This window comes from Acinetobacter sp. WC-141 (assembly GCF_000313935.1).
Taxonomy (GTDB): Bacteria; Pseudomonadota; Gammaproteobacteria; order Pseudomonadales; family Moraxellaceae; genus Acinetobacter.
Genome location: NZ_AMSS01000047.1, coordinates 1 through 44,173, shown reverse-complemented (window position 1 = coordinate 44,173; position 44,173 = coordinate 1). Strand labels below are relative to the sequence as shown.

Annotated in this window: 41 protein-coding genes, 1 other RNA gene and 2 pseudogenes; 19 read left to right on the top strand and 25 right to left on the bottom strand. The window is 39.8% G+C overall.

Annotation, left to right across the window (positions count from 1 at the left end; all coding sequences use genetic code 11):
* The 7 genes from ACINWC141_RS09220 to ACINWC141_RS09195 all read right to left on the bottom strand — a co-directional run.
* On the bottom strand, positions 1-160 hold a 160-nt coding region (locus ACINWC141_RS09220), incomplete at its 3' end, for a transposase (RefSeq protein WP_009390506.1).
* Between the two features lie 22 nt (positions 161-182).
* On the bottom strand, positions 183-434 hold the full coding sequence (locus tag ACINWC141_RS09215; protein WP_052018271.1) for an integrase arm-type DNA-binding domain-containing protein: 252 nt from the start codon (positions 432-434) through the stop codon (positions 183-185).
* 179 nt (positions 435-613) lie between these two features.
* Positions 614-972, bottom strand: a transfer-messenger RNA (tmRNA) gene (ssrA, locus tag ACINWC141_RS19555).
* Positions 973-1,132: 160 nt separating this feature from the next.
* Positions 1,133-3,118, bottom strand: coding sequence for a gamma-glutamyltransferase (gene ggt, locus ACINWC141_RS09210; RefSeq protein ID WP_009390488.1), 1,986 nt, complete (start codon positions 3,116-3,118; stop codon positions 1,133-1,135).
* A gap of 302 nt (positions 3,119-3,420) precedes the next feature.
* Positions 3,421-4,944 (bottom strand): DHA2 family efflux MFS transporter permease subunit, encoded by a 1,524-nt coding sequence (locus tag ACINWC141_RS09205; protein WP_009390540.1) that lies wholly within the window; start codon positions 4,942-4,944, stop codon positions 3,421-3,423.
* A gap of 6 nt (positions 4,945-4,950) precedes the next feature.
* Positions 4,951-6,102: an EmrA/EmrK family multidrug efflux transporter periplasmic adaptor subunit gene (locus ACINWC141_RS09200; protein WP_009390496.1), complete on the bottom strand. Its 1,152-nt coding sequence runs from the start codon at positions 6,100-6,102 to the stop codon at positions 4,951-4,953.
* 267 nt (positions 6,103-6,369) lie between these two features.
* Positions 6,370-6,867 (bottom strand): thioesterase family protein, encoded by a 498-nt coding sequence (locus ACINWC141_RS09195; protein WP_034678111.1) that lies wholly within the window; start codon positions 6,865-6,867, stop codon positions 6,370-6,372.
* Between the two features lie 142 nt (positions 6,868-7,009).
* On the opposite strand from ACINWC141_RS09195, the gene hemB reads away from it, so the two are divergent.
* Positions 7,010-8,023 (top strand): porphobilinogen synthase, encoded by a 1,014-nt coding sequence (gene hemB, locus ACINWC141_RS09190; protein WP_009390517.1) that lies wholly within the window; start codon positions 7,010-7,012, stop codon positions 8,021-8,023.
* A gap of 25 nt (positions 8,024-8,048) precedes the next feature.
* Positions 8,049-9,164 (top strand): NAD(P)/FAD-dependent oxidoreductase, encoded by a 1,116-nt coding sequence (locus ACINWC141_RS09185; protein ID WP_009390524.1) that lies wholly within the window; start codon positions 8,049-8,051, stop codon positions 9,162-9,164.
* Positions 9,165-9,271: 107 nt separating this feature from the next.
* On the opposite strand, the gene ACINWC141_RS09180 is transcribed toward ACINWC141_RS09185, so the two are convergent.
* Entirely contained in the window at positions 9,272-9,718 is a 447-nt protein-coding gene (locus ACINWC141_RS09180) for an ABZJ_00895 family protein (RefSeq protein ID WP_009390511.1), read from the bottom strand.
* Positions 9,719-10,098: 380 nt separating this feature from the next.
* On the opposite strand from ACINWC141_RS09180, the gene ACINWC141_RS09175 reads away from it, so the two are divergent.
* On the top strand, positions 10,099-10,476 hold the full coding sequence (locus ACINWC141_RS09175; RefSeq protein ID WP_005303175.1) for a VOC family protein: 378 nt from the start codon (positions 10,099-10,101) through the stop codon (positions 10,474-10,476).
* 74 nt (positions 10,477-10,550) lie between these two features.
* Here ACINWC141_RS09175 and ACINWC141_RS09170 read toward each other — a convergent pair whose 3' ends face one another.
* Positions 10,551-11,024 carry an OsmC family protein gene (locus tag ACINWC141_RS09170; protein ID WP_009390525.1) on the bottom strand — a complete coding sequence of 158 codons (474 nt, stop codon included), beginning with the start codon at positions 11,022-11,024 and terminating at the stop codon, positions 10,551-10,553.
* 164 nt (positions 11,025-11,188) lie between these two features.
* Here ACINWC141_RS09170 and ACINWC141_RS09165 point away from each other — a divergent pair, with 164 nt between their 5' ends.
* Together ACINWC141_RS09165 and ACINWC141_RS09160 are read left to right on the top strand one after the other, a co-directional pair.
* Positions 11,189-12,457, top strand: coding sequence for an exonuclease SbcCD subunit D (locus ACINWC141_RS09165; RefSeq protein ID WP_009390498.1), 1,269 nt, complete (start codon positions 11,189-11,191; stop codon positions 12,455-12,457).
* Between the two features lie 9 nt (positions 12,458-12,466).
* Positions 12,467-16,063 carry an AAA family ATPase gene (locus ACINWC141_RS09160; RefSeq protein WP_009390497.1) on the top strand — a complete coding sequence of 1,199 codons (3,597 nt, stop codon included), beginning with the start codon at positions 12,467-12,469 and terminating at the stop codon, positions 16,061-16,063.
* A 200-nt stretch (positions 16,064-16,263) separates the two neighbouring features.
* On the opposite strand, the gene ACINWC141_RS09155 is transcribed toward ACINWC141_RS09160, so the two are convergent.
* Positions 16,264-16,956, bottom strand: coding sequence for a YggS family pyridoxal phosphate-dependent enzyme (locus ACINWC141_RS09155; RefSeq protein WP_009390491.1), 693 nt, complete (start codon positions 16,954-16,956; stop codon positions 16,264-16,266).
* A 126-nt stretch (positions 16,957-17,082) separates the two neighbouring features.
* Between ACINWC141_RS09155 and ACINWC141_RS09150 the strand changes: the two genes are divergently transcribed.
* Both ACINWC141_RS09150 and ACINWC141_RS09145 read left to right on the top strand, forming a co-directional pair.
* Positions 17,083-18,120: a type IV pilus twitching motility protein PilT gene (locus ACINWC141_RS09150; RefSeq protein ID WP_009390483.1), complete on the top strand. Its 1,038-nt coding sequence runs from the start codon at positions 17,083-17,085 to the stop codon at positions 18,118-18,120.
* Positions 18,121-18,139: 19 nt separating this feature from the next.
* Positions 18,140-19,258 carry a PilT/PilU family type 4a pilus ATPase gene (locus ACINWC141_RS09145; RefSeq protein ID WP_009390494.1) on the top strand — a complete coding sequence of 373 codons (1,119 nt, stop codon included), beginning with the start codon at positions 18,140-18,142 and terminating at the stop codon, positions 19,256-19,258.
* A 69-nt stretch (positions 19,259-19,327) separates the two neighbouring features.
* Here the strand turns inward: ACINWC141_RS09145 and fur are convergent, their stop codons facing one another.
* Positions 19,328-19,765, bottom strand: coding sequence for a ferric iron uptake transcriptional regulator (gene fur / locus ACINWC141_RS09140; RefSeq protein WP_004794120.1), 438 nt, complete (start codon positions 19,763-19,765; stop codon positions 19,328-19,330).
* 111 nt (positions 19,766-19,876) lie between these two features.
* On the opposite strand from fur, the gene ACINWC141_RS09135 reads away from it, so the two are divergent.
* Positions 19,877-20,275, top strand: coding sequence for an outer membrane protein assembly factor BamE (locus ACINWC141_RS09135; RefSeq protein ID WP_003653245.1), 399 nt, complete (start codon positions 19,877-19,879; stop codon positions 20,273-20,275).
* 64 nt (positions 20,276-20,339) lie between these two features.
* Here the strand turns inward: ACINWC141_RS09135 and ACINWC141_RS09130 are convergent, their stop codons facing one another.
* The 10 genes from ACINWC141_RS09130 to ACINWC141_RS09085 all read right to left on the bottom strand — a co-directional run bounded on the left by ACINWC141_RS09130 (position 20,340) and on the right by ACINWC141_RS09085 (position 30,338).
* Positions 20,340-20,654 carry an RnfH family protein gene (locus ACINWC141_RS09130; RefSeq protein WP_009390544.1) on the bottom strand — a complete coding sequence of 105 codons (315 nt, stop codon included), beginning with the start codon at positions 20,652-20,654 and terminating at the stop codon, positions 20,340-20,342.
* Complete coding sequence (locus tag ACINWC141_RS09125; RefSeq protein ID WP_155757889.1) at positions 20,654-21,721, bottom strand: hypothetical protein; 1,068 nt, start codon at positions 21,719-21,721, stop codon at positions 20,654-20,656. The genes ACINWC141_RS09130 and ACINWC141_RS09125 overlap by 1 nt, the downstream gene beginning before the upstream one ends.
* A 151-nt stretch (positions 21,722-21,872) precedes the next feature.
* The gene (locus ACINWC141_RS09120) at positions 21,873-22,328 is read right to left on the bottom strand and encodes a bacteriohemerythrin (RefSeq protein ID WP_009390546.1); all 456 of its coding nucleotides are present in this window, start codon (positions 22,326-22,328) and stop codon (positions 21,873-21,875) included.
* 250 nt (positions 22,329-22,578) lie between these two features.
* Positions 22,579-23,427, bottom strand: a complete 849-nt coding sequence (locus tag ACINWC141_RS09115; RefSeq protein ID WP_009390486.1) for a class II glutamine amidotransferase — start codon at positions 23,425-23,427, stop codon at positions 22,579-22,581.
* Between the two features lie 107 nt (positions 23,428-23,534).
* Positions 23,535-24,317: a GNAT family N-acetyltransferase gene (locus ACINWC141_RS09110; RefSeq protein ID WP_009390481.1), complete on the bottom strand. Its 783-nt coding sequence runs from the start codon at positions 24,315-24,317 to the stop codon at positions 23,535-23,537.
* 121 nt (positions 24,318-24,438) lie between these two features.
* Positions 24,439-25,344, bottom strand: a complete 906-nt coding sequence (gene argB / locus ACINWC141_RS09105) for an acetylglutamate kinase (RefSeq protein WP_009390523.1) — start codon at positions 25,342-25,344, stop codon at positions 24,439-24,441.
* Positions 25,345-25,359: 15 nt separating this feature from the next.
* Entirely contained in the window at positions 25,360-26,778 is a 1,419-nt protein-coding gene (locus ACINWC141_RS09100; protein ID WP_009390515.1) for a phosphomannomutase/phosphoglucomutase, read from the bottom strand.
* Between the two features lie 197 nt (positions 26,779-26,975).
* The gene (gene dut, locus ACINWC141_RS09095) at positions 26,976-27,428 is read right to left on the bottom strand and encodes a dUTP diphosphatase (RefSeq protein ID WP_003653255.1); all 453 of its coding nucleotides are present in this window, start codon (positions 27,426-27,428) and stop codon (positions 26,976-26,978) included.
* 24 nt (positions 27,429-27,452) lie between these two features.
* Positions 27,453-29,492: a UvrD-helicase domain-containing protein gene (locus tag ACINWC141_RS09090; RefSeq protein WP_009390504.1), complete on the bottom strand. Its 2,040-nt coding sequence runs from the start codon at positions 29,490-29,492 to the stop codon at positions 27,453-27,455.
* 192 nt (positions 29,493-29,684) lie between these two features.
* On the bottom strand, positions 29,685-30,338 hold the full coding sequence (locus ACINWC141_RS09085; protein ID WP_009390536.1) for a YiaD family glycine zipper/OmpA-like lipoprotein: 654 nt from the start codon (positions 30,336-30,338) through the stop codon (positions 29,685-29,687).
* Positions 30,339-30,584: 246 nt separating this feature from the next.
* Here ACINWC141_RS09085 and yihG point away from each other — a divergent pair, with 246 nt between their 5' ends.
* The 7 genes from yihG (at position 30,585) to ACINWC141_RS09050 (ending at position 35,621) form a co-directional block, all read left to right on the top strand.
* Complete coding sequence (gene yihG / locus ACINWC141_RS09080; RefSeq protein ID WP_009390522.1) at positions 30,585-31,511, top strand: 1-acylglycerol-3-phosphate O-acyltransferase, YihG family; 927 nt, start codon at positions 30,585-30,587, stop codon at positions 31,509-31,511.
* 17 nt (positions 31,512-31,528) lie between these two features.
* Positions 31,529-32,575: a hypothetical protein gene (locus ACINWC141_RS09075; protein WP_034678104.1), complete on the top strand. Its 1,047-nt coding sequence runs from the start codon at positions 31,529-31,531 to the stop codon at positions 32,573-32,575.
* Positions 32,576-32,695: 120 nt separating this feature from the next.
* A complete protein-coding gene (gene minC, locus ACINWC141_RS09070; RefSeq protein WP_034678102.1) occupies positions 32,696-33,424 on the top strand; it encodes a septum site-determining protein MinC in 729 nt (242 codons plus the stop codon).
* Between the two features lie 66 nt (positions 33,425-33,490).
* Positions 33,491-34,303 carry a septum site-determining protein MinD gene (gene minD, locus ACINWC141_RS09065; protein ID WP_004794144.1) on the top strand — a complete coding sequence of 271 codons (813 nt, stop codon included), beginning with the start codon at positions 33,491-33,493 and terminating at the stop codon, positions 34,301-34,303.
* A 2-nt stretch (positions 34,304-34,305) separates the two neighbouring features.
* Entirely contained in the window at positions 34,306-34,578 is a 273-nt protein-coding gene (minE, locus tag ACINWC141_RS09060) for a cell division topological specificity factor MinE (RefSeq protein ID WP_000896934.1), read from the top strand.
* Between the two features lie 84 nt (positions 34,579-34,662).
* The gene (locus ACINWC141_RS09055; RefSeq protein ID WP_009390514.1) at positions 34,663-34,950 is read left to right on the top strand and encodes a PA4642 family protein; all 288 of its coding nucleotides are present in this window, start codon (positions 34,663-34,665) and stop codon (positions 34,948-34,950) included.
* Between the two features lie 146 nt (positions 34,951-35,096).
* The gene (locus ACINWC141_RS09050; protein ID WP_009390521.1) at positions 35,097-35,621 is read left to right on the top strand and encodes a hypothetical protein; all 525 of its coding nucleotides are present in this window, start codon (positions 35,097-35,099) and stop codon (positions 35,619-35,621) included.
* A gap of 70 nt (positions 35,622-35,691) precedes the next feature.
* Here ACINWC141_RS09050 and rhtC read toward each other — a convergent pair whose 3' ends face one another.
* Both rhtC and ACINWC141_RS09040 read right to left on the bottom strand, forming a co-directional pair.
* Positions 35,692-36,312 carry a threonine export protein RhtC gene (rhtC, locus tag ACINWC141_RS09045; RefSeq protein ID WP_009390484.1) on the bottom strand — a complete coding sequence of 207 codons (621 nt, stop codon included), beginning with the start codon at positions 36,310-36,312 and terminating at the stop codon, positions 35,692-35,694.
* 159 nt (positions 36,313-36,471) lie between these two features.
* Entirely contained in the window at positions 36,472-39,513 is a 3,042-nt protein-coding gene (locus tag ACINWC141_RS09040; protein WP_009390503.1) for a DNA translocase FtsK, read from the bottom strand.
* Between the two features lie 269 nt (positions 39,514-39,782).
* Here ACINWC141_RS09040 and trxB point away from each other — a divergent pair, with 269 nt between their 5' ends.
* The 3 genes from trxB (at position 39,783) to ACINWC141_RS09025 (ending at position 42,418) form a co-directional block, all read left to right on the top strand.
* Positions 39,783-40,730 carry a thioredoxin-disulfide reductase gene (gene trxB / locus ACINWC141_RS09035; RefSeq protein WP_009390526.1) on the top strand — a complete coding sequence of 316 codons (948 nt, stop codon included), beginning with the start codon at positions 39,783-39,785 and terminating at the stop codon, positions 40,728-40,730.
* 122 nt (positions 40,731-40,852) lie between these two features.
* Complete coding sequence (gene aat / locus ACINWC141_RS09030) at positions 40,853-41,584, top strand: leucyl/phenylalanyl-tRNA--protein transferase (protein ID WP_009390489.1); 732 nt, start codon at positions 40,853-40,855, stop codon at positions 41,582-41,584.
* Between the two features lie 18 nt (positions 41,585-41,602).
* Positions 41,603-42,418: an arginyltransferase gene (locus tag ACINWC141_RS09025; RefSeq protein ID WP_034678098.1), complete on the top strand. Its 816-nt coding sequence runs from the start codon at positions 41,603-41,605 to the stop codon at positions 42,416-42,418.
* Positions 42,419-42,459: 41 nt separating this feature from the next.
* Here ACINWC141_RS09025 and rimI read toward each other — a convergent pair whose 3' ends face one another.
* Positions 42,460-42,915 (bottom strand): ribosomal protein S18-alanine N-acetyltransferase, encoded by a 456-nt coding sequence (rimI, locus tag ACINWC141_RS09020; protein WP_009390519.1) that lies wholly within the window; start codon positions 42,913-42,915, stop codon positions 42,460-42,462.
* Positions 42,916-43,023: 108 nt separating this feature from the next.
* Positions 43,024-43,551 (bottom strand): annotated as a pseudogene (locus ACINWC141_RS09015) (metal-dependent hydrolase); the annotation flags it as partial.
* A gap of 67 nt (positions 43,552-43,618) precedes the next feature.
* On the opposite strand from ACINWC141_RS09015, the pseudogene ACINWC141_RS19545 reads away from it, so the two are divergent.
* Positions 43,619-44,173: pseudogene (locus ACINWC141_RS19545) on the top strand (IS3-like element ISAba22 family transposase); the annotation flags it as partial.

The following is a 44,173-nucleotide window of genomic DNA, read 5'->3' as shown; positions in this document are numbered from 1 at the left end:
CTAAAGTTCCAGCCTTTGCTTTGGTATTCCAATTTGAAAGAGTTTGCATTGAAATGCTAAGTTGTCTGGCTGTTTCCGAGACATTGCCTTGATTGGCTTCAATTAATTTGATGGCTTCAGCTTTAAATTCTGTGGTGTAAGTCTTGTGTTTCTTGCTCATGGTAAACTCCTGATGAGTGTGTTTAGTTTACCAAGTTAAAACCTCCTGTTTTTTCAGCACACATCACTTCGGGATAAGCACCTAAGCCCATAAAGCTCCACTTTTGAGTTAATGGCTTCTTGTATCTAAAATCCCATCTTTTATTACCTGTAGAACTAACAACAAAATAAAGATTATCACCATCATTGATTCTATACTCTGTATGTGCTTCAGGTTCCAATGATGAAAGAACTGTATCTTTCATTGGCGTTTTAATAGGATCCGTTCTCTTCATATTGATTCTTGTATAGTGAAAACAAGTGAACTCAAACTATACATCACACTATACAATCACACAAACTATAAGTTACCCCATATAACGGTATATACAGGTATAAAAAAAGCCCTAACTACTGATAGTTAAGGCTTTTATTTTTATATAACGTCATACTGAGTTATATAAATTTAAGTATATGGTGGAGATGGCGGGAGTTGAACCCGCGTCCGCCAGCATTACGCTCGAGAATACTACATGCTTAGATATCGTCTATTGTTTTAACACCAAGTGACCCGACGAACAGGGTACAAGGTGCGATCCTCTAAGTTTGGTATAAAGCCCCGAGGCTTGACTCTATACGGACTTGTGTGCGTGCGCTACGGTCGGGTTCCTAAACCACAAGTATTCTAGGAAGCGGACAAACTGCCCTTAGGCAGCTAGAGCGTAAGTTTCGTCGTTTGCGACTAAAATATGCAAATTTGATTTACGAGAGAAAATGCGCTCTCGGCATGCATCTATGAGTTTCATCACCAGCGTCGAAGCCAATAACATCCCCATGAATGTCTGAACATCATAGCATAACTAAAATAAAATACTGTGCATTTTATCAACAGTCTGCTACTGATGAACATATTTACATAATTGAGTCCCTTTTGTTTTTTTCAAGGGTCACATAAAAAAGCTGCCAAAAATGACAGCTTTTTTTTAAGTTTGCTCTATAAAGCACCATTGCCTAACACAATACCTTCACGGCGTGGGTCTACCCCACCTGCGTATTTACTTTGATTATTTATATTTACTTTCATAATCGTAGAAATACCGCTGGTTTGCGCAGTGTTAGAAATGCCATGTCCTTTTGCTTTTAAGCCTTCAATCAAATCAAGCAAAGAAAGCTGCACATTCGAGCTATCTACATTGGTGTTTTTGCTATTGGTCGCGCCAAAGTTAACAAGCGAAGTGGCCTGCTGAGCGTTTAAGTTCCAGTCCAGCGCACCCACCAAAGTTTTAACCACATATTGAATGATCGTACCGCCACCTGGTGAACCTGTTGCCATATAAAACTCATCTGGCGTGGTGCCTTTAAACACTAAAGTTGGCGCCATGGTACTGCGTGGGCGTTTGCCCCCTTCTACACGGTTGGCAACATGTGCCCCAGTGCTGTCATAAGGGTTCGCGCTAAAGTCAGTTAACTGGTTCGACAGCAAGAAACCATCCACCATGTGGAATGAACCCATGCTCGATTCAACAGTCGATGTCATTGAAACCACATTGCCATAGGCATCTACAATTGTGAACTGAGTTGTTCCGTGTTCAACAGTGGTGTCGACACCCGAAGCTGGGTTGAAATTACCCGCTGGCGCAACGCCCATACTTTGGTTCGAATTAATTAGTGCTGCACGTTGTTTTAAGTAATTTTTATCAATAAAGCTTGCAATCCCCTGTGCTGGTAAAGCAACAAAGTCAGTGTCTGCCACATATTTGTCACGGTCAGCGTAAGCCAAACGCTCTGCTTCAGAGACCAAATGCACGCCCATCACATCTGGCACACCACCTTCATTTTCAGGGTTTTTAGGTGGATAAAGCGACATATCAAAGTTTTCTAAAATACCCAGCGTTTGCGCAACTGCAATTCCTCCCGAAGATGGAGGCGGCATGGTACATACATAGTAACGGTCACGATACGTCGTGCAAATCGGGTCGCGTTTTTTAACCTCGTAGTTCGATAAATCCTGCAAGGTCATTAAACTTGGAGTAATTGGAGTTTTTGCTGGGTCATCCCCTAAGGTCTGTCCTGCTTTTGCTACAATCGCTTGGGCAATTGGACCCGTGTGCAGCGCATTTGCGCCTTGCGTGGCAAGTGCTTCAAGTGTTTTTGCATAAGCTTTATTGGTCATGGTCTCACCCACTTTACGTGGTGATCCATCTGGGTAGAAATAGGTCGCCATTGCATTTGCATCAAGCGCTAAATTGTTTGCATTGCTTGCAATTGCATCTGCCAAACGCCCCGGAATGCGAAAACCGTTGTCAGCCAAACCAATCGCTTCACCGAAAAGCTGGTTCCACTTAAGCTTGCCATGCTCTTTTTGCGCTTGTTCAAGTAAACGCATCACACCCGGCACACCAATTGATCGGCCACTACGGCGCGCACTTGGTACTGGTGCTGGTGAATTTGGGTCATATATGTCTTGGCGAATTAAATAAAATTCGTTGGCTGCGGCTGGTGCGGTTTCACGACCATCATAAGCAGTGACTTTTTTGGTTTTGGCATCGTAATACATCATAAAACCACTACCCGCAATGGTGCTCGATTGTGGTTCGACTAGACCTAGCACCGCTTGTACCGCAACGGCTGCATCGACTGCGCTACCGCCTGCTCTTAAAACATCACAGCCTGCTTTTACCGCAAGTGGCGTGTTTGCCACCACCATATATTTATCTGCGTATTTAACCGTGTTACCGAGTCTATAACCAGATGCACCTTCCGGCGCCGCTGGGTCACCATTTTGGTTTGAACCGACCACCACGCTTGAACCGTCTTGTGCCAGTTTGCTACAACTGGTGGGGTCATTATCTACAATTAAATTGGGTGGGGTTGTATTTGAATCATCCTTGGGCTGATCTGACGAGGAGTCATCTCCACATCCTTGTAATAAACCGACTGCTAATAAACTACTGAACAAAAATGAATATCTTTTATTCACGTGATAACTCCAATATATACGCTTGCCTATCCATGCAATTGCCATGCAAGCTTCTTTGTTTTCAGGTATTAAGTTTTTTTAATCTTTGATAAAAATAAGGTTTTATAATTTTGAATGTTTGAGGGCGTTTTATCCTGTGCCCTATCTTGTGCCTCCATGCTTGATATCACACTCTTTTATAACTGATTTGCCCGATTCTGGCATGCTTTATTTCTCTAAATATGGGAAAAATCTACTATTAATAAATCCCCCTATTTTTTAATAGATCTAAAAAAAGCACCTCCGAAGAGATGCTTTTATATTTAGTGAGAAGGCATGCCACTGACCTGTTTGGGTTTTGGACACAGCCAAATGACCAGCCCCGCAAAGACAAACACCATCGCAAACAGCAAAAATACATGGTTTGCCGACATGGTAATGGCTTCTTTATCAACGAGGTTTGAAATAATGCCTAAAGTCGAGTCAGCCGAAAAACCATTTTGCATAAGGTTATTTTGAACTTCGGCAGTATTTAGATTAGACACCATTTCACTGCGTGCAACTTTGGCGTGGTCGTCCCACACGGTGACTGCAATTGAAGCGCCAATTGCCCCTGCCATGGTTCTTAAGAAGTTCATGAGGCCCGCAGCAGATGCAATTTCTTGCTGGAGTACCGAACCCAGTGCAATATTAGACAGTGGAATAAAGAAGAACGGCACAGCAAAACCTTGCAGGATTTGCGGCCAAGCCAGCGCCATAAAGTCAGCATCTGTAGTCCAGAATGCCCGCATTAAAGTTACTGCACCCAACAAAACTAAACCGAAACTCGCGAGTGCGCGTGGGTCATGTTTGGTCGAAAGCTTTGCCACAATCGGTGACATGGTCAAACTACCAAAACCCATGGTTGCAGTTAAATAGCCGGCCCACGTGGCGGTGTAGGAAAGGTTCATTTGCAGCCACTGCGGAATCAGTACAATGCTGCCAAAGAATGCTCCAAAGCCAAGCGATAAGGCGAGCACCGATATGGCAAAGCCCCTATGCCTAAAGACTTTCACATCCACGACGGGATGCTTGTCGGTCAGCTCCCATATGAGGAACACCACAAAGCCAATGGCGGCAGTCAAGCCTAATACCACAATGCTGGTGCTATTAAACCAGTCGCGTTCGTGCCCCAAATCGAGCATGAGCTGTAGCGCACCAATCCACAGAATTAACAGACCTAAACCGACGGTGTCGATTCGTAAAGAAATGGTTTCTGTTTCGGCAGGTTTGAGCAGTCGTATTGCCGCTAAAACACAAATAATACCGACCGGAATATTAATAAAGAAAATCCAGTGCCAAGATAGGTTGTCACTAATCAGACCACCCAAAATTGGCCCTAAAATTGGTCCAACGACGGTAGTCATGGCCCATAGGCCCATGGCCTGTGCATGCTTTTCTTGAGGAAAAATACGCATGAGCAAGGTTTGGCTGAGTGGCATGAGTGGACCACCGCATAGACCTTGGCCAATACGGAAAAACACTAGCATGCCTAACGAGTTTGCTAGACCGCACAAGAAAGAGAAAATGGTAAAACCAATCAGGCCAAAAATAAAAACCCGAACGGTTCCAAAACGGCCTGCAAGCCAACCTGTTAAAGGTACACAAATCGCTTCTGCAACTGCATACGACGTGACGACCCACGTTCCTTGTGTGCTTGAAACAGCAAGGTTACCAGTAATGTGCGGTACAGATACGTTGGCAATGGTCGTATCAAGCACGACCATAAAGTTCGACAAGGCAATAACAAACGCTGCCAGTAATAAACGGCCACCGCTTAACTCGGCAAAAGGTGTTTGCGTTTTCATAAGCGTTTACTTCGCAGATAAGTCGACTTTTGCTTCCATCGACAAGCCAACACGCAATGGGTGTTCAGCAAGTTCTTTTGGGTCAAGTGCAATACGAACCGGTAAGCGTTGAACCACTTTAATCCAGTTACCTGTTGCGTTTTGAGCCGGAATTAAGGCAAAGGCAGAGCCCGTACCACCAGAGAAGCCCATCACTTTGCCGTGATATTCAACATCGTCACCATATAAATCTGAAGTAAGTGTGACGATTTGACCCGGACGGACTTTTTTCAACTGACTTTCTTTAAAGTTCGCATCTACATATAAATCGTTAATCGGCACAATCATCATCATGCTGGTGCCCGGTGCAACACGTTGCCCCACTTGAATATTACGACGTGCTACCACGCCATCGACTGGCGCACGAATCACGGTACGTTCTAAATCAAGCTGAGCTTGTTCAACATGTGCCTGTGCAACTTGTACATCAGGTGTCGAAACTTCATTTACGCCCTGAATTAAGGCTTCATTTGCAGCTAAGGTACTTTCAGCAGCTTTACGGCTCGAAGATGCTTGCGCTAAACCCGCTTTTGCAAGCTCTAGACCCGCTTTAGCTGTTTCAACTGCACTTTGTGCCTTCGTGAGTTCTTCTTTAGATACCGCACCAGATGCTGCAAGTTGCGCACGGCGGTTCAGTTCTAACGCAGCTTTGTCGTAGTCGGCCTGAGCTTGAGCCACTTGTGCTTTAGCACTGTTAATTTCGTCGGCACGCACCACAACTTGAGAGTTTAAAGAACTACTGTTTGCCGCAGTTTGTTTGTATTGGCGTTTTGCTTTGGCGAGTTCTGCCTCAGCTTGAGCCAGTGCAATTTTGGCATCACGGTCATCAATACGAACTAGCACGTCACCACGATGTACCGTTTGAGTATCTTTTACGACAACCTGAGCGACCTGTCCGCTCACCATAGAGGTAATTTGCGCGGTTTCTGCACCGACATAGGCATTATCCGTACTCACGGAATGATTTAAAAATAATGCCCAGATTGCATATAAAATAGCGGCGATCAATAAAATCAGCGCAAAAAAACCAAGAAATTTTTTGCGCTTGTTTTGATTGTTGTCATCCGAGGCAGATGTTGTTGGCACTGTTTCTTCTACATTGCTTTGTGCATCAGTCATGGTATGTTCCTAAAGATGAGTTGGCTTTGCCATCAATCTCGCACTACACCTTGTTATAGAGTTTTTATTTTTCTATAAACAAGACATATCGCATTGTCAAAGGAGCTAATTTTAACGCTAAAACCTCATAATATGAGAATAAAAATTTATAACTCATGCGTTCGTTCTAATTAAATTAATGTTTATCTCAAAGATTTTATGAAAATTTCTGCTTTTTACACACTAAAAAAAGCGCACATGGCGCTTTTAAATAGTTCAATTTGTTGCTTAATAGGCATATGAAGCAATACCCGCAGCAATGGCTTTGCCTTCATCATTAACCATGGTCATGCGCATGGTGCAGCCCTTACGACCTAAACGCAGTACTTCGGCACGAGCAATAAAGTATTTACCACGCCCTGGTGCAAGGTAGTCAACACGCATATCAACCGTTGCTAAACGCGTAACTTGTTTAATAGTTTCAGGCAGGTTTTCTGGGGTTGAACGACGATATAAATGTTCCATTGCCACAATACCGCCAATACTGTCGAGCAAAGTTGCAGCCACACCACCATGCAAAACCTGAAAAGCCAAATTGCCAATCAGGTCAGGTTGCATTTCAACGTAGCCTTCAATCTGCCCATCCACCACACGCATAATCATTCCACTATGCTTAAAAAAAGGACAGTTATTAAATGCCTTACATAATTGGTTGAGAACCACATTTAGGTCTGTTTTTGTCCCTAATTGTATGTTGCCAGTCCAATTCTTCTTCTCTTCACTCATACGTTGCCTAAATTCAAAAGCATGATAAACACCCATAATTTTGTACAAAACCAGCATTATGGGGCTACAATACAGCAGTCGGTTGACAGTAATGGAATATCCGCCAACCTCTCCTAGTGTAATACCGAACATCGAGATTGTTATGACTTATACGTTCAATCGTCCTGCATTTCCAGCTACTCGCATGCGCCGTATCCGTAAAAATGACCAGTTGCGTGCGATGGTCAGCGAAACACAGCTCACTACCAATCACTTGATTTATCCAGTATTTGTATTACCAGGACAAAATCAGACCCAAGATATTCCAAGTATGCCAAACATTCAGCGTTTGTCGGCAGATTTATTACTGAAAAAAGCTGAAAGACTTCTGGAATTGGGCGTATCAAAACTGGCTCTTTTTCCAGTCACTCCTCAAGAAGATAAAAGCCTCACCGCAGAAGCTGCATGGCATGAAGATGGTTTAGTACAAACCACTTGCCGTTTGCTTAAAAAAGAATTACCAGAAATGGTGTTAATTACCGATGGTGCCCTCGACCCATATACTACGCATGGTCAAGACGGCATTATTGATGACACTGGCTATGTGCTGAATGACGAGACTGTAGAATGCTTGATTAAACAAGCCTTAAGTCACGCAGAAGCAGGTGCCGAAGTGATTGCACCAAGTGACATGATGGATGGTCGTATTGGCGCAATTCGTCAGGCTTTAGAAGCCAATGGTCACATCTACACCAACATCATGGCCTACTCTGCTAAATATGCGTCTAGCTTCTATGGTCCGTTCCGTGATGCTGTCGGCTCTGCATCCAACCTAAAAGGTGGTAATAAATATAACTACCAGATGGACTTTGCCAACCGTGCTGAAGCGTTACATGAAATCGCGCTTGATATTCAAGAAGGCGCCGACATGGTGATTGTAAAACCGGGCATGCCTTATCTGGATGTGGTACGTGAAGTGAAAGATACCTTTGGTATTCCAACATTCATTTATCAAGTGAGTGGCGAATACGCAATGTTAGCCGGCGCGATTCAAAATGGCTGGTTATCAGATTCAGTAATTTTAGAATCACTCATGTGCTGTCGCCGTGCAGGTGCAGACGGAATCTGGACTTACTTTGCAGAAACCGCTGCCGAAAAACTCAAGGAAATGAACTAAGTTCGCAGAGAAAGGATAAAACTGCATGCATATTGCAATCATTGGCGCGGGCATAAGTGGATTAATGTCTGCGCTAGAGTTGGTTGAACAAGGCTGTACCATCAGCATTTTTGATCAACAACAAGCGGGACAAGCAGCCTCTTGGGCTGGCGGGGGTATTCTCTCTCCGATGTACCCTTGGCGCTATGTGCATGCAGTGAATCAAATCGCTCAATTTGGTAAAGCCTCTTATCAAGCGTGGAATCAAAAGCTCTACCCTGTTACAGGGATTGATTTTGAAATCCATGACACAGGCATGCTGATTTTTGATGAAGAAGATTTTGACGTTGGACTTTCCTACGCCGAGCAACATCAAGAACCGATGCAACGCTGTGAATATTTACAGCGAGATGCCCTAGAACAAGTCAATCCGCATATTTCCGATCAGTTTCAAGAAGCGATTTATTTCCCCGAACTGTCTAATATTCGCAATCCACGCGTATTACAGTCCCTGATCAGTTATTTAAAACAACAACCAAACGTTGAGTTTTTTGAGCACACTCCTGTTAAAAAACTCATTCAACAAGGTGATGTGATACAGGCCCTACAAACCGAAGATGGTCGTAAACATACAGCCGACCATTTTGTAATAACTTCGGGTGCTTGGAGCCATTACTGGAACTCACAATTACAACTCGACATTCCAGTCGAACCTGTGCAAGGTCAAATGCTGTTGTTTAAAACCCCTGCTCACTGGCTACCAACCATGTGCATGAATCGAGTGATGTATTTGATTCCTCGTATGGATGGTCATATTGTTTGTGGGTCAAGCATGGCACATCGCGGGTTTGATACCTCTACCGACGAAACCACCCAGCACAATATTTTAGAAGCATGTTTAGAAATGGTGCCTGAACTGGCCGATTTCCCGATTGTACAGCGCTGGGCAGGCCTGAGACCAAGTTCACCAAATGGTGTCCCATACATTGGCAAAATGCCTGAAATGGACAATCTATGGGCAAACTTTGGTCATTTTAGAAATGGTTTATGTATGGGGGCAGGCTCTGCGCAATTGCTTCGTCAGCTTATGCTGGCTCAACCGACTCTCGTTGATGCAAAAGCATATTCACCAGAGCGGTTAAAAGTAACATCAACAGCATAATTTGAATAAAGTGTGTAAAAACATAATATAGAATCAATTACCTAAAGTGCTCGTGCTAAGAGTCGTTCGCGACCTGCCGTCAATTTAGACAAATATTGTTTTTGCAATTAACTCACTATCTTCTCTGCCATTCGCTGTGCCTGTTTGCCATAAAACCAATAGGTAATTAAATAAAGTGGGATCGCTAACATTAAAAGCATAATCACCATAATGCTTAAGAACTGAGGCTGTTTGAGGTAAAGCATAAAGTTCTGCAAAATCTCAGGGTCTTTTCTGGCAAATAAAAATAGACCAAATAAAACGCCACATAAGTTATAGCCCCAAAAAATCAGCGTAAAACCTAAAGTAAATTTCTTTTTTTCTTGTACAGTCGGAGCACGGCGTTCTTTCTTTAAAAATTTAAATAAGACAAAAATCATTGCGCCTAAATATGGAACGGCTGTTAAAATACCGCCTACACTCGCTGGTAATAGTGCTGCAACCACACCTACTATTAAGGTGAGTGCTATGCATAAAGCAAAAAACCAGAGAAAGTAAGAACGTAATTTGGTCATATTTTTGCCTAATTTATGGGTTCAAAAAATAATTATAAATTTTTTTCGATTTTTTTTCATTTTTCTGTCAACCAATCCTGATCTCTTGACGTTATATAGGGTAATAAGGTCGCAGCAACCGAATACTTCCTTTGCATGGCATCCGCAAAATTGTTTCGGTGACCTTTCATTACGACTCTTTCCTTCCTTCGGATTAGGTTTTGTTAGCAGCCGAAACCCTTGATGAAGTTTTTGACCGACGATTCTCTCATCACTCGAATCGTCGGTTTTTATTTTCTGGTACTTTCATTTATTTTACGCTCAACCTACACAATAGGTCTTTCGTGGCGATAAAGGCTATGCGTATACTTTTTGCACCATAAAAATATGATTTAAATAATATGAACAACATTGCCTATTTTGAAATCCAGTCTTCAAACCCTGCTCGCGATGCGCAGTTCTATCAAGCTGTGTTCGGCTGGCAATTTAAACTCGATGAAAACTTACCGATTGAATATTATCGTATCGAAACGCCTTCAATTATGGGTGGACTATTAAAACGCCCTGCTCAAACGCCTCCAATGGAATATGGCACTAATGCATTTACCTGTTCGGTTCAGGTGGAAAACTTCGATGAAGTGGCTGCGAAAATTTTAGCGCAAGGCGGTATTGTGGCAATGGATAAATTCGCTATTCCGGGCCGCGCTTGGCATGGCTACTTTGTCGATTTAGACCATAACGTTTTTGGTATTTTTCAAGTCGATGAAAATGCTGCTTAAAGATCTTATTTAACGACTCTTTTATTTTTTACTGTATAGCCACCGCCATTTTATCGGTGGCTATTTCATATTGTTTATTCAGCAAAGCTAAAACTTGCTTCACATGTAATTGGAAAATTCACTGAATTGGCAATCATACATTCGTGATGCGCTTCTTCATGTAATTTTGCAGCAAGCGCTTGATCAGCACCTTTTTCTAACACAATCTCTGGTCTTAAAATAATTTGAGTAAAATGGCCCCTTCTCACTGGATCTGTATCTTCCATAAAGCCAAGTGCATGGTCGACATAACTCAGTACATGAATATGATTGACAGCACACAGGTGTAAATACCACAGCTTATGACAAGCTGAAGCAGATGCAACCAATAAATCTTCGGGGTTCCATCTGGACACATCACCTAAATAGGCAGGGTCAGATGAACCTTGAATAGTAGCCTTTTCAGGATGTTGAATACTAAAATCTCGTTTATATGACCGATAAGCCGAAGTCCCCGTACCTGTATTGCCTTCCCACTGTATTTTTACTTCGTATTTATGAATGGTCATTTTGTTCTCAAAGTTCGTTGTTTGACCTGATAGTAACAAAGCAAAGTTTAAAGTGAAAAATTTAATTTAGAGTTTACTGCTGGCTTAAATATCGAGCACTTTAAAATGTCTTTATAAAATCTCCTGCCAATTTATGCTAACGTATCTGTGTTTATTTTGGCTTGATGTCTGTTTCTATGTCCGTACATTTTCTACATACTTCTGACTGGCATTTGGGGCAGTTTTTTTATAATCATTCACGTCACTACGAACACCAACAATTTTTAAGTTGGTTACTCACTCAAATTCAAGAAAAACAACCACATGCCCTACTCATTGCTGGCGATATTTTTGATGTGATTAATCCGGGCTCTCAAGCACAAAAACAACTCTACCAATTTTTAGCAGATGCACATCGTATTGCGCCTCACATGCAAACGCTCATGATTGCGGGCAATCACGATTCAGGCTATCGGATTGAACAAGTCGAACCACTCTTAGAAAAATACAATGCAAAAACCGTAGGTGTAGTTCGCTGGAATGAAGATAAAACCCTAGATCTCGATCGTCTACTTTTGCCGATTTATAATCAAAATCAAGAGATTGTAGCGTGGTGTCTTGCCCTGCCTTTTTTACGCTCGGCCGAAATTACGGGCTTTAATGAACATACCACTAACAGCAAAAACGCGATTGCCTATTTGCACCAGCAACTGATTGCAGAAGCCAAACGTCGTAAAACACCAGACCAAGCGCTTATTTTAATGTCGCATGCCCATATGCAAGGTGGGGAAACATCCGACTCTGAACGCCCAATTATTATTGGTAATGAAGAAGCACTTTCAACGACTTTATTTGAAGATGCTGTCGATTATGTGGCTTTAGGGCACTTACACAAACCACAAAAAGTAGGCCAGCCGCACATTCGTTATAGCGGTTCACCCATTCCGCTTTCTTTTAGTGAAATTAACTATAAGCACCAAGTAGTTGAAGTCAAAATTGACCCATCTCAAGACACTGACAGCCGTGTGCAATTTGAAGCTGTCGAAATTCCGCGCTGCATACAATTGCACCGCATTCGTGGTGAGTTAAATGAGGTACTGCAACAACTCAGAGCTTTGCCACACGGCGTGATTGAAAATATTGACCACCGTGAATATGTCGATATTGAATATTATAGTTTAACGCCGCCGCAGCCTAATTTACGTCAGCAGTTTGAAGCAGCCCTGCCACCTGACCGCTACCGTTTAGTGCGTATTTCACGTCAATATGTGAATAAAGACAGTACCGATACCAATGCCACTCAGCAAATCGCACTTGAACCACCAACACCAGAAAAGCTATTTCAAAATATCTGGGAAAAACAAGGTTACAGTACCGATGATGCGGTCTTAAAAGATTTCCTGAGCCTAGTACAAGAAGCACAAAAACATCTTGAAAATGATGCAACCCCTTAAGGATATGTCATGAAAATTTTATCCATTCGAATAAAAAATCTGGCATCTCTTTCTGATGAACACTTTATTGATTTTGAAAGCGCGCCCCTCGCCCATGCAGGACTCATTGCAATTGTAGGGAAAACAGGCGCAGGTAAGTCGACCATTTTAGACGCGATGTGTCTGGCCTTGTTTAATCGGGTTCCACGTCTTAAAGACAGCGATGGCAAATTAAAAGACGTTGATGGTTCTGAGTTACTGACCAATTCACCTTTAACAGTCTTACGCCGTGGTACGGGACATGGTTTTGCTGAACTTTGCTTTATTGCACAAGATCAAAAACGTTATTTGGCTCGTTGGGAAATTAAGCGGGCACGTGAAAACCCAAATGGTAAATTACAAAGCGTGCAACGCCATATAAAATGCCTGACCGATGGTGTCGTGCTTGCCGACAAAGCCAAAGCAGTCGATGAAAAAGTTAAACAAATTACCCAGCTTTCATTTGAACAATTTACCCGTGCGGTACTACTTGCCCAATCAGAAGTCACTGCCTTTTTAAAAGCACGCGACAGTGAACGCGGTGAGTTGCTTGAGTACCTGACTAACTCCAGCATTTTTGCCAAAATCGGTGAGCTGGCTTTTCGTAAAACGGCTGATATTGCAAAACAACGTAAACAGCTTGAAGAGTTCTTAGGTCATATTGAAATTTTGTCTGATGAAGAAATTGCGGCTTTTACCGAACAATATCAGCAAGCTGAACAAAATCATCAAAAATTAGAACAGCAAAAAAATATCTTAGACAAACAGCAACAATGGTTTGAACGCAAAGCAAAACTTGAGCAAGAAGTTCAAGCGAAACAACAACAATTTCAAAACCAGCAAAGCCATCATCAGCAACTTGCGGGTGAACGTGAGCAATTAAAACGTCTCGAAGTTTTCTCTGAAATACGCCCACAAGTTTTTCAGCAGGCTCAAAATTTACAAACGCTACAACAACTTGAACCTCAAATTCAGCAAGCGCAAACTACGTTTAATGACTTGATTCAAGTTTTTGAAACAGGCCAAAAACAATATCAACTTGCAGAACAAGAACTCAAACAGACACTCGATTTTGAGCAACAGCATCAACAAGCTTTAAATCAGGTTCGACAGTCTATTCAAGAGCGCGTCTTTATTGCCGATGAATATAAAAAGTGCAAAGAAAAAAGAAATACATTTGATCAAAAGCTCAGCCCGTTGCAACAACAGCAAAACACAGTGCAACAACAAATTGAACAGCTTCAACAAAACCAAATCCATCTGCAACAAAAGCTTACCCAGACTCAGCAATATGCAGTATTGGATAAAGGTCTTTCAGCGCATTTACACCAGCTTGGGCAATTTATTCAAAATTACCAAGCGATTGAACAACAACTGGGAAACCCTACCCTTGCTCGCCAAAAGCTATCGGAAGCTAAAAGTGAGCTTGAACAGCTGACAGCTTCTCTAGGCACAGTTGAAGAGATTGAGTTAAAAGTTGAACAGCAACGCAAAGACAAAGAACAAAAACTTGCCCAAATCACTCAGCTAGACCTGATTCAACAGAAAATAAAAATTTATCATGAGTTATATGCTGAGCTTCAGCAATTCACCGAAAAACATACGCAAACCTCAGCGCAAGAGCAGCAGCTTAAAACTCTTTGCCAGTCGACTGAGCAAGAGTATCAGACAGCAAAAACTGAACGTGAAAAGCTACAGCATATCCTGCAACAGCAGCGTCTATTACACACCGAAAATATTGAGCAGTTACGAGCCAATCTTAAAGAAGGTGAAGCTTGTTTAGTGTGTGGAAGTACGCATCATCCCTATCGTGTTGATGACAGTGCAGTCTCCAAGGCCTTATTCGACTTGCAGCAACAGCAAGAGCAACAAGCAGTAGCGCTAGAGCAAACTAAATTTAATGCATGGCAAACCCAACAACATGCGCTTACCCAATGTAGTACCGAGCTTGAGCAGGTTCAGAAATATCTAGCTCAACTTAAAACAAAACAAGCAAACTTACAGCAAGAACTTGAACAAACGCTTACCCTCAATCAGTTACATATTGAGCTTAATCAAGCTCCTGAGCAGATCTTGCAAACGCTGAACGAACTCAGACAAACCGCGCAAAATGCGCTGAGTTCATTTGATTCAGAAAGCTTGCGTTTAACCCAAGCGATTAAACAATACAATCAGCTCGTTCAATCTATTCAGCGTAATGAGACATTGCTCAATACAGCACAGCAATGGCAACAACAAGTTCAGCATATTGTTGAGTGTCTATCTGAAACCGAACAGCACGCATGGCAGCAGTCGAGTAGCCAAACGGCTAAGCAGATTTGGTCTGTTCTTGATGCACGCGCTAAGCAACTTGAACAACAAGAACAGCTCGCACAGCGCTTTGAACAGCAGCAGCAGGAACTTAAAATGCTGGCTGCTAACCTTGAGCAAATGACCAAGCAAATTGAGGAGATCGACCAAAATCTCAAAGAAATTACGCTTAAGGGTCAACAAAATAATGAAAAAGCGGTGTCGCTCATTGAGCAAATGACAGGTCACTCTGACATTAAACCGCACGATTGGTTAACTGAACACGACACTAAACGTCAGCACCAACAAACCGCTTATCATGAGGCTAAACAGCGTTTCGAACAAACCAGACAGCACTTCGAGCAACAAAAACAGGCACTCGATCAGCTCAAGCATCAACATCAGCACACCGAGCAACATCAACAGCAAATTGATGGGCAAATTCAAAACTGGTTAAAAGCCCATGCTGATTTTCAAGCATCTGATCTTACGGCGCTCATGCAAATCAATTCAGCTCAAGAGCAAGACATCCGTAACCGTCTTAATCATGCCGAACGTTTACTAAGTGAAGCCTCTTCTGCCCTTAAAACCATGCAAGAGCAATTGAGCGAACATTTACAAACTCAGCCAGATATTGAACATGAAAAGCTTGTGAGCCTCATTCAAGACAATATTGCAGAGCTTAAAGCACAACTTGAAGTACGTGATCGACTGAAGCTTAAGCTTGAAGTGCATCAACAAAATCTTGCGAAACAACAACAATACGCCGAGCAAATTCAAAATATTCAGCAAGAAGAACATCGCTGGAGCAAAATTTCAGGGCTCATTGGCGATGCTAAAGGTAAAGAGTTCCGTGACTATGCTCAGCAATATCACCTAGATATTTTAGTGGAACATGCCAACCAGCAACTGGCCATGCTTTCTCAACGTTATACGTTAAAACGTCTAGATCAGTCTTTAAGTCTTGCAATTATTGACCATGATATGGATGGAGAAACCCGCTCCGTTGCATCTTTATCTGGCGGTGAGTCGTTCTTAACTGCCCTTGCCTTGTCTTTGGCGATTGCCAATATGGCATCGGGTTCAATGAAAATTGAATCATTGTTTATTGATGAAGGCTTTGGAACCTTAGATGCTTCTTCTTTGCACATGGTCATGAATGCCTTAGATCAATTGCAAAATCAGGGTCGCCAAGTCATTCTCATTTCACACATTCAAGAAATGCATGAACGTATTCCTGTGCAAATTCAGGTGAAACCACTTGGTGCTGGTGCAAGTACGATTGAAGTCGTTGGTTAAAACTAAAAAGCCCCGACATCCTGTCGGGGCTTTTTTAGAATCTGCGTTGGTATAACTCCTGTCGTACCTGTATGCATCCATTCATCACTATTTATTGTTATTCTTAGAAACGTCCTGTTTCCTGATGAGTTCATAATAAGTAAAAACACTCGTCTGCCATAGCCGTAAAAGGCCGCAATTTCTGTACGAAAAAGCTTACATCAACCTTTTTGTGAATAATCTCTGGCTCCAAACAATGCTGTACCTACGCGTACCATGGTTGAACCAGCCGCAATTGCAGCTTCTAAATCACTCGACATTCCCATACTTAATGTATCCCAGTCTTCTGGGTGAGCATGGTTTTCTTTAACCGCATCAAACAAGGTCTTAGCATCTGCAAAAGCAGCAGTATTGTCTGGTGCTGGAATCACCATCAAACCGCGTAATTTGATATTTGGTAATTGACTCATTTGGGCAACTAACTCGGCCACCTCATCTGGTGCACAACCATCTTTACTGTCTTGTCCATCAATATTCACTTGCAAACAAATATTCAAATCAGATTGATCTTGAAGTCTTTGATTAGATAGTCGCTCAGCAATAATTAATCGATCTACACCATGTACCCAATCAAACTTTTCAGCCAAATGTTTAGTCTTGTTTCGCTGAACATGACCAATAAAGTGCCATTCAATTTCTAAATCGTGCAAAGCTTCAATTTTGTCTAACGCTTCTTGCAAATAGTTTTCGCCAAATGCTCTTTGCCCTGCTGCATACATTTCACGCAAACTTTCACTTGGATGTGTTTTTGATACGGCTAAAAGTTGCACGGTTTCAGGCGCACGCTGAGCATGTTCACAAGCACGTTGGATTTGCTGTAATACGTGCTGTCGCGCATCTTGCAGGTAATTCATTGACAAGGTTCTCATTTTCAAAAAACTTTTTTGCTCTTCACCTAAAGCGAGGTGTTGGTAAGCTTCGGTGAAAGCCGTATATTATTCTACAAAATAATGACATATTTTGATTTACTTGGGGAAATTATGGATATTACAGAGCTACTCGCCTTCTCTGTGAAAAATGGCGCGTCCGATTTACATCTTTCTGCTGGCATGCCACCAATGATTCGCGTGGATGGTGAAGTCCGTCGCATTAACTTACCTGCTCTAGATCATAAAGATGTTCATCGTCTGGTCTACGACATCATGAATGATAAACAGCGTCGTGACTACGAAGAAAAACTCGAAACCGACTTTTCTTTTGAAGTACCCAACGTTGCGCGTTTCCGTGTTAACGCATTTAATCAAAACCGTGGTGCTGGTGCAGTATTTCGTACCATTCCTTCCAAAGTACTCACCATGGAAGATTTAGGCTTAGGTCAAATCTTTAAAGATATTTGTGACTATCCACGCGGCATTGTGCTGGTGACAGGCCCAACAGGTTCTGGTAAATCGACCACACTTGCAGCGATGATGGACTATATTAACGAAAACCGTTATGACCACATTTTAACGGTTGAAGACCCAATCGAATTTGTACACCAGTCGAAGAAATGTTTGATTAACCAGCGTGAAGTACATCGTGATACACATGGCTTTAACGAAGCACTTCGTTCGGCACTGCGTGAAGACCCCGATATTATTTTGGTTGGTGAGATGCGTGACCTTGAAACCATTCGTTTAGCACTTACCGCTGCCGAAACGGGTCATTTGGTGTTTGGGACGCTCCATACAACTTCTGCTGCAAAAACCATTGACCGTGTGATTGACGTATTCCCAGCCGAAGAAAAAGATATGGTTCGTGCCATGTTATCAGAATCTTTACAAGCTGTTATTTCGCAAACCCTGCTTAAAAAGAATGGCGGTGGACGTGTAGCAGCACATGAAATCATGATTGGTATTCCTGCTATTCGTAACTTAATTCGTGAAAACAAAGTCGCACAAATGTATTCATCCATTCAGACTGGTGCAAATCATGGCATGACCACACTCGACCAAAGCTTAAAAGGTTTAGTTGCTCGTGGTGTGATCAGTCCACAAACTGCACGTACTGCTGCAAAACAGCCTGAATCATTCCTATAAAAATAATTAGAGAATAAATATGGATTTTAATGACTTACTCAACCTGATGGTTGAAAAAAAATCATCCGATCTTTTTATTACCGATGGCGTTGCACCATCTATGAAGATTAACGGACAAATTGTTCCAATTTCAAAAAATAGTCTTTCAGGTGAGGTTATTGGACAACTGTTACATTCCATCATGAGCGAAAAACAGCGCAAAGAATTTGCAGAAACTCGCGAGTGTAACTTTGCCATTATGAACCGTGATAAAACTGCCCGCTTTCGTGTAAGTGCTTTTCAGCAGCGTGACATGCCAGGTATGGTATTACGTCGAATTGAAACAAAAATTCCTTCAATTGATGACTTGCAGTTACCGCCCGTTCTTAAAGATTTATCCATGACCAAACGCGGCATCATTATTTTTGTTGGTGCGACAGGTACAGGTAAATCGACGTCTTTGGCTTCAATGATCAGCTATCGTAACCACAATACTAAAGGTCATATCATTACCATTGAAGACCCAATCGAGTTTATTCACGAACATGCGGGCTGCATTATTACCCAACGTGAAGTAGGCATCGACACAGACTCATTTGAAATTGCCTTAAAGAATACTTTGCGACAAGCACCAGATGTCATCTTGATTGGTGAGATTCGATCTCGTGAAGTAATGGACTACGCGATTGGCTTTGCTGAAACAGGTCACCTTGTGTTAGCCACAATGCACGCCAACAACGCTAACCAAGCACTCGACCGTATCATTCACTTCTTTGAAAGTGACCGCCACAGTCAACTCTACATGGACTTATCTCTTAACCTAAAGGCCATGATTGCACAGCAACTCATTCCAACGCCTGATGGTAATTCGCGCCGCGCCGCAATTGAAATTTTAATTAACTCACCCTTAATTTCAGACTACATTCGTAAAGGCGAAATTCATGAAATTAAAGATTTAATGAAACGCTCGCGTGAACTCGGTATGCAAACCTTTGACCAAGCCCTATTTGATCTCTATAAAGTAGGCCAAATTACCTACAAAGATGCATTAAAACATGCCGACTCACCAAATGATTTACGTTTGACGATTAAGCTTGCGGAAGAAGGACCTGATCAAATTGCAGGCACAAATCAGCATTTAACCTTCGACCAACAGTAATTTCTTCATAAAAAAAGGAAGGTTAAACGTAACCTTCCTTTTTTATTTGTTTTCTTTGTGTGAAAACGATTATTTCTTGCGCAACACTTCCTGACACTCAGGTTCGTTACAGTAACCGTAGAGGTTTAATGAGTGACCCGTTAAGGTAAACCCATGTTGATCTGCTACAGCATGCTGTTCCTTCTCGATAACATCATTAGTAAATTCAATAACTTTGTTGCAATTATGGCAAACTAAATGATCGTGATGATCTTCTTGCATAATTTCGAAAACAGAATGATTATTTTCGAAATGATGACGCTGAATGATACCTGCAGCTTCAAATTGTGTTAACACACGGTAAACTGTCGCAAGACCGACATCTTCCCCTTGTTCTAACAAAGTCTTGTAAATATCTTCAGCGCTAAGATGATGTTGTTTTGAATTTTCTAATAATTCCAAAATCTTAATTCGTGGAAGGGTAACTTTAAGTCCAGCTTTGCGCAAATCTTGATTGGAAATAGGCATGAAAAAAGGTCTCTCAACAAATCTCAAGTTGGAATAGGCAATAGAATTTAGATGAAGTATGATCTATCCTTTGATCAAATGCATCATAATTTATTGGGATAGTGTAGCAAAATGCAAAAACTCGTGCTGACGTTATTAGTCACTTCACTCCTTGCTGGTTGTTCAATCTTTGGTGTATATAAGGTTGATATTCCTCAAGGGACTCCTTTGACCAAAGCTCAGGCCTCTCAAGTACAAGTCGGCATGAATTTCCAGCAAGTGCGTTTTTTGCTTGGTAGTCCAACTGTGACTGATCCCCTCAATCCTCAACGCTGGGACTACATTTACAACTATATCCCGGGAACTTATGCTAAAAAAGCAAAAATCCCCGCAGCACATGGTCAGCATTTAAAAATTTACTTTGATGGCACTGGTACAGTAACTAAAATTGAAGGTTTAGAAACTATTCCAGAATCGCAACCAGGTTTACCTGCTTCTAAAGAAGCGATTTTAACTGCCCCACCACTATAATCGTTTTTTCTAATAAAAATAAACCCCTCAAGTGAAATACTTCGAGGGGTTTTATTTATGGGGCTTATTGCTTTATGCGATTACTTTTAATATATCGCCCCACAGGATTTTTCTCGGCACGCTTACGACGTATATCTTTAGGATTAATCGTTAAAGGTCGATAAACCTCTACCCGATCACCTGCTTGCAAAATCGCATCTGCTTCAACTTTTGCACCAAATATGCCAAGTTGTAAGGGCTCAGGCAAACTTACCTGTGTCTGCAACCCGCTCGCCTGAACTGCTTGTAATGCTGTCATCCCAGCTTCAAATGGAATAGCAACTAAAAACTGTTGCTCTGGGGCTGCAAAAGCAACCCACACTTGCTGAGCTTTTTCCATCAGAACATTTGTCCAATCACCGCAATCATGGCAATAACAATTGAAAGCGGTAAAACAATACGCACTGCAATACGCCACAAGTTATAGAACAACTCATTGCTGAAATTCATTGATTTACGCAAATGGCTAATTTTCATAATCCAGCCAGCAAAAATGGCATAGATCAGACAAATGAGTAATCCCCACAGCATTAAAATCAGCGTAAAGATGCCATGAAGTTCAGGCACAGCCCAAACCGCAATTGCCACAATAATGACAACCCATTGTAAAACGTACATCAGTTGACGTTGAGCAAGCTGTTCTTTAGCAAGTTGAATAAACAGAGCTGTTGTCATGACCGCAGTAAAAATCCAGGTAAAAACAGGAAGCTGTGCTTGAAGAGAAAAGAAACCAAACGCAACGACAGCAATTAATTGAGCTAACCAGATTGGAAGTACAGTTTTTGTAGCGCCTTCTTGAGAGTGAATTACAGACAAGCTATTTTGCCAGTAAAGACCTAAGCCTAAACCACTCGCTACAAGTGCAAGTACGGTCGCATTACCCCATTCTTTAAATTCAACATTCGTCCAATGCCAAGGTTGTAAATTCGAACCCATTGTATTAGCTAAAACAAGAGAAGCGATTACACCGACTGTCATCAGTACAATTAAAATCTGACGCGGAATAAAAGATAAAATTAAAGCCGCAACCGCAAGGCCAGCAAAAACAATTTGTCCAGAAACGCTATTATTAAGCTGTGCTGTCAATAAATTGCCAGCAGTACTCAGTACATTCCCTGCTAAAAACGGAATAAAAATAACGGCCAACCAACCAACTAAACGCCATTTTGGTGAACTATCTGCTTCACGAGTTAAACTTGATAAAGCATTTAAAGCAGTAGTCTTCGACCGTTTTGCTAAGGCAATTTCTAAATAACAAACTGGCAGAGCCAATAACAGCATTGTGCCTAACCACAATAACCAGAAATCGATTTGACGATCAATCTGGATCCCCATAGCGGGTGCCAATGTCGCCATAATGATGAAAGATAAGCAAAACGCCATCAGGGGCGATAACCATCGTGACATAGGTATGTCCTGCATTATGCATTCCTTGAAAAAGACTATAGATATTTTGCCCGTCTCATGCCTGAAAATCAAAGTTTGCTCAATAAAAAAAGCAAACTACCGAAACGATAGTTTGCTGCGCTAACTAAAATTATAAGTTTTGTTATTTAAGTTATGCGAAAAACCGAGCAAACCAGTTTTTCCCTTTCTTCTTTTCTTTTTCTCTAATAATACCCATCATATTTTCTTTTACTGCCCCCACATAATCGGCATCGTCATGTTGAATATGATTGATTAACCATTTTGCTAAAATTTCTTGTAGCTCTTTTTCAACAGTATGTCCCATATCAAAACGCTCACGATATAACTCTATTTTTTTAATAAACAAGTCATGTACACGTTTATGTGGTACACGATATTTATAATTAGCTTCCTCTTGTAAACTTTCTTCGAAAGTAAAATGTGATTGCGTATAATCAATAATATTATCTAGAATATCTTTAATTCGACGTCTATCTTCCTCATCTTCTACATCATCAATTTCATTAATATAATCAAGTATTCGTTTATGTTGTTCATCAATAACATCAATACCCGTATTATATTCTGAAGCCCATTTCATTTTCATACATCTCCCCAATGATGTTCAATGATAGTTGCATAAACTCCATGATATATTTAAAGAATATAAATAAAAACAAAGCTGTTTTGTCGGCTTTATCGTTTCAAAATGATGTTTAATACAAGTTATTGTTTTTATTAATTTAAAAAAAATTAACCAACTAAAATAATAAAGTATTTTTTAAACAAAATACTTTATTATTAAACGTTTAATATATATAAATATCTCCATTCATATATTTTAAATATACTTTATATTAATATTGATCTGCACGGGTAATACGTTTAAGTGCTGGATTTTCCTGTTCTCGTTTTAATCTTTCTACATGAGTAACAGCTTTTTTAATCGGCTTACCATATTGAAATAAAATCATTTCACCGGGTTGATAAGCAGTCCAATTTTCATTATGTGTTAAAGGTTCTGTCGTTATAACAGCCACACGATCTTCAGGTGTAGTGACCTGACTAAAATCGACTTCAACATCTAAATCAATTAAATGAGCCTGATTAAATGGATATTCTCGAACTAACCAATGTAACTTAGTAATCGCGTAACTAAATAATGCCTTTCCATTCGATAAGCAATAATTAAATGTACCGTATTCAGCAATTTGGGGAGAGATTTTTTCTAGTACTTCAAATATCTCATCAAGACTTGGTTCTTCATAACCAAAAGCTTCAACCAACTGATCCAGCAAATAACAAAATGCACGTTCACTGTCTGTATTTCCCACAGGCGTAAAACGTCCACTCAGTGGTGGATCAAAGTCATGTAAATCGCCATTATGAGCAAAAATCCAATGTCGCCCCCACAACTCACGAATAAAGGGATGTGAATTTTCTAAAGTGATTTTGCCTTGAGTAGCTTTGCGAATGTGTGCAATCACATTGCGTGATTTAATAGGATAATTACGAATAAGATCGGCAATTGGAGATTCAACTGCCGACTGGTTATCAACGAATAAACGGCATGCCTTATCTTCGAAAAATGCGATGCCAAATCCATCACTATGATCTGAGGTAATTCCTGCACGCTGTGAAAAACCACGGAAAGAAAAAGTGATATCCGTTGGTGTTGCACAATTCATTCCTAATAGCTGGCACATATCGCTTTTAAACTACTTCTAATTACCCCATCTGCTCTATTGTGCATGAGAGTAAAATGGCTTGCAAATCTCAATATGTGCTGGCTATTACAAAATAGGAAATATGATTAACGCTGCACCATTTTATTCATTACAAATGAGGTCGCGACTTTATTCACCTCAAGAAATACAAAATAATCTAGACAGTTAAACTCTTCATCAAAAAAAGCCTGTTTTGATAGTTTTGACTGCATGCTCAAATACATTTGGAACAGTTTCGGCATACGTTCATCTTGTGGAAAACTAAACTCAGGATATTCAGGTTCATAGATTTTTTTCGAACGGATATCAATTGTTTTACTTTCAGATAACTGCTGAATCTGGCGATGCGTGTAGTACGCTCTAGCCAAATTATCTTGCAGGTGAATACTGACACAGCCCATCAAATATTTAGCACGCATTGACCATAGCACTTTCGGTGCAAGGTTCAACCACAGCATCGATAACGCTTTACCATTACGAAAGCGAGGATGTACACAGGTACGGCCTATTTCTAATACATTTGGAAGGTGCGATAACTGAGGAACAATATCAAACTCATGTGCGCTGTAGCTTTGTGCGATTTCATGTCCCTGAAATAATTTTAGACGGGTATACGCTACAATTTCTCCAGTCCACTTTTCGCGTAAGACTGCATGCTCACAACCAAAATCATAAATGTCTTGGTCTAAGTTATCTTCAAAATGAATTCCAAATTGTTGGCTAAATTGTTGTGCACGAAACCGCTTTACATCTTGTAATTCTTTTAAATTATCAACCCATTCAAAACGAAATTGTGTCTGATTTATAGCTTTTTGACGATTTAAAGGTAAAGTCCAGGTTTGGCGATATTGATTAAATTTTTCCAGCATAATGAACGCTCCTAGTGACACCCCTTACACTAGTCAAAGCTCATGACAAAAAAATGACCAAATTAAAATGGTATAAAAAAAGACCACCTAGGTGATCTTTTTATTAGAACTAACAAATTTATTAAGCTGTTTTAGTGCGATTAGAAATAAGTGTTCCAACCCCATGATCAGTAAAAATTTCAAGCAATGTTGCATGTGGTACGCGACCATCAACAATATGCGCACTGACTACCCCACCTTTAACCGCATCAAGTGCACAACCTACTTTAGGAATCATACCGCCATAGATCACACCTGTTTCAATAAGGCGATCAACTTCTTGCGTCGTAAGGCCAGTTAACAGATTTTTGTTTTCATCAAGCACACCCGTAATATTGGTAAGCAAAATTAATTTTTCTGCGCCCAATGCCTCGGCAACCTTACCGGCTACTAAATCAGCATTAATATTATAAGTATTGCCTTCTTCATCTACGCCCAATGGTGCAATTACTGGAATAAAGTCACTTTGGGTAAACATTTCCAATACATCGGTTTTAACGCCAGACACTTCACCCACCATACCCAAGTCGATATGTTTGATAGAACCGTCTTCTTCTTGCTTTTCCATCAGTAATTTACGGGCACGAAGTAAATTACCGTCTTTACCTGTTAAACCAATTGCACGGCCACCATGTTTATTAATCAGGTTAACAATTGATTTATTTACGCTACCGCCTAATACCATTTCAACCACTTCCATGGTTGCAGCATCAGTTACACGCATACCGTCAATACGGTCAGACTCGCGGCCTAACTGCTTTAAAAATGAGTCTACCTGTGGTCCACCACCGTGAACAACAATCGGATTTAACCCTACAGTTTTAAGTAAAACGATGTCTCGGGCAAATGAACTTTCGAGCTCCGGATCAGTCATCGCGTTGCCACCATATTTCACCACCAGCGTTTTACCAGTAAAACGTTGAATATACGGCAAAGCTTCAATCAAGATTTTTGCTTTGTCGACATCGATATGCTGATGTTGGGGCATTACGCCTCTCCTTACTTAGGCCTCTGAAAGTTCTTGTGCAATTTGCGGATAGTGCTCTTGCAACATATCTACAAATTTTTGCTGGATTTCCTTTAATCGTAAAGGATTATCCGCATCAAATCGTACTGTAAAATATTCACCAGTATTTGATGCTCGAATAATGCCAAAACCATCGTCAAAATCAAGACGTACGCCATCGATTTTACTGATACGCGCGCCTAAACGGTGACTTAAAATTTCAATATCTTGTAATACATACTTTGGATCGGACTGATAAGTACCAATATAGGTATCTTCTGTACAACATCTTTCCGGATAAGGGGCAAACAAATCAGAAATGCTATTAGCATTCGATTGTGTAAAATATTCCATTACACGTAATGCCGCATATAAACCATCATCGTAGCCAAAACCACGCCCATCATTAAAAACATAATGGCCTGCGTATTCTCCACCAAAAATGGCACGCCCACTCGACTGAGATAAATAAGCCCGTAAGAAACTACTTCCCGTGCGGATCATTTTTGCTTTTCCACCGAGTTTCTCGACCGTTTCTTGAACCATGCGTGAACATTTCACATCAAAAACAATTTCTTGCTCGGGATGTTGCTCTAAACACATTTGCGCAAAAAGTGACAATAAACGGTCTGCGGTCAATATCTGGGCTTTTTCATCTATTAAAACGACACGGTCACCATCACCATCTAGGGCAATTCCTATATCTGCCTGCTGCTCAACAACAGCTTTACGCAAATGAGTTAAGTGAGCTGCATGCGATGGGTCTGGGGCATGGTCTGGAAACTCACCATTTGGATTGGTTCGTAAAGCAATCACTTCACAACCCATTTTTTCCAATATTAATTTTGAGCAGTGTCCGGCAGAGCCATGTAAACCATCTAAAACAACTTTTAAAGGACGTTTTAACTGGATATCTTTAAAAATAGCTTGCTGGTATTTTTGGCAAAACTCAGCTTTAAATTGAGGTTGGGTTAACTCAAGTACAGAAATTGAATGTGCTGGTACATAAGTTTGAGCTTCGTCGCCCACCTGTTGAATCATTTCTGGAGACGGCGGTTCACCTTTTAAAATCCACTTAATACCATTATCCGATTTTGGATTATGACTTGCGGTCACCATAATGCCATTGCCACCAAAAACTCGCGCAATGTAATACATCATAGGTGATGAACAACAACCAATATTTGTGACGTCTAAACCTTGTTCTATTAAAATTTCTTCAATTAAGTGAGCATAAGCTGGGCTTGTCAGGCGCGCATCATAGCCAATCACTAATTGGGTTTGTTTTGCTTGTTTGTATTGTTGTGCCAATCCGTAGGCAATTGAACGGACAACGTCCGTGGTTAAGTAAGAAAGTTTGCCTCTAATATCGTAAGCACGAAAAATACTTTTTGGAAATGAGTGTCTTACATTCATAGCGTATCTTCTATTTAAAGATCAATTCGATCTATCGCAAAAACATAGATTATTCAAAATTTTTGAAAGGTTTGTTTGCTAAAAAAGTTAAAAGAATATGAGTAAAGCGTGTTGTAATATAATCCTTTGTAACATTCAAGATATAAAAAGAAACGCCTGTTCAACAGGCGTTTGATTTTCGTTAATATTTAAAAAACTTATTGTTTACCTGTGTGGCCAAAGCCACCTGCGCCACGTAAAGTTTCTTCAAATTCTTCTACTTGTTCAAATTCAGCCTGCACTACTGGTACTAGTACATACTGAGCCAAGCGCTCACCTGGTTCTAAACGGAATGTCGTTTGACCACGGTTCCAAACAGAAACCATCAATTCACCTTGATAATCCGAATCAATCAAACCAACTAAATTACCCAGCACAATACCGTGTTTATGACCTAAACCTGAACGCGGTAAAATTAAACCAGCAAAATTTACATCATGAATATAAATTGCCATACCTGTTTTAACTAAAACAGTTTGTCCTGGTTCAATATCAATTGCTTCATCTACGCAGGCACGTAAATCTAAACCAGCTGAACCTGCTGTTGCATACGAAGGTAAAGGCCATTCTTTACCTAAACGCGGATCGAGCAATTTAACTTGAACTTTCATGGGATTTCCTAAAAATTAAAAAAATTAATGCTTTAATAAAGCTTTTAAATTTGCCAAATATTGTTGAGCCTGTTCTTTAGGGTCAACATTAGCCGCAATTTTCTTTTTACGCCCTAACCACTCGAGCTCATCTTGCGGAAGTTCATCAAGGAAACGGCTAGGCGTCATTTGTTTCATCTGTCCGCCATTTTTACGCTGTTCTGCCAGTGTTAACGTTAACCCTTGGCGTGCACGGGTAATTCCCACGTACATTAAACGACGCTCTTCCTCAATCGTTTCTGCTGCAATCGAGTTTTTATGAGGCAATAGTTCTTCTTCGAGTCCCATAATATAAACATATGGGAATTCCAAACCTTTTGCCGCATGCAGAGTAAGTAAGTTAACTTTGTCTGTATCTTCTTCTTCCTGTTGCTGTTCTAACAAATCAAGCAGAACCAGTTTTCGAATGACACTTTCAATATTTTTTTCATCAACATCTTCTGCACGGTTAATCAGGTTTTGAATACTCGTAAACAAGTTTTCGATATTGTCGAGTTTACTTTTCTCTTGTGCAGGTGTGGCTGACTGTTCACGAACGTAATCCATATAACCAGCTTCGTTCATCATTTGACGAACTTTAGGCACAGGTTCATCGTCTTCCAACAATTCACGAGTAAATGTCGCGATAAAGTCAGCAAACTCGTGAAGCTGAGTTTCCGCCTTTTTAGGAAGTACCATGCTTAGACGCTGGTCAGCAGAAGCACCAAGTAAAGACAAATTATTTTCTTGTGAAAATAAACCTAACTTCTCAAGAGTAACCGGTCCAATTGCGCGTTTAGGCGTATTAATAATACGCAAGAAAGCACTATCATCTTCTGGGTTAATAATGAGTCGTAAATAACTCATTACGTCTTTAATTTCTGCACGAGCGAAGAACGACGTACCGCCAGAGAGTTTATAGGGAATTTGCATTTGGCGAAGCTGTGTTTCTAATACACGCGCCTGAAAGTTACCCCGATATAAAACTGCATAATCTTTCCAATTTTTACCGTTCATCAACTTGTGAGTAAGTAAGTCTTTCACCACGCGTTCTGCTTCATCATCATCATTACGACACGTAATGATTCTGATGACTTCACCATGTCCTTTATCACTCCACAATTTCTTGTCAAAAATATGTGGGTTATTTTGAATCACACAGTTCGCTGCTTTTAAAATACGACTGGTCGAACGGTAATTTTGTTCTAATTTAATGATATGTAGATTAGGGAAATCCTGTTTAAGCAAAGCCATATTTTCGGGCTTAGCACCACGCCATGCGTAGATCGATTGGTCATCATCACCAACCGCGGTGAACTGCCCCATTACCCCAACTAAAAGTTTGACCAAAATATACTGAGCGGTGTTGGTATCTTGATATTCATCGACCAATAAATAGCGAACACGGTTTTGCCATTTATCACGTACTTCTGCATTTTCTTGCAGTAAACGTGTTGGCATAACAATTAGGTCATCAAAATCGACCGCATTGTAGGCACGTAAATTCCGTTCATAAAGTTGGTAAAGATGTGCAAACTGTACGTCTTCAGGTGTTTCACAGGTTGAATGCGCTTGCTCCGGCACAATCAGATCGTTTTTCCAATCTGAAATTTTCTTCATTGCCTTAGCAATTAATTCTTTGCTTTCTGCACCCGACAAATTGTCGCGATGCATCAGATCCATCAAAATACGTTTACAGTCATCTGCATCTAAAATCGAAAAATTAGCTTTTAAAGGTAAATTTTTAAGTTCTAAACGTAAAAGGTTTAAACCAAAAGTATGGAAGGTGGAAACCGATAAGCCTTTTGATTCTTCACGTGACAAAAGCTTGGTCACACGCTCTTTCATTTCACGTGCAGCTTTGTTTGTGAAGGTCATCGCGGTTATACGATGCGCCGGAATACGGCAATGCTGCACCAAATAGGCAATTTTACGAGTAATTACCGATGTTTTACCTGAACCAGCACCAGCAAGCACCAATAAAGGGCCCTGAGTATATTTCATGGCTTCTTCTTGCTTGTTGTTCAATTGACTGGCAGATGACATCGTGTATTACCTCTTAATTTTTCGAGCATGATTATAGTCATCTCTGTTTTAGAATCCCAATAGTAAATCTACGGATATGTATAAATGATGTCTAATAATGCAAATTCTGCGCCGCAGTTTGTCGTGGTTATTTATTATTCGCAGTCATAAAAAAACCACCCGAAGGTGGTTTTTAATACAATAATTTAAATCTTATTGTTTAGCATAAATGCTGATTTCTACACGACGGTTTTGTTCACGGCCAGATGCAGTTGAGTTATCTGCGATTGGGTTAGATGAACCATAACCTTGCGCGTCGATACGGCTAGCAGATACGCCTTGGCTTGCTAAATAACTACGTACTGATTGAGCGCGTGCTTGTGATAATGGAATGTTAATTGAATCATTACCAGTGTTATCAGTATAACCTGTTACAAGAATTGCACTCTTGTTATCTTCAGCCAAAGTTTGAGCAACTTTGTTTAAAGTAGCGTAGAAGTTTGGCTTGATATTTGATTTGTTTGTATCAAAAGTAATGCTACCCGGCATAATCAATTGAACAGAACCATCTGGGTTACGGCCAACGTCTACACCAGTACCCGCCATTTGTTGACGTAATTTTTTCTCTTTCTGGTCAAGGTATACACCACCAGCGGCACCAAGAACTGCACCAATAGCCGCAGCACGGTTGTTTTGACGACTAGAGTTTGCATTTGATTTAGAAATACCATAACCAGCTGCTGCGCCAATTAAAGTACCTAATGCAGTTTTATCGTATTCAACGCCACCAAGATTATTACCAGTTGTTTGACAACCAGAAAGTACTACTGCTGCCCCTACCACTGTTGAAATAACTAATGCACGCATTGCATGCCTCCTCACTTTGTGTGTTTTGTTGTCTGAATGAATAATGAAACAAAAAGGAAGTATAAAACATTGATATTTTGTTAATAATAAACAGTTTAGTTACTTTTTTGTAATATTTTGATGCACTTTAAGATGCTACCTCATCACAATTTCTTCATTGTTGTCTAAGATATCGTTGTATTTCATATTATGACAGTTATAGTTGAACAACTTTTCTATGGATTTTAGACATTCGGGGTCATTCATATGTCAACTGCACCCAATAAGCAATCTGCGCTAAAAAAAATTACACGTGGACTCACTGTAGGTACAGTCATTACAGGAAGTACATTTTTTCATGGTCCACCTGTTCTTGCACTAGGTCTGACCAAGCTTTTAAAAAAATCATCCAAAATAGATGAAACCAATATTCAAATTACAAATAGCTGGTTAGGGGTAAATAATTGGTTAATTGACCATGTTCTACCAAATCTAAAATGGGATATTACGATTGATGAGGGACTTGACCTGAATATGCAAGGTCGTTATCTCATGACATGTAACCATCAAAGTTGGGTCGATACAACGGTGAATCAATATTTTGGATTAACCCGTATGCCACTCACCCGCTTTTTTACCAAGTGGGAACTGATCTTTATTCCGTTCGTTGGACAAGCATTTAAAATTTTAGGCTTCCCGATGATGAAGCGTCACACCAAAGAACAGGTTGCAAAAAATCCTGAACTTAAAGACCGTGACATGATGGAAGCACGTAAAGCCTGCGAGCAGCTTTTAAGCCAGCCCTTTACATTATTGAATTATTTAGAAGGTACTCGTTTTACTCAAGAAAAACATGATCAGCAAAAATCACCCTATAAACATTTGCTTAAACCTAAAGCAGGTGGTTTAGCGCTTGCCTTGAATATTTTGGGCGACAAAATTGATGCCTTGGTTGATATGACGATTGTCTACCCTGATGGCGTACCGGGCTATAGTGATTTCTGGCTAGGTGATGTTTCAAACATTGCGGTAAATTTACGTAAAATTGAAATTCCAGATTGGGTTCTTGGCGGAAACTATGAAGATGACGCGGTTTACCGTGAACGTTTCCAACAATGGGTTCATGAAATTTGGACTGACAAAGACCAACTTATTGAGCAAATGAAATCTCAATATACCTCTAAGAATATTTAAGAAAAGCATCCGTTATTATGCAAAACAGCCCTGGGAAAAAAACGAAATATCATCATGTAGATCCAAACAGTCTTTCGTTTAGGCTGTTTTTGATCTATGACATCTTTATGGTGTTTATTATTATTTTTAACCTATTCTGTCTTGCTACAAATTTCTTTTTAATGAGCAGTATTGGGGCATGGTTCTTTGAACACATTCATTTGTCCCAAATACTGAGCTTTTATCGTAATTCATTACATCCGTGGGTGATCACATCAGAAGCATGGTTTATTGGTTTTTTAATTGTTGAGCTGCTAGTTCGTTGGGGCATTGCAATCATCAATAAACATCATAAACGTTGGTTCTTTTTTCCTTTTATTCACTGGTATGAAATTTTAGCCATTATTCCACAGCTTCGTTTTTTACGTTTATTTCGAGCAGGAATTATTGCTTATCGCTTACATGAAATGGGATATAAAGTTGTTCCTGAAAGCTGGCGAAAGACGGGATTATTTTATTATCGCGTCGTGATGGAAGAGTTGTCTGATCGTGTTGTTATTACCGTGATTGATGGCATTAGATATGAACTTCAAACCAGTTCTAGTCATAAACAGATTATTCACGACTTGGTTAATCATCATCGTGAGCAGTTTACTGTCACCCTAACAGCATTATTACAAGAGTCTTTAGCGACAGCTTTAAAAGAACAAAAGCCAGCAATTACAAAAGGCGTTGGGAAAATTGTAGATCAGGCCATAGTGGATACACCTGAATTAACTCAGTTATTACGCTTAATACCTTTAGTCGGCGGTCGCATTGAGCAACAAATTCAAAGTATTGGCCAAAGGTTAGGTGAAAATATTAGTGCAGGTTTAATTGAGCCTCTCATTGAGAACTCATCAACTCACCCAAATCCGACTTATCAATTAATTTCTCAAAAAGTGAGTGAAATAAATATTAATAATCGTCAGCTTGAGCAATTAGTTGAATCTGTCGTGTTCGAGACACTCGAGTCTGTGCGAAAACAAGTCAAGGTCAAACAATGGCAACAAACGCTTGCGGAGCATGATCGAATCAAAGAATAAGCATTTACTTAATTTTTTATGAATCTCGCTAGAGAATTGGCACAAATTGTTCTAGCATTTGCCCTATTTACAATAAACTTAACGCTATTACAGCTCGTTTAACGCCTTGAAGGAAGACTTATGGCTGATATACGGATTACCGGCAGAATGGTTAACTTTAGCAGGATAACCTTCGATACCAATGATCATGATGTGATCCGCCAGCAATTATCAAATATATTAAATGAAGGTTCCTATCAAGGAACTTTAGTGATTATTGACAGTACAGTTGAGCAGGAATTAATTGCATTAATTCAGCTTCTGGTGAGCTTAGGTCTACAACCTATGGCGGTAATCGATGGTATTTTAGGAGATGAAGCTCGCGCTATTCAATTCCCTGTTTTACCGGCAGATCAGCCATTACAGCGTATTAAAGCCACCACAGAACAAGTGGCGATTGTAGAAAAACCAGCTACCGCTCCTGCCTCGTCTTCAGCAGAAACAAAAAAACCACTAAACAAGATAGCGATTGCTCATATTACCTCTTATCATGATGAAATTTTGCGTACAGGCCAATCCCTTGTACAAGATAACGGCGATATTATTTTAAAAGCTGGCATGAATAGTGGTTCTGAAGTGATTGCATCAGGAAATATACATATTTATGGCACAGTTCGTGGTAGAGTCATTGCTGGTGCGGGCGGGCACGCAGCTGCACGCATTTTTTGCCAATCTTTAGAGGCTGAGCTCGTTTCCATTGCCGGAACGTATTGTGTCGCAGATGATATCCCTAAACATGTGGTAAAAAAACCAGTACATATTTATTTAAATGAAAAGCAAGAGCTTGAATTTGAAGCGATTGAACTTTAATTTATTAAGCAAATCACCAAAAAACAGCCCTTTTAAGGGTGTATGACCATAATAGGAGTGGATTCGGTGGCCAAAATTGTTGTCGTAACATCAGGCAAAGGTGGTGTAGGTAAAACTACAACGAGCGCATCTTTTGCAACAGGTTTAGCCCTTCGTGGTCATAAAACTGTTGTTATTGATTTTGATGTAGGCTTACGTAACCTTGATTTGATTATGGGTTGTGAGCGTCGTGTTGTTTATGATTTTGTCAATGTTATTAACAACGAAGCACGTCTGCAACAAGCCCTTATTCGCGATAAAGATATCGAAAACCTTTATATTTTACCGGCTTCACAAACACGTGATAAAGATGCGTTGAGCGACGATGGTGTTGCTCGTGTTATTGATGAGCTATCTCAAGAATTTGATTATATTATTTGTGACTCACCTGCGGGTATTGAGCGTGGTGCGATTTTAGCCATGTATCATGCAGATGAAGCCATCATTGTAACAAACCCTGAAATCTCTTCAGTACGTGACTCTGACCGCATTATTGGTATGTTAGATAGCAAAACCAAAAAGGTTGAACAAAACGAAGGACGTATACGTAAACATTTATGTATTACACGCTTTAACCCTGAACGTGCAGACCGTCAGGAAATGCTGACCATTGATGATATTTCTAAAGATATTTTACGCGTACCGACATTAGGTGTTATTCCAGAATGTCCAAGTGTATTACAAGCATCAAACGAGGGTAAGCCAGTAATTCTGTATTCAGAAACTAAAGCTGGACAGGGTTATGATGATTTGGTTGCTCGCTTTCTTGGTGAAGACCGTCCTTATAGACACATCACAGCTCAACCTAAAGGCTGGTTAGCACGACTATTTGGAGCGTAGTTATGGCAGGATTCTGGAGTAAATTATTTAGCAGTGAAGAAAAGCCATCAAGTGCTCAAACTGCCAAAGATCGTTTGAAAGTTATTGTTGCTTCTGAACAAGGTTTAGGCCGCCGTTTAAGCCAAGACAAGATTGATCAGATGAAGAAAGAAATCATGCAAGTGGTCAGTCGTTATGTTAGCGGTGTAGGCGAACAGCATATCCAAATGCAGGTTCGTTCTGAAGCAAATATCGAAATGTTAGAAATGAATATCAATTTACCTGAAGAACGATAATTCTATTTCTGACTATTCAATAAAACAGAATCAAGGCAAAATAACGCAAGTTATTTTGCCTTTTTTAAAACTGAGGAGATTGTCATGGCATTATCACAGCCAGCAACTTTCAATGAAGAATGGTCCGATGAGCGTGTTTTTGCCTACCTCAACCAACTTCCGCCAGCGGGTGTGAACGCAGATTTTCATGTGCTCTACCATGCATTCAAACATATGCGTCCAGCAGACTATGAACGTCTTTTGACTCAATTTATTGCGGATGGACGCGATATTAATGCCAAAGACCCTGAAGGCCAACGCATTCATGATGTGATTGCCAAATTTCCGCGTCAATCAGCACCATTTTTAGAAGTTCTAGCAAAGTTTGCTTAAGCTTTTTTTATTTGAATAAGACTGCATAATCTATCTTAGTAAAATTTAGTAGATAGATTATGTGGTTCATTCAAATATTTAAATTGTTTACATTTATTATAAATAATCTTAAAGTCATCAAAACCATTTTATTCTAAATATAAGTTATGAACCCAGAGCCTATTAATTTAAATCAAACACAAACGATTCAATCAAATCATATAGAAAATTTAAAAATTATTAGCGTTAATAAATTTATCTTTCTATCCTTAATTTCTTTAGGCTTATATCCAATTTGGTGGATGTTTAAAGCATGTCGATTTTTTCTAATCAAAGATAAATTAAATATTATGCCCGCTGCTCGTGCAATTTTTTCTATATTCTTTTTATACTCTCTATTTAATCACATAAAAACCTATGCAAAAGAACAAGATTATCCCAATGATTTCTCTTCAGGTTGGATGTACTTAGCATATCTAATTACATTTTTACTGGTTTACTTACCTGATCCTTATTGGCTTATCTCTCTCTGCGAAATTATATTTTTAATACCAGCATTTAAAGCACTCAACTATGCACAAAAACAATTAGAAACAACAATTGAGCAGAAAAAATTTAATACGCCTCAAATCATTTTAATTATTATAGGATCCGTGATGTGGCTACTGATTTTTATCAGTTTTTTTATATAAGCCCAATACAAGCAATCTAAAATTTAATCACTTAAAAAGCCTCTTAAAGAGGCTTTTTTCTTATTTGAATTTATCGATTACCGATTAGGAAAATACCAAACACAGTAAAAATACCGCCTGAAATCCCATCAATCCATTTTGAAAAATTACGATAAGCTGATCTAAAACTCGGTAACGAAAAAATAAAAGTCACAAAGCAGAACCATAAAATCGTCTCAACCGTGACAATAATAAAGAGTAGCCAGTGAACTTGATCAAGTTGAGGGTTGGCTAAAAATAAAGAGAAAACACTACCAAAATAAATAACAGCTTTAGGATTTGATAAATTGGTAATCAGGCCTTTAATAAAAAATAGGTAAGGTGCTTTTGGTAGCTCTACAGCAAGATTATCTTCTTGTTGATTTTTTGAAAATGCTGAACGTAACATCTGATAGCCTAACCAACACAAATATAAGCCACCGGCAATCAGCAAACCTTGCTTTAACCAAGCCATTTTCTCAAAAATAAGATTTAATCCCATCAGTGCCAAACACGCCCAAAACATAACGCCCGCTGTTATACCAGCGACCACTAACATAGCGTCTTTACGTGATCGACTAATGGCTGTTTGAGATACAAGAAAAAAATCAGGCCCTGGAGTAATAAGTGCACAAAAATGGATAAAAGCTAAAGTAATCAAAGCGAGTAGCATGTCTTTCTCCTGATTTAATTCATTGTTATTGATTTAAGAAAAATACATTAGCATTTTTTACTATACGTTAAAATCTTTAAGTCATTTTATAGATAACTTCACTTTATTTAAATTATAAAAAAAAGCCTCCAGAGAGGCTTTTTTATTAGGTTTGCGCTCTTAAACTAAGATGTCCCGCTTACCATTAGGTCCCATTGCACTCACAATACCATTCTCTTCCATTTGATCAATGATACGGGCAGCACGGTTATAACCAAGGCTAAATTTGCGCTGTAGTGAAGATGTAGAAGCCTTGCGGGTTTCTAAAACAAATGACACACATTGGTCATAAAGTGCATCACGGTCAGAACCACCCTCACCCTCTTCGAAACCACGTGAAGTTGGTTCTTCGTCAAATGGAGTCAAGATTTCGTCAACATAGTCCGGTTCACCACGTTCACGCCAAGCATCACAAATGCGGTTCACTTCATCATCACTAATGAAGGCACCATGCACACGCTCAGGTTCAATTTTACCAGGCCCCAAGAAAAGCATATCACCATGACCGAGCAAATCTTCTGCACCACCTGCGTCTAAAATGGTACGTGAGTCAATTTTACTGTTTACACGTAATGCGACACGCGTTGGAATATTGGCTTTAATCAAACCGGTAATGACATCAACAGACGGACGTTGGGTTGCAAGTAATAGATGAATTCCCGCAGCACGAGATTTTTGCGCCAAACGCGTAATCATTTCTTCTGCTTTTTTACCGACCTGCATGATCATGTCGGCAAACTCGTCTGCCACAATCACAATAGATGGCAATGGTGTTAGACGAGGTGCGCGTTCTTGTGTCGCAGAATCACTTGGCTTCCAAGTTGGGTCAATTAAATCTTCCCCATTCGCAATTGCTTCTTCAACTTTACGGTTGTAGTCACTTAATTTACGAATTTTTAAGAACGACATCAGCTTATAACGGCGTTCCATTTCATTCACACACCAGTTCAACGCGCTTACTGCATCTTTCATGTCAGTAACAACTGGGGTTAATAAATGTGGAATATCATTATAGTTGGCAAGTTCTAGCTGTTTTGGATCGATTAAAATCAAACGCAACTGGTCAGGTGTATATTTAAGCAACATCGATAAAATCATTGAGTTTACCGCAACCGATTTACCGGAACCTGTCGTACCAGCAACTAACATATGCGGGGCTTTTGCCAAATCAGTTAATACAGGATTACCTGAAATATCTTTACCCATTGCCATACTGATTAATGCACTTGGATCTCGATACGCTGGTGTTTCCAATAACTCAATCAAACGCACCATTTCACGGGCACTGTTTGGTACTTCAATACCAATATATGGTTTACCAGGAATTACTTCTACCACACGTACAGAAGCCATCGACATTGAACGAGCTAAGTCACGCGAGATATTCGTTACCTTAGATGCTTTAACACCCGGTGCCAAATCCAACTCGAAACGGGTAACTACTGGCCCCGGCTGAGCTTCAACCACTTGAGCCTTAACATTAAATTCTTGTAACTTAATTTCAAGTAATTCAGATAAGCGCGAAAGCTGCTCTTCAGTGAAGTTAACTTTCTTATTTGGATCAACCTTATCAAGCAGCTCAAGGCCAGGCAGTGTTGGCAAATCTAAACGCTTCTTGGCAACTTGCATTGCACGAGACATTGGTCGACCAGCTGCATCTGTTAGTGGCGCATCTAAATCGAAATCATCTTCATCAATATCAGGATTTTCCTGAGGTTTCCCTGCGGTTTCCTGCCATGCCTCAATAAACTCTTCTTTTGAAAGTTTGTCGGCCTGAATTGTCGTTTGAATAGGTGCTTTCACAAATGCTGAAGACTGAGCATAACTGCTTGCTCTTACAGGTTCTGCTGGAGCAATATCTTCATCTATTAATAAATCATCGAAGTCTTCAAAAACTTGTTCGTTTGCTAAGTTTTTAGGTGACTGATTTAGATTAGATAAAGGTGAAGAAGTCTCTTTCGCAACATTAACCGATTGTGAAGTAGGTTGTGCATCTACATGTGGATCTTGAACAAATGGTGTATGCACATCTGTTGCAGTTTTACTGTTTGGAACTGCCGCAAGCAATTCATCAAAAATCTCATCATCATTCCAGTCAAGACCATGTAAATCTTGCTTAGGTGCAGGCTGATTTTGATGGATTTGAGAAATTGTTTGTTGGAATTGCTCAGGAGCAGGAGCTTGTTCTGTTGAATCATCCGCTGCTCTTAAAAGCGCATCAATTTCTTGTTTATGGCTCGCATCATCACGTTGTAAAGCACGCCATACTTCCCCAGTAGCCACTAAACGTTGGCTATCTTTTTCAAGTTTATGGGCTTGCTCAAGTGTATGCTCAAAGTTTTGAGTATTTGCAACTGGTGTATCTGCTACAGGTTCTGGTCGGCTCTGCTCTTTCGCTAGTACATCTGCAAATAAGCGCTCAGCCACCGCATCATGTCGTGTTGTAGTAGGTTGTGGTTGAGTGCTTTCAGATTGGACTGATGCTGCTTTCTCACTGGAAGCGTTTGTCTCTGTATTTTCTGCAACTTTAACTGCCGCTGCTTTGTTAGCAGGCTGAGTTGTTAAATCATAATCCGATTCGTTTGGTGATACATTTTTATAAAATAAATCTTGTAAATAACTTGGTGTCGCTTTGAGCGTAACCCATGTTTTGCTCCATTGCACCCCAAATGCAAGAGTAAACAAGACCACTCCGAAAACCAGTAAAAATAAAGTCGCACCGTAAATTGTTAGCAATTGAGATAGGCTCTGACCTAACTCGTAACCAATAATTCCCCCAGCTGCATTATCTAAAGTATCTGCTGGTACATTCCAGTGTAAATAAAGCAGGCTAGACACAACCAAAATTAAAAAGAATTGTGCAGCATAACGAAATGGGCGGTTTAAAAAACTACGTGGCCACCACACCTGAATTGCTTCAATAAAAAGGAAAATTGGAATAAGCAAACTTGCCCATCCTAAAAAACCAAACAGCAAATCTGCAATCCATGCACCCGCAATACCACTTGCATTGGATACTTGCTGAGTATCACTGGAAATATGCATCCAGCCCGGGTCAAATGGTGTATATGTTACTGTTGCCAGAAACATATAAATGCCAAAAGAAACCAAGAATAATGTCATCAATAAGCGCTGTGCATAAACACTCGACACCGCAGTCATATACTGTCCTGTAACCCATTTAATTATTGGTTTAGAGATGTGAAGAACTACATTTTAGATCTTCAACGAATGAACTTTATATTATGCACCTGTTCTTACAAAAAAGGTGCATGATTCTTTACAGTTGTTGTTAACATGAGGCACTTCTATATTGTTATATAACTTAATTCGATTGACCTGATCAATATTATCCACATTGATTTAACGCTATTGATCGGCAAATTCACGTATAATTTTCAAAATTCTCGAAATAAATAAGGATACCCTCAATGAGTGTTCGTCATTCTCGGTTAATTATTCTCGGTTCTGGCCCTGCGGGCTATAGTGCAGCTGTCTATGCAGCGCGTGCAAACCTTAAACCTACTTTAATTGCAGGTTTACAATTAGGTGGGCAGCTTACAACAACAACCGAAGTTGACAACTGGCCGGGCGATCCTGAAGGTTTAACAGGTCCTGCATTAATGGATCGTATGCAAGCACATGCTGAACGCTTTGGTACAGAACTCGTCTATGACCATATTAACGAAGTGGACTTAAATGTACGTCCTTTTGTTCTTAAAGGTGATATGGAAGAGTACACATGTGATGCTTTGATTATTGCAACTGGTGCTACGGCTCAGTACCTTGGCTTAGAGTCTGAACAGAAATTTATGGGTCAAGGCGTAAGCGCATGTGCAACATGTGATGGTTTCTTCTACAAAAATCAAAAAGTGATGGTTGTAGGTGGTGGTAACACTGCAGTTGAAGAAGCGCTTTATTTATCAAATATTGCTTCACATGTAACGTTAGTACACCGTCGTGATAGCTTACGTTCTGAAAAGATTTTGCAAGATCATTTATTTGCCAAAGAAAAAGAAGGCAAAATTAGCATTATCTGGAATCATGCAGTTGAAGAAGTATTGGGTGACAATACTGGTGTAACCAGTGTTCGCCTTAAATCAACTCAAGATGACACTAAGCAAGACGTAGAAGTTCATGGTCTATTCGTTGCAATTGGTCACAAACCAAATACTGCAATGTTTGATGGTCAATTAAACTTACGTGATGGATATATCCAAGTGCAAAGCGGTACTTCTGGTAATGCAACAGCAACTTCTGTAGCGGGTGTTTTTGCTGCTGGTGACGTCGCTGACAGTATTTATCGTCAAGCCATTACTTCTGCTGGGTCAGGTTGTATGGCGGCACTTGATGCTGAAAAATATCTAGATAATCTTTAAATCATAGATTTCTAGCGTTTAAAAACAGCCGTTCTTATAACGGCTGTTTTTTTAGAATAATGACTAGCTGACATATATTAATTTTTATAGCATAACCTTAAAGCTGATCTTATTTTATTTTTATGAATACACTTCCACTTTCTCAATTCATTTTTCCTGATCCCATTGAAGCCGATCCCGATGGTCATGGTTTAATTTGTATTGGAGCCGATCTCTCCCCTTCTACCCTATATGAAGCATACACCCATGGATTATTTCCGTGGTTTAATGAAGATGAGCCAATTTGTTGGTGGAGCCCAGAACCTCGCTGCATCATCTATCCTCAAAATTACAAACCAAGCAAGTCACTCCTTAGAAATATGAAAAAATATGACTATGCAATTACGGTTAATCATGCCTTCGAAGAAGTTATTCGATCATGTTCTCTACCAAGAAGTTATGCAGACGAAACGTGGATTAGCGAAGATATTATTCAAGGCTATTGTGAGATGTTTAATGCTGGCTATGGATATAGTGTGGAAGTCTGGGAACAAGAAAAACTTGTCGGAGGTTTGTATGGCATTACGATTGGCAAAGGATGCTTTGGGGAGTCAATGTTTAGCAATGAAACTGATGTTTCAAAAATGGCTTTTTACACATTAATGCTGATTGGACAAGAAAATCAGCTCCCTTGGGTAGACTGTCAACTTGTAAATAGTCACTTAATTAGCTTGGGAGCTTGTACACTTTCTCGTCAAGACTACTTAAAATCGTTACAAGATGTAATTATTCACCCCTCTATCAATTGGAAAAAGTATCAAGAACGTGTATTTTCAAGTAAAACAATAGCATTAGATGCAAAATTAATGGAATGATAACAGGAGGGACCAATCATGAAATCATATCACCCGAAGTCCCTTTTAAATGATCTGCAGTATTATATTACTCCACCTCATGATTGCAGCTACCTAGAAAATAAATCGGCGCGCATGGTGTTTTTAGACCCGATTCATCGGATTGATGTGGTCACTCTTTCAGAACTTTCTCGTTTAGGGTTTCGTCGTAGCGGTGACTTTGTTTATCGCCCTGAATGCCATTTGTGCAGACAATGTTTGTCTTGTCGTGTTCCAGTTGCCGATTTCCACATGAATGGTATGCAAAAAAAAGCATGGAAACGAAATCAAGATCTGACCATGACTGTTTTGCCGACTCAGCAAGCAGCACAAATTCATTATGACTTATATGAACGCTATATTAATGAACGCCATGCTGATGGTGATATGTTTCCACCTAGCTTAGATCAGTTTGAAAAGTTTTTAGTACACAGTTGTACAGATAGCTTTTTTCTTGAGCTTTGGAAAGATAACCGTTTAATCAGTGTATCTACCTGCGATCTAATGGACGATGGCCTGTCTGCGGTCTATACTTTCTTTGATCCAGATGAGCATCGTAGATCACTTGGTGTGTACTCAATACTTAACCAAATCGAATATGTTAAATCGCTTGGTCTAGAATATCTTTATTTAGGCTATTGGGTACCGCATTCAGCCAAAATGAATTATAAATCGCAATATACCCCTTTAGAACTTTTACTCGATGGACAATGGCGTCGTTTAAACAGATCCTTATCACCAGAAGAAATTCAACAGTTAGGTACGTCGCTGATGACGACCTTACCTTCTGAATGGAATAATTTAATTATTAAATAATATTGATCCTGTTTTCTGGTGAAAAGCGGTCCGATCAACATTTAAAATAAAGATGCAAAATCATCAGTACAGGTTTTTACCATAATGACTGCATGTTCCCGCCCCCCTTCTGGAGTAGGATAATAATTGCGACGAAGGTCAATTTGGTGAAAACCTGTTTTTTCATATAAACCGATAGCGGCTTTATTACTTTCACGAACTTCTAAAAAAATTTGTACTGGCTGATTTTTTAACAGATCAATTGATGCATTTAATAATTCATATCCTAAGCCTTGACCTTGCATTTTAGGATCAATTGCCATAAGCAATAAATTTGCTTCGTCTAACACTGGTTGTAAAATACAGAACCCAACTACTCTATTTTGTGACTCAATGACTGTACATTGATAGGAATTCAAAGATTCAATAAATTGCTGTCTTGACCATGGATGTGTTTGCACTAATTTTTCGATTTGTACAACAATATCGACATCAGTGTTTTGCATAATACGAATCATGGGTTCCAGCATAATTAAAGTTTTAAAGTAACGCGTATTATAAAAACTTCACCAGAAAAAACGAGTAAAAAAAAGGACAATTGAATTGTCCTTTTTTACCATCTTTTTTTAGAGACCTAGTTTTTCGCGCCAAGTTGCCAGCAATGCGGTAGTGTCAGAATCATTTGGATGAAATTTTGGTCTTAAGAAATCAAGTAACTCTGGAATTTGACGTGTCATAAAACCTTTACGACCATACATGAACTTAAGCATGTACTTCGTATCCTTCCATGTTAATTTATCATCGGTCTTGAGTAACTTAGCAGTAAAATACGATTGAGTTGCAAAGATTAATGCCATTGCAATAAGTAAAGCGGTTGAGCGCATGAAATAAGCTTTCGGTCCTTGTCCATACATACTTGTATATACATCAAATGCCACAGCTTTATGCTCATTTTCTTCTACAGCATGCCACATCCACAAATGATACATGGTGTCATCTTGGAACATTGCCTGGATTTCAGGATTTTGTAAAAGTTCAGCTGCAATCGTAGAAGTAAAATGCTCTAAAGCACACGTTCCAGTTAAATCAATCATTTCTTTGGTATAACCAAAAGGTTTCATTAATTTGGTTACAACAGCTGTACCCACCTTAATGTGATGTGTGCTGAAAAAACAGGAGGTTTTAACTTGGTAAACTAAACACACTCATCAGGAGTTTACCATGAGCAAGAAACACAAGACTTACACCACAGAATTTAAAGCTGAAGCCATCAAATTAATTGAAGCCAATCAAGGCAATGTCTCGGAAACAGCCAGACAACTTAGCATTTCAATGCAAACTCTTTCAAATTGGAATACCAAAGCAAAGGCTGGAACTTTAGCAGGTACAAAACAGTATTCACCTGATCTAAACGCTCTACTCGAAGAAAATAAAAAACTCAAACAACAGCTCAAAATAGCTGAAATGGAACGTGAATTTTTAAAAAAGGCAGCAGCGTACTTTGCCAAAGAAAGTCAGTAAGGTACGCCTATATGAAACAAAAAAGATATTCTTTTCCAATTACCTTAATGGCTCGATTACTTCATGTTTCAGTTTCATGTTTTTATGATTGGCTCAAGAGAGGCGTGAGCAAAAGAACGATTCAACGAAATCAACAGACGATATTGGTGAAAATAGCCCATGAGGAGACAAAGCAGAGCTATGGTTATATTCGATTAACCAAATACTTACAAGCTCAGGGTATAAAAATGAGTATGTACGCTGTACGTCAGATAA

Excerpts from the sequence above, each read along its gene's own strand:
- dut (WP_003653255.1), bottom strand. The coding sequence starts at position 27,428 with ATGAAAGTTCAAGTTAAATTGCTCGATCCGCGTTTAGGTAAAGAATGG.
- ACINWC141_RS09135 (WP_003653245.1), top strand. The coding sequence starts at position 19,877 with ATGCAAAAACTCGTGCTGACGTTATTAGTCACTTCACTCCTTGCTGGT.
- aat (WP_009390489.1), top strand. The coding sequence starts at position 40,853 with ATGAATACACTTCCACTTTCTCAATTCATTTTTCCTGATCCCATTGAA.
- ACINWC141_RS09145 (WP_009390494.1), top strand. The coding sequence starts at position 18,140 with ATGGATTTTAATGACTTACTCAACCTGATGGTTGAAAAAAAATCATCC.
- ACINWC141_RS09185 (WP_009390524.1), top strand. The coding sequence starts at position 8,049 with ATGCATATTGCAATCATTGGCGCGGGCATAAGTGGATTAATGTCTGCG.
- ACINWC141_RS09120 (WP_009390546.1), bottom strand. The coding sequence starts at position 22,328 with ATGAAAATGAAATGGGCTTCAGAATATAATACGGGTATTGATGTTATT.
- ACINWC141_RS09125 (WP_155757889.1), bottom strand. The coding sequence starts at position 21,721 with ATGTCACGATGGTTATCGCCCCTGATGGCGTTTTGCTTATCTTTCATC.
- ACINWC141_RS09160 (WP_009390497.1), top strand. The coding sequence starts at position 12,467 with ATGAAAATTTTATCCATTCGAATAAAAAATCTGGCATCTCTTTCTGAT.
- rimI (WP_009390519.1), bottom strand. The coding sequence starts at position 42,915 with ATGATTCGTATTATGCAAAACACTGATGTCGATATTGTTGTACAAATC.
- ACINWC141_RS09055 (WP_009390514.1), top strand. The coding sequence starts at position 34,663 with ATGGCATTATCACAGCCAGCAACTTTCAATGAAGAATGGTCCGATGAG.
- ACINWC141_RS09050 (WP_009390521.1), top strand. The coding sequence starts at position 35,097 with ATGAACCCAGAGCCTATTAATTTAAATCAAACACAAACGATTCAATCA.
- ACINWC141_RS09085 (WP_009390536.1), bottom strand. The coding sequence starts at position 30,338 with ATGCGTGCATTAGTTATTTCAACAGTGGTAGGGGCAGCAGTAGTACTT.
- argB (WP_009390523.1), bottom strand. The coding sequence starts at position 25,344 with ATGCCCCAACATCAGCATATCGATGTCGACAAAGCAAAAATCTTGATT.
- ACINWC141_RS09195 (WP_034678111.1), bottom strand. The coding sequence starts at position 6,867 with ATGAGTGAAGAGAAGAAGAATTGGACTGGCAACATACAATTAGGGACA.
- trxB (WP_009390526.1), top strand. The coding sequence starts at position 39,783 with ATGAGTGTTCGTCATTCTCGGTTAATTATTCTCGGTTCTGGCCCTGCG.
- ACINWC141_RS09025 (WP_034678098.1), top strand. The coding sequence starts at position 41,603 with ATGAAATCATATCACCCGAAGTCCCTTTTAAATGATCTGCAGTATTAT.
- ACINWC141_RS09155 (WP_009390491.1), bottom strand. The coding sequence starts at position 16,956 with ATGAATTACCTGCAAGATGCGCGACAGCACGTATTACAGCAAATCCAA.
- ACINWC141_RS09075 (WP_034678104.1), top strand. The coding sequence starts at position 31,529 with ATGCAAAACAGCCCTGGGAAAAAAACGAAATATCATCATGTAGATCCA.
- minE (WP_000896934.1), top strand. The coding sequence starts at position 34,306 with ATGGCAGGATTCTGGAGTAAATTATTTAGCAGTGAAGAAAAGCCATCA.
- rhtC (WP_009390484.1), bottom strand. The coding sequence starts at position 36,312 with ATGCTACTCGCTTTGATTACTTTAGCTTTTATCCATTTTTGTGCACTT.
- ACINWC141_RS09215 (WP_052018271.1), bottom strand. The coding sequence starts at position 434 with ATGAAGAGAACGGATCCTATTAAAACGCCAATGAAAGATACAGTTCTT.
- ACINWC141_RS09205 (WP_009390540.1), bottom strand. The coding sequence starts at position 4,944 with ATGAAAACGCAAACACCTTTTGCCGAGTTAAGCGGTGGCCGTTTATTA.
- ACINWC141_RS09130 (WP_009390544.1), bottom strand. The coding sequence starts at position 20,654 with ATGGAAAAAGCTCAGCAAGTGTGGGTTGCTTTTGCAGCCCCAGAGCAA.
- ACINWC141_RS09165 (WP_009390498.1), top strand. The coding sequence starts at position 11,189 with ATGTCTGTTTCTATGTCCGTACATTTTCTACATACTTCTGACTGGCAT.
- ACINWC141_RS09110 (WP_009390481.1), bottom strand. The coding sequence starts at position 24,317 with ATGCTGGAAAAATTTAATCAATATCGCCAAACCTGGACTTTACCTTTA.
- ACINWC141_RS09100 (WP_009390515.1), bottom strand. The coding sequence starts at position 26,778 with ATGAATGTAAGACACTCATTTCCAAAAAGTATTTTTCGTGCTTACGAT.
- minC (WP_034678102.1), top strand. The coding sequence starts at position 32,696 with ATGGCTGATATACGGATTACCGGCAGAATGGTTAACTTTAGCAGGATA.
- ACINWC141_RS09175 (WP_005303175.1), top strand. The coding sequence starts at position 10,099 with ATGAACAACATTGCCTATTTTGAAATCCAGTCTTCAAACCCTGCTCGC.
- hemB (WP_009390517.1), top strand. The coding sequence starts at position 7,010 with ATGACTTATACGTTCAATCGTCCTGCATTTCCAGCTACTCGCATGCGC.
- ACINWC141_RS09170 (WP_009390525.1), bottom strand. The coding sequence starts at position 11,024 with ATGACCATTCATAAATACGAAGTAAAAATACAGTGGGAAGGCAATACA.
- yihG (WP_009390522.1), top strand. The coding sequence starts at position 30,585 with ATGTCAACTGCACCCAATAAGCAATCTGCGCTAAAAAAAATTACACGT.
- ACINWC141_RS09200 (WP_009390496.1), bottom strand. The coding sequence starts at position 6,102 with ATGACTGATGCACAAAGCAATGTAGAAGAAACAGTGCCAACAACATCT.
- ACINWC141_RS09090 (WP_009390504.1), bottom strand. The coding sequence starts at position 29,492 with ATGTCATCTGCCAGTCAATTGAACAACAAGCAAGAAGAAGCCATGAAA.
- ACINWC141_RS09115 (WP_009390486.1), bottom strand. The coding sequence starts at position 23,427 with ATGTGCCAGCTATTAGGAATGAATTGTGCAACACCAACGGATATCACT.
- fur (WP_004794120.1), bottom strand. The coding sequence starts at position 19,765 with ATGCCTATTTCCAATCAAGATTTGCGCAAAGCTGGACTTAAAGTTACC.
- ACINWC141_RS09180 (WP_009390511.1), bottom strand. The coding sequence starts at position 9,718 with ATGACCAAATTACGTTCTTACTTTCTCTGGTTTTTTGCTTTATGCATA.
- ACINWC141_RS09150 (WP_009390483.1), top strand. The coding sequence starts at position 17,083 with ATGGATATTACAGAGCTACTCGCCTTCTCTGTGAAAAATGGCGCGTCC.
- ACINWC141_RS09040 (WP_009390503.1), bottom strand. The coding sequence starts at position 39,513 with ATGACTGCGGTGTCGAGTGTTTATGCACAGCGCTTATTGATGACATTA.